Here is a 57,671-nt window from a genome sequence, read left to right as displayed (position 1 = left end):
CGCCCTCGCGTCTGCGCTGGAGGATGCGGCGGAGGCCACGCGAGCGCGGGGCGAGCCGTTGCGCGCGACCGAGATGCTGCAGGAGGCGCAGCGCATCCTGGTGGCCGCCGGAGCGGGGCTGGGCGCGGAGCGGGTGCGGCGCCGGACGCGGTTCTCATCGGGTCGGATCGTCCAGGAGACGCCGACCGCCACACGAGCCCTGGCCGCGCGCGGGCCGGAGACCGAGGCCGGCTGGGACAGCCTCACGCCGTCCGAGGTACGCGTCGTACGCCTGGTCGTGGAGGGCCTGACCAACCGGGAGACCGCCCAGCGCCTCGCGGTCTCCGCGCACACTGTGGACTCCCACCTGCGCCGCGCCTTCGCCAAGCTGGGCGTGTCACGCAGGGTGGAACTGGCCCGGTACGTGCTGGCGCACAGCTCCCCGGCGCACCAGGTCCCGGCCCCCACCTCGAAGTAGCCCCACCCCGACCGACAGGGAGACGAGCGCCCGTGCGCGCTGCTGACGCCGGCTCCGTGACCGCCCGGACCGCAACGGAGGTACCGAGCGGCAGCCCCCGCACGCCGCGACAAAACCGGCCGCCCCACCACCAGCCCACAGACAACTGCACCGCGCACACCTTTGCGCCCACCACGAAACACCCCCACCCGACGGACAAGGAGACACGCACCCATGCGCGCTGCTGACGCTGGCTCGGCGACGAGACGGACCGTGACGGAGGTGTCGGGCGGCCCCATGGTCGGTCGGCTGGAGGGGGCGGGGCGCGGGGTGGTGGCGTATCGCGGTGTGCCGTATGCGGCGCCGCCCGTCGGGGCGGACCGGTTCATGCCGCCGCGTCCGCACCCCGGGTGGAGCGAGCCGCTGCGCGCCGACGGTCCGGTCGGGACAGTGCCGTTGCAACTGCCTTCCCCCTTCGCCGCGTTGATGGGTGACCCGGTCGGGGTGGCGCAGACGGAGGACTGTCTGACGGTCAACGTGTGGGCGCCCGCCGAGCCCGGCGACGGTCCGCACCCGGTGCTGGTGTGGCTGCCGGGCGGCAGCTTTCTCACCGGGGGCGCCGACCTGCCCCGGTACGACGGCGCCGAACTCGCCGCGCAGGAGGGGCTCGTCGTCGTGTTGGTCAACTACCGGCTGGGCGCGCTGGGTTTCCTCGCCCCGTCCTGGGCCGAGCCGGCCGCCGTCGAGGGCGCGGGCACCGAGCTCTCCTTCCGTGTGCCGCCGGGAACCACCCACGTCACGAACGCAGGCCTCCTGGACCAGATCGCCGCGCTGCGTTGGGTCGCGCGGGAGATCCACGCCTTCGGCGGGGACCCCGAGCGCGTCACGGTCGTCGGCCAGTCGGCGGGCGGGCAGTCCCTCGCGGCGCTGCTGGCGCTGCCGCAGGTGCGCCCGCTCTTTCGGCGCGCGGTCCTGCACAGCGCGCCGCTGGGCATGGCACCGCAAACCCGGCAGGAGGCGGCGCGGATCGCCGACGACTTCCTCGCCGCGCTCCCGACGGACCCCGCGCGGTTGCGGACCATGTCCGGCGAGCAGATGCTGCTGGCCCAGCGGTACGTCCTCGGCCGGCCCCGCCCGCGCGGTGACGTACGGCCGCCGTTCCAGCTCGTCACTGACCACGAGGTCGTCGCCGCTGACCTGCCGGGCGCCCTGCGCGGCGCGCCCCCGCCGGACGGACTCGACCTCCTCGCGGGCGTCACCCGGCACGAGTGCGCGCTGTGGTACGGCAACGACCCGGGCCTGGACGGGCTGACACGGGAGGAGGTCGCGGCGGAGTTCGCCGCGGTGTTCGGTCCCAGGGCCGAGGAGGCGCTGCGGCACTACACCTCGGGCACGGAGTGGCGCGTCGGCTTCGAGGAGCTGAAGACCGACGCGTTCTTCACCGCGCCCACCGAGCAGTTCGCCGACCTCGCCGACGCGTGGGGCGCGAGCGTCCGGCTCTTCCGCTTCGACTGGCGGGTGCCCGGCCGGGCCGCGAGCCTGCGGGCCTGCCACTGTGTGGAGATACCGTTTCTGCTGGGGCGTGCCGAGGCGCGGCACGCCCCGCTGTTCGCCGACGCCGACCAGGAGGAGATGGCCGCGCTGCGGGTGCTGGTGCGGCGGCTGTGGGGCGCCTTCGTACGGACCGGGGTGCCGGAGGACGGCTGGCGGCCGTACCGGCGGGAGCGTCCCGCGGTCCGGGTGGTCGGCGGGGAGCGGGACGGCGTGCTGCTCGGGTCGCTGCTGGAGCCGGGACGACCGCAGTTGTGGGCCTGACGCATGAAGGTGCCGCCGGGCAGCTCCCGGCGGCACCGTGTCGGGCGGGTGTCGTCAGACGGTCAGCAGAACCCGGTCCAGGTCGCTCTGGGCGTTGTAGATGGAGCGCTCGGGGTCGGTGATGGCGCGGCGGCCGTGCATGACCCGAGTGTTGTCGATCAGGGCAACGTCGCCGTCGGTCCAGTCGAGTTCCTCGGTCAGTTCCTCGGTGACGCTCTCCACCTCCTTGAGGATGTGCGGGGGTACGGCCCGGCCGTCGGCGAAGGTGATGCGCGGCTTCTCGTAGTGGTTGGAGGGGCCGAGGATGCTGTTGGCGAAGGCGAGCCGCTCGTCGAAGAGGGTGCCGTGCGCGGCGGAGACCTGGTAGGCGTAGTGGATCGAGCCGTCGCCGAGCAGGTCGATGACGCTCTCGCCGGGGCCGCCGGCCAGGTCCCGCAGCTGGTCGACGGTGACCGAGGCCGCGTCGGAGGTGCCCAGATGGAAGGCTGCGAAGGCCTTCCACTTGGACTCCTCGACCCGTCGGCTGTAGACGATCTCGTGCTCGCGGAAGAGACCGCGTGCCTCGTCGCTGAGCGCGTCCCACACCCGGTAGCCGTCGCACACCGTGGTCTGCGAGCCGGACGAGGCGGCCTTCTCGCAGAAGAACCAGGTGAGGGTGGGTGCGAACGGGCTGTTGCCGTTCTCCAGGTGCAGGCCGACCGCGTCGTAACCGGCGTCCACCTTCTGCGCAGTGGAGCCACCGTGGAAGGAGCGGGCCGGGTCGAGGGTGACGCGCTCGGAGTGGGCGCCGACGAACGCCGAGAACTGTTCGAGGTCGGGGCGGAAGCCGCGCAGCAGGAGGAAGCCCGCCTCGCGCAGTGTCCGGATCACCTGTCCGGGCGCCAGGGTGCCCAGGGTGGTGTCCGGCTCTGCTGGCGTCAGGAGCTGGCCGGTGCCGGAGCCGTAGAGGGTCGTACGCGCATGGTCGATCATGGTTCTCCTCGGAGTGCCGATAGGGGCGGCTGCCAGGTGCGCTGCCGCGTTGGTCGCCGTGACCAGCGCGGCGGGGGGGCCGTCAGCCGAAGCGGCCTGCCGTGACGGCCTTCTGGACCGCAGAGCGCCGGGGGCGGCCGGTGACGGTGAAGAACTCTGTGTGCAGGGATTCGTCCGCCGGGACCAGGTGGGCGACCTCCACGCGCTCCACGTCCGAGAGCCGTTCACGTCCAAGTGCGTCCAGTTCGGCGCGTACGGTGTCGAGCGGGGCCTCCGGGTCCACCAGGAACAGGCCGTGCAGGGCGGGCAGTCCGTCGCCGACGACCGCGACGGCCAGCACGGCCGGGTGGGAGCGGTACTGGGCCTCCACCCACTCGGGGGCCACGTTGCGACCCGCGGCGGTGATGATGACGCTCTTCTTGCGGCCCCTGATCCAGATGTAGCCGTCCTCGATGTCGGCGAGGTCGCCGGTGTGCAGCCAGCCGTCCTCGTCGACCTCACAACCGGACGGGTCGTCGCCGCCCTTGTACCCGGCGAACAACGATGTGCTCTTGACCAGCAGTTCACCGTCGGGCGCGGTGCGCACCCGGACGTGGGGGAGAGGAGCGCCGACGCTGCCGAGCCGGCGTGCGACAGGGGTGTTCCAGCTGACCACGGAGCTGTTCTCGCTCAGCCCGTACCCCTCGTGCACGGGGATCCCGTGGGAGTCGAGACGCCTCAGGGTGTCGGCGTCGACAGGGGCGCCGCCGCAGCACACCAGCGGGGCCTCCACCCGCCCGAACAGGGCGGGCACCGGATCACGCCGGGCGGCGCGTGCGCCGTCCGCCGCCGTCAGCAGGGCCTCGGCGAGGGCGGGGGTGACGACGAGCGCGGTGGGATGCGCGGCGCGGATGTGGGGCAGCACCGCCTGGGAGGCGAAGGAGGAGGTGCCCACGAGCGGGACCCCGGGCGGCAGCAGTACGACCGTGCCGCCGTCGCACACCACCAGGTAGACAGCGGTGACCTGTTCGATGAGCAGGCTCATCGGCACCAGCGAGAGATAGCGCCGGTAGGCGTCGGGTGGCATCGCCGAGCGCAGCGAGCCGATCAGCTCTTCCAGTGCGGCCTCGCGGATGCAGACACCCTTGGGCTTGGAGGTGGTGCCCGAGGTGTGGATGATCTTGCAGAGGCGATCGCCCGCGTCCAGGTCCGTGAAGAGCGGGTCGGTGCCGGACGGGTCCCGCTCGATGTCGAGCACGCGCAGTTCGACACCCGCGGGCAGCACCTTCTCCAGGCCCCACTCTCTCAGCCGCCGCACCCCCGCCTCGTCGGCGAGGCAGATGTCGATGTCCGCGAGCATCGCGGCCGTCTGCTCGGCGGTGAAGGCCAGCGGGACCACCACCTCGGCGGCGCCCGCGCCGAGCACGGCGAAGTCGGCGACGAGGAACTCCGGCCCGTTGGCGGTGACTACGCCCACCTGGATCTGGGCGGGGTCGGTCGGGTCGCCGTCCGGGCGGGGGCCGCGCGGGCGCACGGGGTGTGCGCGCAGGGCCGCGGCGACGACGGCCGCGGCGCCCACGATCCGGCGGTAGGAGTAGGAGCGGGCCACCGAGCCGTCGGCGGCGAGCACGTCGACGAGAGGGCGTTCGTCCTCGGACAGGGACAGGAGCGTCTTCTTAAGCGTGTGCACCGGACACCTCCTGTGCCGTGCCGACGAGGGTCCGCACGGCGAGCTCGACGAAGTTGTAGCGGCCGGTGAGGCTGTTGATCAGACGGCCGATGCTGTCCAGCGGCACCACCCCGGTCGTCGGCGAACTGTCGTAGTACGTCCCCCAGTTGGCCCGCGTGACCTCGTCCATCCAGTGGGTGGTGGCCGGCCGCAGCGGCAGGAACGGCACGCCCGCACCGGCCATCGACCGCTCCACCTTGTCGGTGACGGTCGCGAGGATGAATCGTTTCCCCTGGCACCAGGCGATGATCGGCAGCAGACGGATCAGCTCGCCTCCCGCACCGCCCGAGCCGGCCAGGGGGCCCACCTCCACGATCTCGTCGCGCTCCGGAGCGGCCTCCACCACGGACGTCAGCACCCGCTCCACGGGCGCTCCGAGGTAGTTCTCCGAGAAGAATCCCTGTGAGCCCGGTCCGGTGAGTCCGGCGCAGGCCGCGATCGGACCGCCGGACGCCTCACGGACGGTGACGAAACGGTCCGGGCTGGGCGCTGTCATTGCGCCGTAGGCCTTCCAGTAGCTGTGCTGGGCGAACGTCCGCGCCTCGTGGTACTCGGGCGTGCCGGACTGAGCGATGGCTATCTCCATGTGAATCCTCCTCTGCTGCCCGGTCACCAGTTCACTTCGAGGTCGGAGTGCATCAGCTTCAGAACCAGCGCCGGTGGCAGCCGGTACTGACGGCGCAGCAGCCAGGTGATCCGGCGCATGAGCCAGGCCGGACGCCGGTCCAGCCAGTCCAGCGACTCGTCCAGCGCGACCAGCACGCGCTCGATGTCGGCGGCGGACACGGTCAGCGGCGGGTAGAAGCGCAGGACGGGCTGGTCTATCTGCTCGTTGAGCGAGTGCCCGAGATGGATCCCCCCGGCCGCCATCTGCATCGAGATCAGGTTCTCCACCGATGGGTTGCGGGTGCGCAGCCCCGTCATCAGCCCGATGCCGGGCGCGTCCACGAGATGGCGCGGATGCTTGCGGACCGCCCGTTTCAGACCCTCCCGCAACGCCCGGCCGACGGTCTCGGCCCGCTCCGGCAGGTTCTTCTCCCGCACCTCGTGAATGGTGGCCGCGGCGGCGGCCATGGACAGCGCGGAGGCCGCGGTGCCGTCCAGCACCCCCGGGTACCACTGGGACGACCGGCGGGCCTCGGCCAGCACCTCCTCCGTCATGGCGACCACCGCGACGGGAACGAAGCCGCCGGTCAGCGCCTTGGACAGCAGCATGATGTCCGGCTCCACACCGGAGTGCTCGACGGCGAACATCCTGCCGGTGCGCCCGAACCCGGTCTGGATCTCGTCGGCGACGAGCAGCGTGCCGGTGTCCCGGCAGGCCGCGGCAACCTCCGGCATGAAGTCGGCCGGCGGCACCCTCAAGTAGGCGCCGCCCAGCACCGGTTCGACGTACACGGCGGCCACGTCGCCACCGCGCACGGCTTCCCGTACGGCCCGTGCGTCGCCCGGCTCCACGATCACCAGGTCGTCGTCTGCGGGTGCGAAGCCGTTCCGGTGCTCGTGCTGGCCCAGGACGGTGAGGGCGCCGAGCGTCTTGCCGTGGTAGCCGCCGGCCACGATGACGATCCGGCGGCGGCCGGGGCGGGCCAAGTAGGCGGCGCGCAGGGCGATTTCGGAGATCTCGGCGCCGGAGCAGCCCAGCGAGAACTCGGTGAGCCCGGCAGGCAGGATCTCCGTCAGCAGGGTGAACAGATCGGCGGTCGCCGGGTGGACGGTCCCGGGTACCAGGGCCGGCGCCGTCTCCAGGGCGTCCAGGACCGCCTCGCGGACGGCGTCGTTCTGGTGGCCGACGATGAAGACGCCGTAGCTTCCGGCGAAGTCCAGGGCGCGGGAGCCGTCCTCGGCGAACACCTCACTGCCTCGGGCGTGCGACTCCAACTGCCGCCCGGCCGCGGCCATCATCAGCGCGGCGGTGGGGTTCCAGTGGCGGCCCAGCGTGGTGAGGACCTGCTGCCGGTCCAGGGCCGCCACCGCGGTCGCGGTGCTCATCGTCCGGTCTCCTCGTGGTCGAGTTCCTTCAACGCCTCGGCGAGCCGTTTCAGGATCTGGTCGGTGTCCTCCCGCTCGGCCGTGAGCGGCGGTGCGAGGGTGACCAAGCCGCCGACCGGAGCGCGCACCAGGACGCCCCGGTCGGCCAGTTCGGCGGCGAGCCGCCGGGCGGTGCCGGCGCCCCCGGTGCGGACCCACAGCAGGGAGCCGTCCGCGTGCAGTTCGACGGAGCCGGCCTGCTCCTCCCGCAGCCGGAGGGCCTCCTGCTCGAACTCCCGCTGCGGTGTGGCGAGATCGTCCCCGACCACGGCGTCCAGTACGGCGCTCACGGCGGCCGCGGAGAGCGGGTTGGCGCCGAAGGTGGAACCGTGCAGGCTGGGGTTGCGGCGGCCGTAGACCCGCTCGTAGGCGGCCCGTGTCATGACGGAGACGCCCACCGGGACGGCGTCGGCGCCCAGCGTCTCGCCCAGCACCAGGACGTCCGGGAAGATCCCCAGCGCTCCGGTGCCGAGCGGGCGGCCGAGCCGGGCCGGGCCGGTGCGGCGCTCGTCGACGACGAGCAGTGTGCCGGTGCGGTGGCAGCGCTCCCGCAGTGCGACCCACCAGTCCAGGGCCAGCCGGCCGAGCGGGCGACCGGGTGCCGCCGGGGCGATCACCACGGCCGCCACCGACTCGTCGACCTGCTCGAGCAGTTCCTCCGGCGCACCTGCGGGAACCGTGCGCGGGCGCAGCGGGGCCCCGGGCAGCACGGCGCTCCCCGTGCCGAGCGACGCTCCGTGGCTGAGGGTGCCGAAGTTCTCGCCGTGGATGCCGAGCGCGTACGGGCGGTCCGGGTGGGTGCCCTTGGCCAGCTTGAACGCCGAGTCCAGGGCCTCGTCACCGCTGTTGCAGAGGTACGACACCGACAGCGGCCCCGGGCAGAACTCCGCGAGCGCCGCCACGGCCCCGGCCAGCGGCCGGCTGGCGAGGATCCGGCTGGAAAGCGCGACCCGGCGGGCCTGGTCGGCGATGGCGGCCCGGACCCGCGGGTGTGCGCCGCCGAATCCAGCGCTCGCGGCGTCCAGCAGCACTCTGCCGTCCCGGGTCTCGATCCGGGCCCCGTGCTGATGGGCGATCACGGGCACCGGCCGGTCCGAGGGCGGCCCGTCCCGGATCAGGTGCCGGTGGACGACCGCCGCGGGATCGACCCGGTCGGCGGGCTTACCCATGTCCGTGCCTGTGGCGGATGAGCGTGAAGGTTTCATCTTCTGTTTCCCATCAGACGGTTACCCGGCGGTCGCGGGCAGCACGAGGCCCGAGTCGGGTCGGCGTGCCGGACGGCCGGGGCAGGTGGGTGTGAAGACGCGCGGGTAGAGGGCGTAGGGCGTGGGCGTAGGGGGTGGGGTGTGTGGGTGGGGCGTGGGCGTTGAGCGTGGGGCGAACAGCGGGAGACGGCCGGCGCGGTGTCGGGTTCCGTGGCCTCGTCAGCGCTTCAGGGAGAGGGTCGCGTCACGGCCCGCGCCGAGCCCGATCACGGCCATCAGGACACAGAGGCCGACGAGCACCGCCAGGGGCACACCCCAGCCGCCGGACAACTGGTGCAGCGCGCCGACCCCGAAGGGCCCGGCCGCGGCGAGCGCATAGCCGACGCCCTGCGACATGCTGGACAGCCCGGCGGCGCTGTCACCGTCGCCGGCGCGCAGGCCGATGAGAGTCAACGCCAGACTGAAGGCGGCGCCCCCGATGATGCCGAGGACCACCGCCCACAGCCAGATGGTCCACATCGGCGCGACGACCACGCCGATCAGGCCCACGGCCGTGCCGAGCGAGACGACTACACAGAAGCCCCGCTGGCCCCGGCCGCCCCGGTCGACGAAGAACGGGACGACCATGGAGCCGGCGGCCTGGAGGAAGGTGATCGCCGACATCATGTAGCCGGCTGCCTCCTCGCTCAGCCCGCGGTCGACGCAGATGGCGGGCAGCCAGCCGAAGATCACGTAGGCCAGCAGGGCCTCGAGACCGACGAAGGCTGTGATGAGCCAGGCCAGCCGGTCGCGCAACAGCGGCCGGACGGGCGTGCGGCCGCCCTCGCTCGTGCGCACGCCGCGCCTCCCGTACGGCAGCCAGGCGATGATGCCCACGACCACGGGCGCGGCGAGCAAGCCCAGTGAGCCGCGCCAGTCCGTGTCCACCACGCTCTCCAGCGGAATGACCGCACCGGCCGCCGCGGCGCCGCCGAAGGTGAGGGCCATGGTGTACGTGGCCATCATCAGCGGGACCCGGTCCGGGAACTCACGCTTGATCAGGCTGGGCAGCACGACGTTGGCCACCGCGATCGCACCGCCGATCACGACGGTGCCGACGTACAGCAGGGCGGTCGGGTGGAGCAGCCGCAACAGGATGCCTGCGAGCAGCACGGGCAGACAGCCGAGCAGGACGCGGTCCTCGCCGAACCTGTGCCGCAACGCGGGACCGAGCCCCGCGAACACGCCCAGGCAGAGCACCGGCAGCATGGTGAGCAGGCCCGCACCGGTACCGGAGAGCCGCAGATCCTCCTCGATCTGCGGGAGCAGCGGGCCGAGGCTGGTGATCGCCGGGCGGAGGTTGAGGGAGACGAGAATGATTCCGGCGATCAGACCAGCCTTGCGCACTGTGTGCGGGGCGGGCGTCGGACGGGCCGGCACGAGACCCGGTACAGGGCTGGATGGTTGAGTCACCGGACTTCTTCCTTCTCCCGCTGATAAGGGTGTGACGGCGCTCCGTCGTCGCCGTTTCGACGATCATGGCTGGAGACCCGGACCCGCCCATCCCGTGAACGCGTATACGGTGCGCGGCATCACGTATGTGCGTGATGCCGCCATCGGCCTCAGCGCGCCGAGCGGTCGACCCGCAGCCGCCGGCCGGTGCGTGCGGCGGCGAAGACGCGCTGTGCCGCCGCGGCCAGGTCGCGAGGGCGTCCATAGGCTTTTGTACGGGCGGACTGCGCTGTCCAGACTGCGCCTTCGATCCCGAACGGGGTGTCGGCGTCGTACGAGGCCGAGGGCGCCGCGATGTGTACACCGTGCTCGCCGAGATGTACGAGGTCGCGGAGTTCCTTGTAGTAGCGGTCCGGGTCCCCGAACGCGGTCAGGGCCATGATGCGCGAGGTTGCGGTAGAGGTGGCCGAGTGACGGGTGGGTACGCACGGGGCAGGTGCGACCTGGTGGACGCGGTCGTAGCCCGTGATCCGTTCGCGGCCTGACACGATCTCTCTGCCCAGGGCGGACCCGCCCGCGTCGATGACCAGGCCGGCTGCATGCTCCTCGTCGGAGAGCAGTTAGCCGGACAGGACGTGCGCGGTGCGGACCGGTTGTAGATCACAGGTGACGGGAGTCCGTCGGTCGGTTCGAAGATGGTCACGACGCTGTCGGCAGCGGGGCGATGCCCTTCGCGGTTGACGCGTCCGGCGGCCTGTTGTTCGGACTCCGGCGTCGAGCCGGCGCGGACCTGTGCCTCGGTCATGCTGGAGGCGGGAGAGTCCGTGGCGACCGTGGCGTGATGGCGCGGGCACTCCTCGCCGGCAATCACCCTCGGTCACTATGCTCACTTCATGCCGGAGGCCGGAAGCAAGGTCCGGCGCGTCGTCGATGGGTTGCTGGGGAGGCAGGGAGATCTGCATGTCGGTCGAAACTCCCCAGATTCTGCCCAGGGCTACAGGGCTACTGACGGGCAATTCCCGCTGATAGACGCCTACGAAGTCTGCCATTGATTGCAAGGTCAATGAAGTGGTTGACCTGAGAAAGTGCCGAGAGAGGCCACGATGACCCGCTACATCGCACCCCTGCGCTCCGGCGGCTCCGTCCCGGGAATCGTCGAGGCCGACGACCTGGGCACCTACGTGGTGAAGGCTTCCTGAGCCGTCTCCTCGTGCAGCTCCCACGCGCCGTACCAGCTATCGAGGGCCTTTTTACGTGTGCTTCCCTTGCCGCTCGCGCCGAGGACAAGGCCGAGGAGGGGAGAAAGGTGCACCGACAGAACCGCTGATCGCCAGCAGGTGACCAATGCGAGATGCCGTTCCCTATACGGATGTTGATCGTCGACGAGGCCCGCCGTGGGTGATCCGTTCCCACAGTGCTTCTCTCACCGCTGAAGTGACGAAACAGCTCTCGCGCACAGGAGTCGACCATGAACCAGGTCTCGCAGTAACCGGTCCGGAACAACGGCTACGGACGCAGCGCTGCGTGCGCCGGCGGCATGGACGCCCACTGCAACAGCCAGTGCTCCTGCTCCTGCCATCGCTGATCTACAGACTGACCTTGGCCTGTGGGGCTCGGATATTCATCGCTCACCTGGTGGGCGAGCCGTCCGAGATGTCGGCGGGCACCCGCCGGCTGCTGGAGCAGACCGCCTTGCGACTGGCGGGCATCCGCACCATCCCTGACCGGCTGGTCTCGTTGGCCGACCCTGACGCCCGACCGATCCGCAAGGGCAAGCCCCAGCACCCCACCCAGTTCGGCTACACCACACTCGTGGCCGAGGACGAACGCGGCTTCATCGTCGACCACCAGGTCCAGCGCGGAAACCCGGCCGATGCGCCGCAACTGATTCCCTCGGTGCAGCGCGCCGTGTCACTGACCGGCCGCCCGCCGGGAACGGTCGTCGCTGACCGCGGCTTCGGCACCGCGGTCAACGATCTGGCCCTGGCCGAACTCGGTGTCCAGCGGATCGGCCTGCAACGAGCCGGGAAGCTGGGAAAGGCACGGCGTGAGTACGAACAGAGCCGCCAATTCCGGCGCATGCGCAACTGGAGAGTCGGTGTCGAGGCCCGTATCAGTCACCTCAAGCGCAGCTTCGGCTTCCGTCGCACCCGCCTGCGCCGCCTGGCCGGCGCCCAGACCTGGGCGGGACTGGGGATCTTCGCCTACAACCTCCAGCGGATGACCGTCCACAGCCGGTGAGGGCACACCCCCGACAGGCCAGCGGCACAGCGCCGTGCCGCACTCTCCCAGTCAGGCGCTAGGAAATGCTGGATAGCGCTACAAGTGTGGACTGTGTCAGCCCGCCGACTCCGCCGCGTGCGGGCTCAGCGCGCCCGCCGTCACCAGCGCGATGATCACGATGCCGAGGGCGATGCGGTACCAGACGAACGGCATGAAGCTCTTGTGCGAGATGAACTTCATGAACCAGGCGATGACCGCGTACCCGACCACGAACGCGATCACCGTCGCGAACATCGTCGGCCCCCACGCGATGTGCCCCTCCTCGGCCGCGTCCTTCAACTCGAAGGCGCCCGAGGCCAGTACGGCCGGCATGGCGAGGAGGAAGGAGTAACGGGCCGCCGCCTCACGGGTGTAGCCCATGAACAGGCCGCCGCTGATGGTCGCGCCCGAGCGGGAGACACCGGGGACCAGGGCCATCGCCTGGCAGACGCCGTACAGGAGGCCGTCCTTGGCGTTGAGGTTCTCAAGTGTCTTGCGCTGCTTGGGCGCCCGGTGCCTGCCGCCCGTCTCGTCGCGGGCCGCGAGCCGGTCGGCGACGCCGATGACGACGCCCATCACGATCAGCATCGTGGCGGTGATCCGCAGATCCCGGAACGGCCCCTCGATCTGGTCCTTGAGCGTGACGCCGAGCACGCCGATCGGTATGGAGCCGACGATCACCAGCCAGCCCATCTGGGCGTCGTGGTCGCGCCGCATCTCCTTGTTCGTGAGCGACCGGAACCATGCGGAGAGAATCCGCGCGACGTCTCGGCGGAAGTAGATCAGCACGGCGGCCTCCGTGCCGAGCTGCGTGATCGCCGTGAAGGCCGCGCCGGGATCCCTCCAGCCCGAGAAGGCCGCCGTCAGCCGCAGGTGGGCGCTGGAGGACACGGGCAGGAACTCGGTCAGCCCCTGGACGAGCCCGAGGATGAGGGATTCAAACCAAGACATGGAGTTACGGCGTCCAAGTGCTGCTCGTGAAGGGGCAAAGGACACGCCAAAACGCCGCGCGCGGCGCACCGGGTGTGTTTAAGGGGCAGCGTAGCGTCCCGGTGTGATAGACGGGACACAGGGGTTTCACGGGCGGTCTGGCGACTCCGGAATCATGGTGTTGACCTGCTGCGGGGGCGGCGCATACGTTGCAGCGGAGGAAAGCGCTTGCTGGATGCGCTCGCTGTCTCCGGAGGAGTGCTGATCACGCCCATGCCCACACCCGCCACCAACCCTGGGGCGTTCCAGCCCTTGCCGCCGCTCACCGGCCGCCGCATCAGGGCCGCCGTGGTCGGCGCCGGCGCGATCGGCCGCGGCTCCCACTTCCCCGCGCTCGCCCGGCTCGCCGAGGAGGGCGAGACCGAGGTCGTCGCCGTCGTTGACATCGATGCCACCGCGGCCGAGTCCTTCCGTGCCGAGGCCGGGATCCCGCACGCCTACACCGACCTGGAGCAGATGCTCCGGGAACAGCGGCCCGACCTCGTCACCATCTGCACTCCGCCCACCCTGCACCGCGCGCAGACCGTCGCCGCGCTGCGGGCCGGCGCCTGGGTGTGGTGCGAGAAGCCGCCGGTGCCGACACTGGCCGACTTCGACGCCGTGGAGGAAGAAGAGGGCGCGGAGGGCGCAGGCGGGCCGTACGCCTCGATCGTGTTCCAGCACCGCTTCGGGTCGGGCACCCGGCATGTGCGCCGACTGCTCGCCGAGCGGGCCATGGGGCGGCCGCTGGTGGCGCACTGCCAGACCACCTGGTACCGCGACACCGCTTACTACGCCGTGCCCTGGCGCGGTCGCTGGGCGAGTGAGGGCGGCGGTCCCGCCATGGGACACGGCATCCACCAGATGGATCTCCTGCTCGATCTGCTCGGACCGTGGAGCGAGGTGAAGGCCATGGCGGGGCGGCTGGTCCACGACGTGGAGACCGAGGACGTCTCGACCGCCCTCGTCCGCTTCGAGAACGGTGCGCTGGCGACCGTCGTGAACAGCGTCCTGAGCCCCGACGAGGTCAGCCGCATCCGCATCGACTGCGAGCGCGCCACCGTCGAACTCACCCACCTGTACGGCCACAGCAACGACAACTGGCGCGTCACGCCCGCCCCGGACGTCTCGGGGGAGGACGCCGCGGCCTGGCAGGACTTCGGGCCGGACGTGCCGAGTTCGCATCTGGAGCAACTGCGTGAACTGGTCGTGAGCATGCGCGCCGGCGAGCGGCCGCGCAGCAGCGGAACCGACGGGCGCACCAGCCTGGAACTGATCACCGCGCTCTACAAGTCGGCGTTCACGGACACGACCGTACGAGCCGGCGAGATCGGCCCCGGCGACCCCTATTACACGGCGCTGCACGGCGGCGCCCCCGGCTGGGCGCCCGCGGCGCGCGAGGAGGTGCCGGCGTGACCGGTCTGCGTATCGTCCACGCCCACGGCGACCGCATCACGGTGACCGAAACGGCCACCGGCGTCGAGCTGTTCAGCTACGTCTACCGGCCCGAGGCGGCCTGGGAGGCGCCGAAGCCGTACCTCCACCCGATCAGGACGCTGGCCGGAGACGTCGTCACCGACTACCGGCCCAACGACCACCGCTGGCACAAGGGCCTGCAGTTCACCGCCTCGCATCTGTCGGGCTCGAACCTGTGGGGCGGCAACACATACGTTCACGGTGAGGGGTATCTCGAACTCCCTGAGCGGGTCGGGTCGATGGCACATGTCGCCTTCGACGAGATCGATCTCCACGACGACTCGGGCGACGAACGTCTCGTCATCGCCGAGCGCCTCACCTGGCACCCGTACAGCGGCGAACTCTGGGCCGACGAGCGGCGCCGGATCGAGGTGCATGACGTCGACACGGAGTCCGGTGCCTGGGCGCTGACCTGGACGAGCGCCGTGACGAACCGTCGTGCCGAGCCCCTGGTCTTCGGCAGCCCGACCACCGCGGGCCGCGCGGCGGCGGGCTACACGGGCCTGTTCTGGCGCGGTCCGCGTGCCTTCCGGGACGGCCGGATCATCGGTCCCGACGGCGAGGGTCCCGAGCTGATGGGCACCCAGAGCCCCTGGCTCGCGCTCTCCGGCGAGCACGACGGTACCGACGGCCACGCCACCGTCGTCTTCGCGCACGCCCCCGAGAACGACCACACCGGCGAGCACGGCACCCACCCCGCCCACTGGTTCGTACGCAACGAGCCGTTCGCGGGGATCGCCGCCTCCTTCGCCTTCCACGACGAGCTGGCGCTGGCCCCCGGTGACACCCTCACCCGGCGCTACCGGGTCGTCGTCGCCGACGGGGCGTGGGAGCGGGAGGAGATCGCCAAGTATCTGGAGTCGCGGCCGTGGTGAACGCGGGGTGACCGCACCCGGGGTGACCTCGGCCGTCTAAGACGGAACCGTCTGAGCCCCTGCGGCCGCGGGACCCGTCACGGTCCAGCCGGGGGCCTGCGGGTGGGCCGTCAGGTCCTCGTGACGGACCGGGGCGCCGCAGGCGGTGCAGGTGACGGCCGGGACCAGTTCGTGGCCGCAGATGTGCTCGATCACCATGGGGCGGTCGAGCGAGTCCTTCCGGAGATGACGGTCGCCCCATGCCATGAGCGTCATCAGGACCGGCTCCAGGTCGAGCCCCGCCTCCGTGGGCCGGTACTCGAAGCGCTGCGGGTGCTCGCTGTAGGTCCGCCGGGTGAGGATCCCGGTGTCGACCAGGCGGCGCAGTCTGGCGGCCAGAACATCGCGCGGGGCGCCGATGTTGCGGACCAGTTGGTCGAAGCGGCGATTGCCCAGGCACACCTCCCGCAGGACGAGCAGGGAGTACTTCTCGCCGACGAGTGCGAGGGCGTCGGCGATGGAGCAGGGGCGCGGGTCTTTGGGGGCGGCCATATTGCTTAGCTTAAGGGAGGGTTTGATTTTCCAACTGACACGGCTATCGTGAGTTTGGATTCCCTACTCACTGGTAGCCGTAACTGTGGCAGCTGTAACTGTTGTGGAGGCCCGCACCATGCGTGACGCAGTGATCGTCGAAGCCGTACGCACACCCGTAGGCAAGGGCAAGCCGAACGGTTCCCTCGCCCAGGTCCACCCCGTCGAACTTCTCGCGCACACCCTTCGCACCCTCGTCGAGCGCACCGGCATCGACCCGGCGCTCGTCGACGACGTCATCGGTGGCACGGTCACGCAGGTCGGTGAACAGGCCGTCAACATCACCCGGCAGGCCGTGCTGTCGGCGGGCTTCCCGGAGTCGGTGCCCGCGACCACGGTGGACCGGCAGTGCGGTTCCTCGCAGCAGGCCGTGCACTTCGCGGCGCAAGGCGTGATCTCGGGGGCGTACGACCTGGTCGTGGCCTGTGGAGTGGAGTCCATGGGGCGCGTGCCGATGGGGTCGAGCGTGCTGCCCGGCACGGACCCCTTCGGCCCCGGTATCGCCGGGCGCTACCCGGAGGGCCTCGTCCCGCAGGGCATCAGCGCCGAACTCATCGCCGCGAAGTGGTCGATGACACGCGACCAGTTGGACGCCTACGCGGTCTCCTCGCACCACAAGGCGGCCGCCGCCTGGGACGCGGGCCTGTTCGACGCCCAGGTGGCGCCCCTAGCGGGTGCTTCGCGCGACGAGTGTGTACGTCCCGGCAGCACGACCGAGGTCCTCGCCGGCCTGAAGCCCGCCTTCTACGACCCCACCTACGCCGAGCGTTTCCCGCAGATCGAGTGGAACATCACGGCCGGCAACTCCAGCCCGATCAATGACGGTGCCTCCGCCGTCCTCATCACGTCCAGTGAGACCGCGGCCCGTCTCGGACTGCGCCCGCTCGCCCGGCTGCACAGCTTCGCCGTGACCGGTTCCGACCCGCTTCTCATGCTCACCGGTGTCATCCCGGCCACGGAGAAGGTGCTGCGCCGGGCATCGCTCACTCTGGACGACATCGACCTGTTCGAGGTCAACGAGGCGTTCTCCAGCGTGGTTCTGGCCTGGCAGCAGGAGACGGGCGCCGATCTCGCCAAGGTCAACGTGCACGGCGGGGCCATCGCGATCGGCCACCCGCTCGGGGCGAGCGGCACCCGCCTGACTACCACGCTCGTGCACGCGATGCGGGACCGCGGGGCGCGCTACGGGTTGCAGACGATGTGCGAGGCGGGTGGCCTCGCCAACGCGATGGTCCTGGAAGCCGCCTGACTGGCTGGCCCTGACCAGCCGGCCGGCGCGTCAGCGGGCGCGCAGGTGGTGGCGCTTGCGCCAGGCCACCACCGCGCCGCCGAGGGCCGGCAGGGTGATGCAGGCCATCGCGATCAGGAAGGCAGGCGAGGTGGGGCTGGAGGCGCGGGCGCCGGCGACGACGTAGGCGGCGGTGTTCGGGAGCGACCCGAGGGCTGTCGCGAGCAGGAACGGCGTCCAGCGCATACGGGAGACGGCGGCGCAGTAGTTCACGCCCCAGAACGGCAGTCCGGGGAAGAGCCGTGCCGCCATCATCGAACGGAAGCCGTGCCGGCTGAGCTGGCCGTCCGCGGCCTTCAGCCACCGGCCGCGCAGCAGCGGGCGCAGGGCGTCCTGGCCCAGCACACGGCCCAGGCCGAAGGAGATGCCGGCGCCGAGCACCGTGCCCGCCAGCGCCGCGCCGGTGCCGAGCTGGGAGCCGAACAGCGCGCCCGCCGCGAGGTTCAGCAGCGGGCGCGGTACGAACGCCACACTGCACAGGCCGTATGCCGCCGCGAACACCAACGCGGCCGCGATGCCGCCGAGTTGGGGTGGCCAGCCGTCGGAGAGCAGTCGCTGTGGGTGGAACAGCAGCACGGTCGACGCTGCCCCGGCGAGCAGGACGAGGAGCAGCGAAAGCCGCGACCACGGCGAGAGCAGCGCTCTCGTGCAGCGCGCGGTGAAGCCGACCGGGGCAACGGGCAGCAGAGGCGCGACGGGCACGACCGCGGGGAGGGCGACGGCGAGCTCCGTGGCCAGGGCCGGGGGAGAGGCCGTGGCGGTGCCCCCAGAACGGGTGGTGGCATCGGCGAGCATGTCGGCGACACTAACCGACCTGTGTATGTGATCGCCGTATGGTTCGTCTCATGAACGTCACAGGTGCGGGCACGCCGGAGGTGCCAGCCAGCGTTGCGGACAGTGTTCCGGCCAGTGTTCTCGCCGACACCGTGCTGGAGCGGCTCACCGCCACGTACGGAGCCGCGGCCGACCCTGAGCGCGCGGCGACCATGCGGGCGTACATGAAGGACGTGGCGCCCTACCTGGGCCTCACCACACCCGCGCGCCGTGCCCTGTCCCGCACGGTCCTTGCAGGCACGCCCCGCCCGGACGAGGCCGACTGCACCGCGATCGCCCTGCGCTGCTGGGCGTTGCCCGAGCGCGAGTACCAGTACTTCGCGGTGGACTACCTGCGCCGCCATGTGACGCACTGCACCTCCGGCTTCCTGCCGGTCGCGCGCCACCTCGTCTCGACGGTCCCCTGGTGGGACACCGTCGACGCACTCGCCGCCCACGTGGTGGGAGGCCTGGTCGCCGCCGATCCGAAGCTGAAGACCGACATGGACGTGTGGATCGTCGACGAGGACCTGTGGGTCGCGCGTACCGCCCTGCTCCACCAACTGCGGTACAAGGAGCGCACCGACACCGATCGCCTCTTCGCGTACTGCCTGCGCCAGTCCGGACACCCCGACTTCTTCATCCGCAAGGCCATCGGCTGGTGCCTGCGCGAGTACGCCAAGACGGACCCGGAGGCGGTACGCGGCTTCCTGGCGAGGGAGAAGGGCCGGTTCGCGCCGCTGTCGGTGCGTGAGGCCCTGAAGAACGTCGGGCCCTGAAGAACATCGGCGCCTGAACTTCCGTGTGCTGATAAATCGTTCGACGTGGGGCAAAGCGTCGGCAATGATCGGCCTCATGTTCCGGTACGCCTTCCACCTCGCAGCATCCGCGCTCGCGGATGCTCAGAAGGCTGCCGTTCCCGTGCCTGTTCTCCTCGTCGCAGTCGACGGCGCTCGAAGCTGACCCTCTCCGGATCGTCCGGCGGACCCCGCAGGGGGAGGGTCGGCGAGTCCTCGGGGTCCCCGCATTCCACTTCACCAGGCTTCGAGGTACCGCCATGTCCAAGACGGCATACGTCCGCACGAAACCGCATCTGAACATCGGCACGATGGGCCATGTCGACCACGGCAAGACCACCCTGACCGCCGCCATCACCAAGGTCCTCGCCGAGCGCGGGGCGTCCACCTTCGTACCGTTCGACCGTATCGACCGGGCGCCGGAGGAGGCCGCGCGCGGCATCACCATCAACATCGCGCACGTCGAGTACGAGACCGACACCCGGCACTACGCCCACGTCGACATGCCCGGCCACGCCGACTACGTCAAGAACATGGTCACCGGGGCCGCGCAGCTCGACGGGGCGATCCTCGTCGTCTCCGCGCTCGACGGGATCATGCCGCAGACCGCCGAACACGTGCTGCTCGCCCGACAGGTGGGCGTCGACCACATCGTGGTCGCGCTCAACAAGGCCGACGCGGGCGACGACGAGCTGACCGACCTGGTGGAGCTGGAGGTCCGCGAACTGCTCACCGCGAACGGCTACGGCGGCGACGCCGTGCCCGTCGTACGGGTGTCCGGCCTCAAGGCCCTTGAGGGGGACCCCCGTTGGACGGCGTCGATCGACGCGCTGCTCGACGCCGTGGACACCTATGTGCCCATGCCCGAGCGGTATCTGGACGCGCCGTTCCTGCTACCGGTCGAGAACGTGCTCACCATCACCGGGCGCGGAACGGTCGTCACGGGCGCGGTCGAGCGGGGCACGGTCCGGGTGGGCGACCGGGTCGAAGTGCTCGGCGCCGCCGTGGAGTCGGTGGTCACCGGCCTGGAGACCTTCGGCAAGCCCATGGCGGAGGCGCAGGCCGGTGACAGTGTGGCGCTGCTGCTGCGCGGTGTGCCGCGCGACGCGGTACGACGCGGACACATCGTCGCGGCGCCCGGCAGCGTCGTACCGAGCCGCCGATTCTCGGCCCAGGTGTATGTGCTGTCGGCCCGCGAGGGCGGCCGTACGACCGCGGTGTCGACGGGCTACCGGCCGCAGTTCTACATCCGCACCGCGGACGTCGTGGGCGACATCGACCTCGGAGGGACTGCGGTCGCGCGCCCCGGGGACACCGTCACGATGACGGTCGAACTGGGTCGTGAGGTCCCGTTGGAGCCGGGTCTCGGCTTCGCGATCCGCGAGGGCGGGCGGACGGTCGGGGCGGGGACGGTGACGGAGGTCGGCTGAGCGAGGTGGGTGCCCGTCCCTTCGGGGGCGGGCACCTTCGCGCCCGCGCCGCACCAGCCGTCACACCGGCACAATGGACCCGTGAACGAGCCGACACCCGTGAACGAGCCGACACCCGTGAACGAGCCGACACCCGTGGACGAGCCGATACCCGTGACCCGGGACGTAGATCACGGGACCGCCAAACTCATGCCCGACGTGGACCGGGCGCGGGCCTGGCTGCTGACCGTCGACGGGGCGCCGCAGTCGTACGTGGACCTGGACGAGCCGACGCATCTGGAGTTCGAGTACGCGCGGCGGCTCGGGCATGTGCTGGACACCCTCGCGGAACCGGGGCGCCCGCTGGACGTGCTGCACCTGGGCGGCGGAGCACTCACGCTGCCCCGCTATCTGACGGCGACCCGGCCCGGTTCGCGGCAGGACGTCGTCGAGGCCGACCGGGGCCTGCTGGATCTGGTCACCGAGCATCTGCCACTGCCCGACGGCGCCGGTGTCACCGTCCACGGCGCCGACGCCCGCGCCTGGCTGGAAGCGGCGCCGGACAGTTCGGCGGACGTGATCGTCGCCGATGTCTTCGGTGGCTCGCGGGTCCCGGCGCACCTGACCTCCGTGACGTACGCCGGTGAGGCCGAGCGTGTGCTGCGCGCCGACGGCGTCTACCTCGCCAATCTCGCGGACGCAGCGCCCTTCGCGTTCCTGCGGGCCCAACTCGCCACCTTTGGCACGGTGTTCGAGGAGCTGGCGCTCATCGCGGAGCCGGGTGTGCTGCGCGGACGCCGCTTCGGCAACGCGATGCTCGTCGCCGCACACCACCCGGTCGACACCGCCGCCCTGACCCGCCTCGTCGCATCGGACGCCTTCCCGGCACGACTCGAACACGGCCTCGCGCTACGGCAGTTCATCGGCGACGCGCGACCTGTCCGCGACGAGGATGCGGTGCCGTCACCTGAGCCTCCGGACGGTGCGTTCGGGATCGGTTGAGTCGATTCGCGGTGCGGGGTGCTTGAACGGGCGCTCGTGCCTGGGGAGTTGAACGGCTGTGTGTGGCCTGTTCACCCTGGCTCCGCTACGGGGTTCGTTCGGGATCGGTTGGGCCGATTCGCAGCGCGGGGCGCTTGAACGGGGGCTCGCGCCTGGGAAGTTCGTGGGCGGGCGTGCCCTGTTCATCCTGGCTCTCCTGCGGGCGTTCGGGGTTGAGTCGACTCGTGGTGCGGGGTGTTTGAACGGGCGCTCGTGCCGGGGGAGTTCGTGGGCGGGCGTGCCCTGTTCTCCCTGGCTCTCCTATGGGGCGTTCGGGATCGGCCGAGCCACTCGCGGTTCGAGGTGTTTGAACGGGCGCTCGCGCTGGAGAGTTCGTCGGCCGCGTGTGCCCCCTTCGCTCCGGCTCTCCTGCGGTGCCTTCGGGAAGGCGGAGCCCATTCGCGGCCCGGGACGCTTGAACAGGCGCTCCCACCTGGGCAGTTCATCGGCGGCGCGGGGCCCCTTCACCCCGGCTCCCTTACGGGACGTTCAGCATCAGCCGAGTCATTCGCCGCCTCCGGCATCACCCCCGTGCGCCGCCTCAGGTTCCGCACCTCAGGTACGCACAGCACCGCCGCCGTGACCAGGGTGACCAGGGCCGCGCAGCCCCACAGGGCCGCCGTGCGGCCGAAGGCGGACTCGGTGGGGCCGGCCGCCGCTGCGGCGACGGGCATCAGGGCGATCGAGCCGAACCAATCGTAGGCGGAGATGCGGGAGAGTTTGTCCTCGGGGATCTCCTGGTGGAGCGCGGTCATCCAGCTCACCCCGAAGACCTCCACCGTGGCGCCCGCGACGAACATCACCACGAAGAGGACGCCGATCGGTACGGGTATCGCGAGCGCTGCGGACGGGAGGGCCAGGGGGAAGACGCCGAGGGTGCCCGCGAGGAGCAGGCGGCGGGGTTTCCAGCGGGTCATCAGGAGGGCGCCGGCCACCGTGCCCGCGCCGAACGCGGCCAGGGCCAGGCCCCAGGGACCCGCGCCGCCGAGGCTGTCCCGGGCCACGAGCGGGCCGTAGACCGCGTCCGCCGCGCCGACGACCGCGTTGGCGATGGAGAAGGCGACGACGATCGACCACAGCCAGGGGCGGCCGATGAACTCCCGCCAGCCGTCCCGGAGATCGGCGACCATCCCGCCGCCCGGCGCGCGCGGCGGGATGTGGCTGACGTCGAGGAAGGAGCGCAGTGCCCCGGCGACCGCGAACGCCGCCGCGTCGACCGCGAGCACCCAGCCGGGGCCGACCGCCGCGACCAGCGCACCGCCGAGGGCCGCGCCGCCCAGGGACGCCCCCTGCATCGCCATCCGGAACACGGCGAACGCCCGGCCCGCCTGCTCCCCGCGCACCGTGGACATCAGCATGCCCTCGGCCGCCGGGCCGAAGAACGCCTGCCCGGTGCCGCCGAGCGCGGTCAGCAGCATCATCTGCCACAGCCTGGGTTCGCCGGTGAGGACGAGCACCGCGAAGGTCGCCTGCGACACACAGCTCAGGGCGTTGGCCGCGACCATCACACGGTGGCGCGGCACCCGGTCCGAGATCGCACCGCCGATCAGCAGGAACAGCACCAGCGGCAGCGTGCGCGAGGCGGCCACCAGCCCCACGTCACCGCTGTCGCCGCCCGCCTCCAGCACCGCGAACGCGCCGGCGATCAGCGCGCCGTTCCCGCCGAGGCCGGTCGCCACCGCGGCGGCGGTCAGCAGGGTGTAGTTGCGGCCCGCCCAGTCGGGTCGGCGTGAGCTGCGGGGTATGGCGGTGACGTTCACCGGCCGACTATCCCCGCCCGGGCCGGACCCCGCCAAACAGTTTGCCGCCAGAATCCGGCCAAACGGTCACGTCGTCAGCTCGTGCTGCCCGTCGGGTCGCCGTGCAGCCGCACGGTGTTGAGGATCTTCTGCACCGTCGCGTCGGGGATCTCCTCGCTGACGCCCTTCGCGCCGTAGAGGGTCCAGGAGACGAAATCGCCCGCCGAGTTCTTGAAGGCGAACGTGGTCGCCTTGCCGTCGGTGGAGCACTTGCCGGACTTCGGCACGCCGGTCGTGTAGGAGCTGGCGACGCTGCCCGTGATGCCCGACTTCGTCGTGTACGGCTTCGCCGCGCCGATCTTCAGGTACTTCTTGGACGAGTCCTTCTGGTCCGTGTACCCGCCGAACGCGAACGCCGCCGCGTCACCGCGGGCCGTGCTCGCGGTGTCCTTCGCGCCGTCCTCGCCCTTGGTGCCGCTGGACGCCAGCGAGGAGGTCTCCTCGGTGCCGTCCTTGTTGTCGTCGGACGTGCACCAGTCCTGCTTCAGATAGGCGGGTGCCGAGAAGCCGATGTACGGGGAGCCGTCGCCCTTCTGCTCGTCCTCGAAGAAGGTGAAGGTGCCCGGCTTGCCGACCTCCCAGTCGGCGGGGACGTCGAAGGCGGTGCCGTACTTCTGGTTGACGACGACCTTCCAGCCCGCGATCGTCGGCGTCTCGGTCTCGTCGCCGCGCGGGTTGTCGTCCGAACCCGAGGAGGAGGCACTCGGGTCGGCGGACGCCGACGGCGACTGGCTCGACTTGTCCTTGCCGCCGTCCGCCGTGTCGTCCTTGTTGCCGCCCAGGACCAGGAATCCGGTCACACCGGCGGCCACGACGACGGCCGTGGCGGCGATGATCGCGACCAGCTTGGTCCGGTTTCCGCCACCCCCGCCCTGCGGCGGCTGGGGTCCGCCCGCGGGGCCCGGAGCGCCCCACTGCGGTTGCTGCCCATAGGGGTTGGGCTGCTGAAAGCCGGGCTGCTGATACGGATTCGGCTGCTGGTACCCCGGCTGCTGGTACGGGTTGTTCTGCGGGTTCTGCTCGCCCCCGGGCGGCTGCTGTCCTGGCCACATGGGCAGTAACCCTAGTGCGGCGCGGGACACGGTTGGGTCACCGCCCCTTGTCAGGGTCGTACCAACTCTGTGGCCGACCCGGTGAGCGGAAGGTGTGTGCGGCCGCACACATCTGGCCAGACTTGGCTACCCGTGGGTAACATTCCGCTCATGAGCGCAGACCAGATGTCCATAGGCGAGTTGCTCGCCGCCACGGTGCCGATGGTTCGGACCCTGAACCTGGAGTACCTGGAGACCAGTCCGGAGCGGGCCGTGGTGGCCCTGCCGGACCAGGACGAGTACCGCAACCACGTCGGTGGGCCGCATGCCGGCGCCATGTTCACCCTCGGCGAGTCCGCCAGCGGCGCGGTCGTCCTCGCCGCCTTCGGCGACCAGCTCGCGCGGGCCGTGCCGCTCCCGGTCAACGCCGAGATCGCGTTCAGGAAGATCGCCCTCGGCCCGGTCCGGGCCACCGCGACCCTCGGCCGCCCCGCCGCCGATGTCGTCGCCGAACTCGACGCGGGCGAGCGCCCCGAGTTCCCGGTCGCCGTCGCCATCCAGCGCGCGGACGGCGCCGTCACGGGCGAGATGACGGTCACCTGGACGCTGAGGCCGAACGGCTGAGCTTCGAAGCCTCGATGCGGGGGCCCGGTCGGCGCGTACGGCGCGACCGGGCCCCGTGCGTGGGGAGTTCAGGCCGCGATCCGTCCGCGCTCGCTCGCGCCGCTCTCCAGTCCCGCCACGAACTCCTTGAGCCACGCGGTGAATTCGGGCCCGAGGTCGGGGCGGTCGCAGGCCAGGCGGACCACCGTGCGCAGATAGTCGGCCTTGTCGCCGGTGTCGTAGCGCAGGCCGTCGAAGACGACCCCGTGCACCGTGCCGTCGGCGGCCAACTCCTGGAGGGCGTCGGTCAGTTGGATCTCGCCGCCGCGGCCGGGCGGGGTGCGCTCCAGGGTGGGGAAGATCGCGGGGTCCAGGACATAGCGGCCGATGACGGCGTAGCGGCTCGGCGCGTCCTCGCGGGACGGCTTCTCGACCAGGCCGGTGACCCGTACGACACCGTCCTCGGCGGTCGGCTCGACGGCCGCGCAGCCGTACAGGTGGACCTGTTCCGCGGGTACTTCCATGAGGGCGACCACGCTGCCGGCGTACCGCTCGCGGACCTCCAGCATCCGGCTGAGCAGGGTCTCGCGGGGGTCGATCAGGTCGTCGCCGAGGAGGACGGCGAAGGGCTGGTCGCCGACGTGGTGGCGGGCGCACAGCACCGCGTGGCCGAGGCCGAGCGGGTCGCCCTGGCGGATGTGGTGGATGTCGGCGAGGCGCGCGGGGTCGCGTACGGCGTCCAGGCGCACGGTGTCGCCCTTGGCCGCGAGGGCCTGTTCCAGTTCGAAGGCGTGGTCGAAGTGGTCCTCGATGGCCCGCTTGTGCCGGCCGGTGACCATCAGGATGTCGTCGAGCCCGGCCGCCGCGGCCTCCTCGACGACGTACTGGATCGCGGGCTTGTCGACGACCGGGAGCATCTCCTTCGGTGTCGCCTTCGTCGCGGGCAGGAACCGCGTGCCGAGTCCGGCGGCGGGCACGACCGCCTTGCGGACCGTGGGGGCGGGAGCGGGTGCGGGGGTGGCTGAAGAGTGGGGGGCGGTCATGCGGATCATGGTGTCGCACGGTGATTTGAGCACCCCGGGAGAAACTTCGGAGTTCCCTGTGCGCCTCCCTTAGTTCGTGGGGGAGTTGGAGATTTCGTGGAGACCCCTGTGGATACCGCCGGTAACCAATCTGAATTCGAAGCTTTTTGAACATCGGTCATCCGAACTCCTTGTTTCCTGTCAACAGCTTGTGCGAGTGTGAGCCACCTCATGAGGCCGGCTGTGAGAAGGCAATGGTCAGAGATGATTCTGACGCTTCTGACGCCTCATAGGTACGCACCAATCAAGTACCTGCTTTCCGATGGACGGGCATTCCGTGCGCCGTCGTGCGGCTTGGAAGGAAATGGTTCCGTGCAATCCCCGTACCCCCCACGCCCACCGTTCCCGCCTCGCCCCGGATCCAGCCCGGGGGAGTCGGACCGCAATCTGGTGGCTCAACTGGACGACAAGGCGGCGGGCTCCCGCGCCGTCGCCCTGCTCCTCGCGCGCCACTGGCAGTCGACAAGTGAATATGCGGTCATCTGCCTTGCCTCCGCCGAGAGTTCGGCGTCCATGGTGGCGACCGCCGCCTTCCATCAGGTGCTGGGGGGCAGGGCGACAGGCGGTGCGCTGCGGCCCCAACTCCTCGTGGCGGTGCGGGAGATGGTGAAGAAGTGGGCCGCCGAGGAGCGAATTTCCGCGCTGCTGCCGGAACTTCGTAAACCCACCGGCGGTCGAGGACTGCGCGCGGCGAGGCCCGGGACCTCCGAAAGGCGGAAGCTCGCCGAGCGCGCTTTCGGGGCCCTGTCCGGCGCCTCCCAATGCCTGCTGTGGCACATCGAGGTCGAGGCCGAACCCATATCCGTACCAGCCGGTCTGCTGGGCGTGGAAGAAGCCACCGCGAGCGCCGCGCTGGAGCAGGCACGTGAACAATTCAGGGCGGGCTGCGTGCGCGCCCACCGGGAACTCGCGCCGACCCCGGAATGCCGTCACTACAACCGGCTCCTCGATGTCCCCATCCGCCGCGGCGGGAGTCTGTTGCCCGATGTGCAACGGCATCTCATGACATGCCGCTACTGCCGATTCGCGGCGGAACAACTGAGTCATTTCGACGGCGGCCTCGAAGTGCTGCTCGCCGAAACCGTCCTCGGCTGGGGAGCCCGCCGCTATCTCGACTCACGGCCCGGCCGCGCGCTGCCCGGGACCTCCGCCCGCCGCGCCCGTCGCCCGATGGGCCGCCACCGCCCCACGCCGGACGGGCCCCTCGCCTTTCCGCGCAGGCACCCCAAGGCCGCGCTCGTGGGCGTCGGTCTGACCTCCCTCGCCCTGCTCGCGACCGTGCTCGCCACCAAGGGCTGGACCGAGGGCGGCGGGACACCCGATCCGCAGGCCACCTGGGGCGCGCCCAGCAGCAGTTCGACCCGCCCGAGCCCCGTCGCCGCACCCTCGTCCGACGGCTCCGCCTCGACCGCCGGCGCCGTCGCGGGAGTCGTCCAGCAGGGTGTCCTGCGCAGCCTCGCCTCCGGCCTGTGCCTCGACATTCCGGGCGGGCGTCTCCAGGCCGGTGCCGCCGTCGCCCTGGCGGGCTGCTCGTCCGCCGGGTCCCAGCAGTGGTCGTACGACCAGGACGGCCTGCTGCGCAGCCTCGCCGACCCCGGACTCTGCCTCGACTCCGACACCACCGCGGGCACGGTCACCCTGGCCGGCTGTCTGGTGCACGCGGGCGAGGTGCACTACGACCTGACGGTCCGCGGCGAACTCCTCCTCCGCTGGAGCCAGGGCCTGACCGTCACGCCGGTGAACGGAAAGGCCGGGGCGCGGATCGTGGTGAAGGACCGGGACGGGTCCGCCGGGCAGCGGTGGGCGCTGGAGGCCACCACCGACGGACGGGCGGAGCAGAGTACGCCGGCCGGAAAGGGGGAGGCCGGGGGAGGGAACGGCGTACCGGGAAGCGGCAGACCGACGGAGTCCGCGCCGCCCGAGGGCGCGCCCGGGAGTGACGTGGCGCCGCCGCCTTCCGCGGACCCTCCGCAGCAGAGCGAGGAGCCGCAGTACACGCCGCGCGCCGCCCAGGTCGCCTGCTGCGGCGATCCCGCGCCCGAACCCGAGCCTGCCGCCCCGGTCGCCGAGGCCGCCGACGCAGTCCAGCCGGTGGTGACGGCCGTGACGGCTGTGGTGAACACCGTCACCGGTCTCGTCCCGGCCCTGCGCTGAACCGCTGGGGCCACCCCGCCGGGTGGCCCCACTTCGCTCACCCTTCGGTTCTTGTCGACTCGCTGCCGATTTCTGTTCGGATCGTTGACACGAGTCAGTGACGGTCATAGTTTTCCCGCCGCGCCAGTGGTGCCTGAGGGGACGTCACATCGGAGTGGACGCGTGGTGCGTTCAGTTACCGAACGCGGACCGGGGCACCGAGGCGCACCTGCGGTCCACGACGTCGTGCCCGCACACCGAAGGAGTGACGGCTCATGACCGACACCGTGTCCCGGCGATCCGCCCTGCGTCTGCTGGGCGGCGCCATCGCGGTCGCCACCGCGGCCACCGCCCAGTTCGCCGCCCCGTCGCACGCGTTCGCCCAGGCAAGACCCGACGCGGGGGCCGGCCCCCGCGTCGAAGAACTCCTGGCCAGGCTCACCCTCGACGAGAAGATCTCCCTCCTGCACGGCGCCACCGACCCGGACTCGCTCGGCCAGGCCGGATACATCCCCGGCGTCCCCCGCCTGAAGATCCCGCCGCTCAGACTCACCGACGGACCCGCCGGCGTCCGCGTCACCGCCCACGCCACCGCCCTCCCGGCACCCGTCCTGCTCGCCTCCGCCTTCGACCCCGAACTCGCCCGCCGCTACGGCCGGGTGGTCGGCCGCGAGGGCCGCGCGCTGGGCCAGGACGTCCTGCTGTCCCCGATGGTCAACCTCATCCGCACCCCGTACGCGGGCCGCAACTTCGAGACCCTCAGCGAGGACCCGCTGCTCGCCGGCGACCTGGTCGCCGCCGAGATCGAGGGCATCCAGGGCGAGGGACTCATCGCGACCGTCAAGCACTTCGCGATGAACAACCAGGAGAAGGACCGCGACTCCATCGACGTGCGGGTCGACGAACAGACCATGCACGAGATCGAGTTGCGCGGATTCGAAGCGGCGATCGACGCCGGCGCCGGCGCGGTGATGGGTGCGTACAACAAGGTCAACGGCACCTTCGCCTGCGAGAACAAGACCCTCCTCACCGACGTCCTGCGCGGCCAATGGGGCTTCGAGGGGTGGGTGATGACCGACTGGTTCGCTGCCCACAGCACGGTCGCCGCGATCACGGCCGGGCTCGACATGGAGATGCCGGACGGGACCTACTTCGGTGCGCCGCTCAAGACCGCCGTGCAGAACGGCAGCGTGCCCGAGCGGTACGTCGACCGCGCGGTGCGCCGGATCCTCGGTGTCATGGACCGGTTCGGACTCCTCGACGGCAGCGTGCCGCCGCGTCCCGCCCGCGACGCGAAGGCCGGTGCCGCCGTCGCCCTGGAGGTTGCCAAGGCGGGCGCGACCCTGCTCCGCAACGAACACCGCACCCTCCCGCTGACCGGCGGCTCCGTCGCGGTGATCGGCCCCACCGGCACCCTGCCCTTCGTCAGCGGCGGCGGCAGCGCCCATGTCGTGCCGGACCACGCGGACAGCCCACTCGACGCGATCAGGGCGCGGGCCGGCTCCGGTGCCCAAGTGACGTACACCCTCGGCGAGGACCTCTTCGGCAAGGCGATCCCCGCGTCCGCGCTCACCCCCGCCTTCGACAGCGAGGGGCAACGGGTGGAGGCCGGGAAGACCTGGGAGTACGACGGCTCGCTCGCCGTCGCCGAGAACGACGAGTGGACCTTCGTGCTCCACTTCGACTCCGCCGCAACCGCCCGCCCCACGGTCCTCCTCGACGGCACCGAACTCTTCCCGCTCGCCGCCGGATACGGCGAGTACTTCTCGGGCGGCCTGGTCTCGGTCGACCCCGACGGCCTCTCCGTCCGCCGCAAGACGCTCACCCTCGCCAAGGGCGCCCACACCCTGAAGATCAACGCGGCGGGCGGCGACGCCGGACTGCTGTTCCGGCTGCGGCGCATCACCGGCGCGACCCGCGCGCAGGACGTCGCCGACGCCGTCACCACGGCCCGCGCCGCACGCAGTGTCGTCCTGTTCGCCTACGAGGACGCCACCGAGGGCCTCGACCGCACCACCCTCGGACTCCCGGGAAACCAGGCCGAGTTGATCGACTCGGTCACGGCGGCGAACCCGCGCACCACCGTCGTCCTCAACACCTCGTCCTCGACGTCGATGCCGTGGCTGGCCGGCGCAGGTGCCGTGCTCCAGATGTACTACCCGGGCCAGGAGGGCGCCGCCGCCACGGCCGCCGTGCTGTTCGGCGACTGCGACCCCGGCGGTCGGCTCACCCAGTCCTTCCCGGTCGACGACGAGCACCACCCGGTCGCCGGGGACCCGCTCCGCTACCCCGGAGTGAACGGCACCGAGGAGTACTCGGAGGGCATCCACGTCGGCTACCGCTGGTACGACGCGGAGGGCGTGCGCCCGCTCTACCCCTTCGGTCACGGCCTGTCGTACACCTCCTTCTCCTACGAGGACGCGTCCGCGCGGTGGAACGGCCACGGCCTGGACGTGACCTTCACGGTCCGCAACACCGGGCGACGGGATGGTGTGGCCGTGCCGCAGGTGTACGTCGGGCGCTCACCGGACCTGCAACTCGACCAGGCGGTACGGGTGTTGGGCGGATACCGGCGCCTCGCGCTGCGGGCCGGGGAGCGGCGGCGGGTCACCGTGCGGGTCGCCGCCCGCACACTGTCGTCGTGGGACGTGCGGCGGCACGCGTGGGTGCTCGGGACCGGGCGGCGGTCGGTCTGGGTCGGGGCGTCCTCGGGCGATCTGCGGCTGCGGACGAGTGCCGACGTGAAGAGGTGACAGGGCGCCCCTCACCGACCTCCCAATTACCCGTCTGCCCTTGCCGGTCGGCGAGGTAAGGTAACCCTAAGTTCATCTGGGAGGCGGCGATGGGGTGCGCTCGGCATTCCCTTGCCCCGGCACTCCCACTCTGGGGCAATGGAGGCTCATATGGCAGACGACGCAAGCGCCCCGGCGCCCGAGCTGACCCTCGCCCGGGTGCGGCTCGGCGCCGGTGGGCCGCTCGTCCGGCTTCGGGTGGCGAACGGCGTGATCACCCACGTCGTTCCGGATACGGAGGCGGGGGCCGGTGGTGAGCAGGTCCTCGATCTCGACGGGCGGGTGCTGTTGCCCGGCCTGTGGGACGCCCACGTCCACCTCGCGGAATGGGCGAGCGCCCGGCACCGCCTGGACCTGGCCGGAACCACCTCCGCGCGGGCCGTGGCCGACCTCGTCCGGGACCGCGCCGGGGCACCCGGCGACGGAACGGTGCTCTACGGCTACGGGTTCCGCGACGGCCTGTGGCCCGACGCCCCGCACAAGGAACTGCTGGACGCCGTGTCGCCGGATCGACCCATCGCCCTGGTCAGCGCCGATCTGCATGCCGCGTGGTTCAACTCCGCCTGCCTGGCGCTCGTCGGCAAGGGCGACCACCCCACCGGCTTGATCAGGGAGCACGAGGCCCACGAAGTCCTCTCCGCCCTCCCCGCCACCCCGACCGAGGTGCTCGACGGCTGGATCGAGGACGCCTGCCGGGCCGCCGCCGCGCGCGGGGTCACCGGTGTCATCGACTTCCAGTTCGGCGACACGGTCGGCGACTGGGAACGCCGCTCGGCCCAATTCCGGCCCGCCGTAAGGGTGTCGGCGGCGGTCTATCCGAGCCACTTGGATACGGCGGTCAAGCGCGGGCTGCGTACCGGCGACGAGGTCGGCGCGCGCGGGGCCCTGGTCCGGGTTGGCCCGTTGAAGCTCTTCACGGACGGATCCCTCAACACCCGGACCGCCCTGTGCCACGACCCCTACCCGGGACTTGAGCACACGGACGGCGCCCACGGCATCGAGCAGACGTCCCCCGACGAGCTGGTGCGGCTCATGCGGCACGCCGCCGCGCACGGTATCGAACCCGCCGTGCACGCCATCGGTGACCACGCCAACACCGTCGCCCTGGACGCCTTCGAGGCGGTGCGCTGTCGCGGCCGGATCGAGCACGCGCAGTTGCTGAGTCCCCAAGACCTGCCGAGATTCGCCCAGTTGGGAGTGGTGGCGGGAGTGCAGCCGCGGCATGCGACGGACGACCGCGATGTGGCGGACCGGCACTGGGCCGGACGTACCGACCGCGCTTTCGCCTACGCCGACCTGCTCGCCGCCGGGGCCCGCCTGGAGTTCGGCTCGGACGCCCCGGTCTCGCCGCTCGACCCCTGGCTCGCCGTCGCGGCCGCCGTCAGCCGCACCGACGACGAACGCCCCGCCTGGCATCCGGAGCAACGCCTCGCCGTCCCGGACGCGTTGGTCGCGGCGGCACGCGGACGCCGACTCGTCAGGGTCGGGGACCCGGCCGACCTGGTGGTCGTGGACGTCGACCCCCTGGACGCCGATGCGGACACCCTGCGGACGATGCCCGTGCACGCCACGATGACGAACGGCCGCTGGACGCATGGGCCTTACTGAGCCGGTTCCGTATCTCATGCCGGGCCCCGCCGCGCTGCCCCCGGACCGTACGGGCTGGTCCATCGACCCCTGCCGCGCGGCGCTGGTGGTCCTGAACGTCCAGAACCACTTCCTGCACGTCCTCCGGGAGTCCTCCGCGCCGGTCGGTGAACTCCTGGCGGGAGTGGGCCGGTTGGCGGAGTCGGCGCGCGCGGCGGACATCCCCGTCCTGTACACCCTCAAGACCGCCGAGCGGGAACCGGACGGACGCGAGACCAGCTTCGGACACCCGCGCCTCCCCGGCGGCGAGGACTCCCGTGACATCGTCGACGCGATCCGCCCCCAGGTCGGCGACAGCGTCCTGGTCGCGAAGCGCTTCAGCGCCTTCGCCGGAACCCGACTCCGCCGCCGCCTCGCGGAGTTGGGACGCGATCAGCCCGTGATCGTAGGCGTCTTCGCCCGCACCCAGGTCCTCCTGACCGCGGCCGACGCCTGGATGCAGGACATGGAGCCCTTCGTCGTCGCGGACGCGGTGGCAGACCGGGCGCACGAGGATCACCTCATGGCCGTGGACTGGATCGCGGCGACGTGCGGGGCGGTGCGGACGGCGCGGGGGGTGGTGGATGTGTTCGGGGAGCGGGTGTCGCAACGCCGGTGATCCGACGAGGAGTTGGACGCCATCGCTCTCACCGCGCAGAACAGCCCCCGAGCCCGGAAGGGACCGTACCCTCCGGGCCCGGGGAGACAAGGGCGCCGGCGATGTCAGCCGGCGGTGACCCTCCCCGCCTGTACCGAGCGGTGGATCTCCTCCGCGCGCACCGCCACGGTCGACAGCAGGGTGCTGGTCAGGCCGTGGGTGTGTTCCGTGCCGCCCTGGAGGTAGAGGCCGGCGGTGACCTCCGGGGCCGTTTCGACGCGGTGGTCGCGGCCCACGCGGATCTCGTCGCCGTCGTCCCTGAGGCAGAGTTTGGCCGCCTCTCCGAGCAGCGAACTCAGGTCCCTGGGGCGGTAACCGGTGGCGAGGACCAGTACGTCGGCGGACAGCACCTGCTTCTCTCCGGTGGGCAGGAACTCCACGGCCACGTCGAGGCCGCCGTCCGCGCCCGGGTCGACGGCACGGACCCGCGAGACGTTCAGGAAGCGCAGCCGCTCCCGTCCGGCCACCTTCTCGCGGTACGCGGTGGCGTACAGGGCCTCGATCAACTCCATGTCGACCACGGAGTAGTTGGTGGACCGGTGGTAGTCGAGGAGGGACTGCTTCACCTCGGAGGGGGCCGAGAAGTAGACGTCGACCGCCTCCGGATCGAAGATGCGGTTCGCGAACGGGCTGTCGTCGGCCGGGGTGTAGCCGTATTTGGCGAACACCGAGCACACCTCGGCGTCCGGGAAGGTGCGGTGCAGATAGTCCACCGCTTCCGCCGCGCTCTGGCCGGCGCCGAGCACGACGGCCCGCCGTACGGGCGTGCCCGTGTCCGCCAGCCCGGCCGCGCGGGGTATCAACTCGCTGTTGTGCCAGACCCGTTCGGCCAGTTCGAGCCCCGGCGGCACATGCGGCTCCAGACCCATCGCGACGCTGATGTTGCGGGCCCGCCGGGTCACCAGCTCACCCGAACCCGCGGGGCCCCGGCTGGTGACGTCGAAGAAGGCGATCTGGCCGTCGTCGCCGCGCACCGGGTCGACGGCGATGACCTCACTGCCGTAGGAGACCAGGTGGGAGACCCGCTCGGCGGCCCACTCGAAGTACTCGTGGAACTCCACGCGCAGCGGGAACAGGGTCTTCTGGTTCAGGAAGTCGATCAGTCTGCCCTGCTCGCGCAGGAAGCAGAGGAAGCTGTAGTCGCTGGTCGGATTCCGCAGTGTGACCAGGTCTTTGAGGAACGACACCTGCATCGTGGCGTCGTCGATCAGCATGCCCCGGTGCCAGCCGAAGCGCGGCTGGCGTTCAAGGAACAGTGCGTTGAGACGACGGTCTGCCGGAAGGCCCCTGTTGTGCTCCTCAACCGCTATGGACAGTGCGAGATTTGACGGACCGAAACCGATTCCGAGTATGTCGTGGACGACTTCGGAATCCATGAGCGGTGACTTCACCGTGGCATCGCCTCCCTCAGGCAGCCCAATGCTAGATAAGGTAAGGCTTACCTTGCAATGAGTCGTTGAAGGGAAGGACCGTCATGCGGGTCGTCATGCTCGGCTACCAGACCTGGGGTCACCGCACGCTTCAGGCGCTGCTGGACTCCGACCACGAGGTGGTTCTCGTCGTCACCCATCCGAAGAGCGAACACGCCTACGAGAAGATCTGGGACGACAACGTCGCCGAACTCGCCGAGAAGAACGACGTCCCCGTCCTGCTGCGCAACCGCCCCGACGACGCCGAACTCCTCGACGCCGTAAGGGAAGCGCGCCCGGACATCATCGTCGCCAACAACTGGCGGACCTGGCTGCCGCCGGAGCTGTTCGACCTCCCCCCGCACGGCACGCTCAATGTGCACGACTCGCTGCTGCCGTCGTACGCCGGGTTCTCCCCTATCATCTGGGCGCTCCTGAACGACGAGCCGCGTGTCGGTGTCACCGCGCACCGGATGAACGGCGAACTCGACGCCGGCGACGTCCTGATCCAGCGCTCGGTACCGGTCGGACCGACCGACACGGCGACCGACCTGTTCCACCGGACCGTCGACCTCATCGCGCCGATCGTGCGCGAGTCGCTCGACCTGATCGCCAGTGGTCGCGACGTCGGACAGTGGGTGCCACAGGACCGCGCCCGCGCCAGCTTCTTCCACAAGCGATCGGCCGAGGACAGCCGGATCGACTGGAGTTGGCCCGCGGAACGTCTGGAGCGGCTTGTGCGCGCCCAGTCGGACCCGTACCCGAACGCGTACGCCTTCCACCGCGGTGAGCGGCTCAGGATCGTCTCCGCGGCCGTCTCCGAGGGGCGCTACGGCGGCACCCCGGGCCGGATCTTCATCCGCGAGGGCGACGGCGTGGTCGTCGTGGCCGGCCCCGAGGCCCATACCGGGCGCGGCCGGGGGCTGTTGGTGCGCAGGGTGCGCACGGACGACGGCACCGAGTACGCGGCCGGCGACTACTTCCGCACGATGGGCGGCTACTTGACGTCCCGGCCCTGAGGGACACCGTGGCCCCCGCCGTTCGTCGGCGGGGGCCTTTCAGCGGGCGGTGACGGTGTCCCCGGACTTCTCGGACCGGGTGTCACCGTCGTGGTGGTGCCGCCCCAGCGGGATCACCAACGGTGTGCCGCTGACCGGGTCGGGCGTGATCCGGCAGCGCAGGTCGAAGACGTCCTCGACGGTCTCCTCGGTCACCACGTCGGCGGGCGCACCCTCGGCGACGATACGGCCGGCCTTCATGGCGATGACGTGATCGGCGTACCGGCAGGCCTGGTTGAGGTCGTGCAGCACCATGACCACCGTGCGGCCCTCGCGCCGGTTGAGGTCCGTGATCAGGTCGAGTACGTCGATCTGGTGGGCGAGGTCGAGATAGGTCGTCGGCTCGTCGAGCAGCAGGACGGGGGTGCCCTGGGCGACCGCCATGGCGATCCAGGCGCGCTGCCGCTGGCCGCCGGAGAGCTCGTCGACCGCGCGCTCGGCGAGATCGGTGAGGCTGGTCGCCTCCAGGGCCGCGTGCACGGCCTCCTCGTCGGCCGCGGACCACTGCCGCCACCAGGTCTGGTGCGGGGAACGGCCCCGGCCCACCAGGTCGAGGACGGTCAGCCCCTCCGGTGCCACCGGCGTCTGCGGCAAGATGCCGAGTTTGCGGGCGAGTTCACGGGTCGGCACGGAGCGGAGTGCTACGCCGTCCAGCTCCACCACGCCCTGGCGCGGGGCCAGTAGCCGGGCGAGGGCCCGCAACAGGGTTGATTTCCCGCAGGCGTTGGCTCCGACGATGGCCGTGATCCGGCCGGTCGGCACGGTCAGGTCGAGGTTCTCGACCACGGGCCGTCCGTCGTAGGCGAGATGAAGATCACGTGCGCACAACTCGGGCCCAGTGGCGGGTGATTCGGACGTCCGCGGGGCGCGCGGGTCAGGGGTCGACATGCGATCAGCCTCCAGAGCCCGCGCGGTTGACGCGGATGAGCAGCCACAGCAGGACCGGCGCGCCCAGGGCGCCGGTGACGATACCGACCGGCAGTTCCGTCCCGGGGATCGCCTCGCGGGCGAGGAGATCGGACCCGAGGACGACGAACGCGCCGGTGAGACCGGAGACGAGCGGGGGCGGCGAGGCGGTGCCCGCCAGCCGCTGGGCGATCTGCGGACAGGCCAGGGCCACGAACGCCACCGGACCGGCCGCCGCCGTACCGAACGCGACCAGGCCCACCCCGGCCAACAGCAGTGCCAGCCGGACGAGTTGGACGGGTGTGCCGAGCCCGGCGGCCACGTCGTCGCCGAGCATCAGGGTGCGCATCCAGCGGCCCATGCCCAGCGTGACCGGCAGGAGTACGGCCAGGGCGATGGCCAGCGAGTCCACCTGGCCCCAGGTCCGGCCGTTGAGGTTGCCGACCAGCCAGCCGAGGGCCGCCTCCGCCTCGAAGCGATTGCCGCGCGCCACAAGGAAGTTGGTGGCACTGGAGCAGATCCAGGACACCCCGATGCCGACGAGGATGATCCGGTACCCGGTGGCGCCGCCCTTCCACGCCAGCGCGTACACGAGCAGCGCGGTCACCAGCGCGCCGAGCAACCCCAGTGTGGACAGCCCGAGTCCGCCGGTCCAGCCCAGAACCACCGCCGCCACCACGGCCGTTCCGGCACCTTCGGTGAGCCCGATCATGTCGGGGCTGGCCAGCGGATTGCGGGTCATCGTCTGGAACACCGCCCCGGAGACCCCGAACGCGATCCCGACCAGCAGCCCGACCAGGGCGCGCGGCAGCCGCAGGTCCTGCACGACGATGACCGTGCCCGCGTCGCCCGAACCCCACAGCGCCCTGATGACGTCGGTGAACGCCACGGGATAGTCGCCGATGGTCAGGCCCCAGCAGAACAGCAGGAAGGCGCCGACGGTGACGCCAACTCCGGTGAGCAGCAGGCGCGGACGCAGTATGCCGGACACCGGGGGGACGGTCAGCCGGAACGGCCGGTCGCCGAGAGCGGCACGCGGGGGAGCGACTGTGGGTGAGGGCACGCTCATACCTCCGCGAGCTTCCGGCGGCGGACCAGGACGATGAAGAACGGGCCGCCGAGGAAGGCGACGAGGACACCGGCCTGGATCTCGGTCGGGCGGTCCACCATCCGGCCCAGGATGTCGGCGGACAGCAGCAGCACGGGCGCGAGCGCGGCGGACAGCGGCAGCAGCCACCGGTGGTCGGGGCCGATCCCGGCGTATTGCGCGAGGACCCGGGCGATGTGCGGGACGACCAGACCGAGGAAGACCACGGGACCGATGACGGCGACGGACGCGCCGGTCAGCAGCACGACCGCGGTGACCCCCTGGAGCCGTACCAGACCCAGCCGCCGCCCCAGGGACGCGGCCACGTCGTCGCCGAGGGCCATGCTGTTGAGGGCGGGCGCGCAGGACAGGGCCAGTACGGCACCGACGGCGAGGAAGGGCAGGATGCGCACCAGATCGCCGGAGTCCTGGTCGGCGAGGGTGCCGGCCGACCAGAAGCGGTAGCGGTCCAGCGCGTCCTGGTCGGTGAGCACGATGGCGCTGGTGAACGACTGGAGCAGCGAGGTGACGGCGACCCCGGCGAGCGCCAGCTTGACCGGGGTGGCCCCGGGCCGGCCCAGCCGCCCCAGGAAGAAGACCACGACACTCGCGATCAGCGCCCCGCCGAACGCGAACCACACATAGCCGTACAGCGAGGTGGCGCCGAGCACCCCGACCGCCAGGACGATCGCGAAGGACGCCCCCGCGCTCACCCCGAGGATGCCCGGGTCGGCGAGCGGATTACGGGTCAGGGCCTGCATCAGCGCACCGGACAGACCGAGCGCGGCGCCCGTCGTCAGTCCGAGCAGGGTGCGGGGCACGCGCACCGACCAGACGATGTTGTCGACGAGCCGGCTGGGCGGATGGCCGAGGACCGAGCGCACGACCTGGTCGAGCGGGACGCTGAGCGCGCCCAGCGCGACGGACAGCAGGGAGAGCAGGACGAGGAGGGCGACGACCAGGGTCACCAGCATCGTGGTGCGAAGCCTTCTGCCTGAAGCCACGTGCCGGTCTCCATGTCGTCTTCCGGGTCATGTGCCGTGCTCTGGAGCCCTGTTGGCGGACCACCGGAGAGCCCGGACAGCAGCTTAGGTGAGCATAACCTCAGTGACTGTGACATGGGCCGGTGGTTGCCCGGGAGGTCTATCAAGTAAGGCAATGCTTACCTTACTATGCGAGCGGTCGCGGCTCCGCTGAGCCGTTCCGCACACATGGGGAGGCACGGGCAGCTGTGGCGGGCAACAGGCTTTCTTCCGCACGGGCAACGGAGACGAACGACTTCTGGCGACGCCGGTTCGCGTCTCCGGTGCCGGAGACCTCACTCCCGCTGGACTTCCCCCGCCCACCGCGCCAGGACGGCCCGGTCTCCCGCGCGCGCCGCACGGCCACGCCCGCCGCGACGGCCGACGCGGCGACCCAACTCGCCGCCTTCGTCGCCCTGTTGCACCGCTACGGCGGCACCACGGCCACCGAGACGGCCGTGGCCCACGAGGGCCTCCCGCTGCGTGTCACCGTCGACGGCGACACCCCGTTCGCCCAACTCCGCGACCAGATCACGGCCGTACGCGCGGAGGCCGCCGCCCACCACCTGCCCACCACCGAGCTGCTACGGCTCCTCGCCCCCGAACCCTTCCGCGGTGGCGGCCTGTTGTGCGCCACCGGCTTCGGCCCCGCCCCCTGGGACGAGACCGTCCCACTGGACCTCGCCCTCACCGTCACCGAGGGCGAGGTCTCGGCGGACTACCGGACCGACCTCTTCGAACCCGCCACCGTCGACCGGATCCTCGGCCACTACGGCACCCTCCTCACCGACGCCCTCGCCCGCCCGGACACCCCGGTCGCCGACCTCGAACTCCTCGGCGCCGGCGAGCGGCACCGCATCCTCCACGACTGGAACAACACCGCACACGACGTGCCCGCGCTCACCTGGCCCCGCATGTTCGCCGACCAGGTCGCCGCCCGCCCGCACGAGATGGCCCTCATCCACGAGGACGTCCGCCTCACCTACGCCGAACTCGACGCCCGCGCCGCGAAGTTGGCACACGCACTGGTGGCCCGGGGCGCCGGTCCCGAGCAGGTCGTCGCGCTCGCCGTACCGCGCTCGGCCGACATGATCGTCGCCGAGATCGCCGTCCTGAAGGCGGGCGCCGCCTATCTGCCCGTCGACACCGACTACCCGACCGACCGCATCGCCTACATGCTCGCCGACGCCCGCCCGGTCTGCCTCGTCACCACCGCCGAGATCGCTCCCGACCTTCCACCGGACCTGGACCCGCTGATCCTCGACGCCCCGGACACGGTCGCCGAACTGGCCGCGTACCCCGACCAAGGCCCCTCCACCGCCGACGAGTTGACGACCGCGCACGCGGCCTACGTCATCTACACCTCGGGCTCCACCGGCCGCCCCAAGGGCACGGTGCTGTCCCACGCGGGTGTCGCCAAACTCGTCGCCACCCAGCGGGAGCGCTTCGGGATCGGCCCGCACAGCCGGGTCCTCCAGTTCGCCTCGCCCAGCTTCGACGTGGCGTTCTGGGACCTGTGCCTCGGCCTGCTGTCAGGTGGCCGCCTGGTCGTCGTCCCCGCCGACCGCCGCGTCCCCGGCGCACCCCTCGCGGACTACGCCAACGAGCACGGCATCACCTTCATGATCCTGCCGCCCGCGCTGCTCGCCGCGCTGCCCGAGGACGTCCAACTCCCGCCCGAGGCAACCCTCCTGGCCGGAACCGAGCGCGTCTCGCCCGAGTTGGTCGGACGCTACGCACGCGGCCGGATGATGTTCAACGCCTACGGCCCGACCGAGGCCACCACCAACTCCACCCTCGGCCTCTGCGATCCGGACACCCCGGCCGGCACCATCGTGCCCATCGGCATACCCGACCCCGGCACCCGCGCCTACGTCCTGGACGACCGGCTGCGCCCCGTCCCCGCCGGTGTCACGGGTGAGCTCTACCTCGCGGGCGACGGCCTGGCCCGCGGCTACCTCGGCCGCCCCGCCCTGACCGCCGAACGCTTCGTCGCCGACCCCTTCGGCGCACCCGGCGAACGCCTGTACCGCACCGGCGACTTGGTGCGCTGGAAGTCGGACGGCCGACTGGAGTTCCACGGCCGCGTCGACACCCAGGTCAAGATCCGCGGCTTCCGCATCGAACCCGGCGAGATCGAATCGGTCCTGCGCTCCCACCCGGCCGTCGACCAGGCCGCCGTGGTCGTCCGCGAGGACCGCCCCGGCGAACGCCGCCTCGCCGCCTACGTGGTGCCCTCCCTGGACGCCGAGGCGACCCCCGACGAAGGCGTCGCCGACTGGAAGGACCTGCACGAACTCCTGTACTCCGCAGCCGGATCGGACGGTTTCGAGGAGAACTTCGCGGGCTGGAACAGCATGTACGACGGGCTGCCCATCCCCCTCGCCGACATGCGCGAGTGGCGCGAGGCCACCCTCGACCGCATCCGCGCGCTACGGCCCCGGCGCATCCTGGAGATCGGCGTCGGATCCGGCCTGCTGCTGTCCCGGCTCGCCCCGGACTGCGAGGAGTACTGGGGCACCGACCTCTCCGAGGAAGCCGTACGCGCCCTGGACGCCCAGGTGTCCGCGATCCCCGAACTCGCCGACCGCGTCACCCTGTTGGCCCGCCCCGCGCACGACCTCACCGGACTGCCCGAGGGCCACTTCGACACGATCGTCGTCAACTCCGTGATCCAGTACTTCCCCGGCGGCGACTACCTCACCGACGTACTCCAGAACGCGGCCGAACTCCTCGCCCTCGGCGGCGCGTTGTTCGTCGGTGACGTACGCAACCTGCGACTGCTCCGCACCCTGAGCGCGGCCGTCGAGGGCGGGCAGGTACGGGACGAGGCCGACGACGACAAGGAGGCGCTGCGCGCCGCCGTGGACCGGGCTGTCGCCTGGGAGGGCGAACTCCTCGTCGACCCCGACTACTTCACGACTCTCGACGGCCTCGGAGCCGACATCCGCGTCAAGCGTGGCACCCACCACAACGAACTCACCCGTTACCGCTACGACGTCGTGCTCCGACCCCAGTCGGACGCACCCGAGGAGACCCCCGAGTCGCCCTGGCCCGCGCTCGGTTCGCTACAGGCCCTCGACGCACTGCTCGCCGACCGCCCGGAGCTTCTGCGCGTCACCGGCATCCCCAACGCCCGCCTCGCCGACGACCTCGCCGCGCACGACGCCCTCCACGACAGCAGCAGGACGGCCGCCGGACCGTACGGCGTCGACCCCGAGGCGCTGCACGAGACGGCCGCCCGGTACGGCTACGAGACCGCGCTGACCTGGAACGGGGACGCGGAGGACGGCAGCCTGGACGCCGTGTTCGCCCTCGAAGAAGAAGCACGGGCCCCGTACCGCCCCGGAGCCTGCCACCCGCTCACCAACCGCCCCGCGCCCTTCCGCAACGTCAACGCCCTGATGTCGACCCTGCGGACACACGCCACCGAGTACCTGCCCGACTACATGGTCCCGGCCGCGTTCGTCCCGCTCGACCGGCTGCCCGTCACCCCGAGCGGCAAGCTCGACGCCGCCGCGCTCCCGGTCCCCGACCTCACCCGCGTCAGCGCGGGCCGCGCACCGGAGACCGCCCGCGAACGGCTGCTCTGCGACCTGTACGCGCGGGCGCTCAAGGTGCCCTCGGTCAGCGTCGACGACGACTTCTTCGCGCTCGGCGGCGACAGCATCGTCGCCGTCCAACTCCTCATCCTGGCCCGCAGGACAGGCCTCGAACTCACCCCGCGCGACGTGTTCAAGCACCGCACGGTCGCGGAACTCGCCACGGTCGCCCGCACCGGCACGGCCGATCTCCTCGAAGACACCCCGTGGCACACGCTGAACGACGACGAACTCGCCGCGCTCCAGGGAGAGTTCCCGCTCACCGTCGAGGAAACGCTGCCCCTCGGCCCGCTCCAGGAGGGCTTCTTCTTCCACGCGCTGGTGGACGGCGCCGAACGCGACGCCTATGTCGTGCAGCAGGTCATCGAGCTGTCCGGCCCGGTCGACGGCACCCTGCTGCGCACGGCCGCGCAGCGACTGCTGGACCGGCACGCCCCGCTGCGCGCCTGCTTCCGTCAGACACCCGACGGCCGGCCGGTCCAGCTCATCGCGTCCGGACTCGAACTGCCCTGGCGCGAGATCGACCTCGCCGCACAGGACGACACCACGATCTGCCGCGCCCTCGCCGACGCCGTCGCCGCCGACGAACGCACCCACCGCTTCGACCTCGCCCACCCACCACTGATCCGCTGCGCCCTCATCCGCTTCGGCGAGGACCACAGCCGACTGGTCCTGACGTTCCATCACATCGTCGCGGACGGCTGGTCCCTGCCCGTCCTGCACCGCGAACTCCTCGCCCTCTACGGCGAGAACCTCACGCCGCTCCCCGAAGTCGCCCCCTACCGCGGCTACCTCCGCCGCATCGCCGGCGCCGACCGAGAGGCCGCCCGCGACGCTTGGCGGACCGCGCTCGCCGGGGTCGACGAGCCCACCCGCCTGGTCGAGGCCCCCGCACCCGCAGGACCCGTCGAACCCGCCCAGATCCGCGTCGAGTTGACCGAGCGCGTCACCTCACGCCTCGCCGCCCGCGCCCGCGAACGCGGAGTCACCCTCGGCACGCTCGTCCAGGGCGCCTGGGGACTGCTCGTCGGCCGGATGACGGGCCGCCAGGACATCCTGTTCGGCACCACCGTCGCCGGACGCGACGCCGCCGTCGACGGCATCGAGTCGATGATCGGCCTGTTCATCAACACCCTGCCCACCCGCCTGCGTTGGACCCCCGGCGACACCCTGGGCACACTGCTCGACCGGCTCCAGGACGAACAGAGCGCGCTGCTCGACCACCAGCACCTCGGCCTCGCCGACATCCAGCGCGCCACCGGGCACGCGGGCGACGGCGAACTCTTCGACACCCTCGTGGTGTTCGAGAACTACCCCGGAGGCGAGGGCGCCCCCGGCATCACTGACCCGACCGGCACGATCGCGGTCGCCGGACACGCCTTCCACGACGCCGTGCACTACCCCCTCGCCCTCATCGTCAAGCCCGGCCGCTGCCTCGACCTGCGCCTCAAGCACCACACCGGGCGCCTCGACGCCGACGCCGTGCAGGCGCTCGCCGACCGGCTCACCCTCGTCCTGCATGCCCTGGCCGACGACCCCGGCGCCCGCGTCGCCGACCTAGACCTGCTCACCCCGGACGAGCTGGCCGCCGCACACCCGACGGGGGAGACCCGGCCGGTTCCGGCCACCACGCTCGCGGCCGCGTTCGCCGCACAGGTCGCGCGCACACCGGACGCCACGGCTGTCGTGTACGACGGCAGGACGACCCTGACCTACGCCGAACTCGACATGCGCGCCGAGGAGTTGGCCGCACGGCTGCGGGCCAAGGGGGCGGGCCGGGAGCGGTTCGTCGCCGTTGCCGTGCCGCGTTCGGCGGAGCTGATGGTGGCGCTGCTGGGGGTCCTGAAGTCGGGGGCCGCCTATCTGCCCCTCGACCTGGACTATCCGGCCGAGCGCCTCGCGTACATGCTGGCCGACTCGGGGGCGACGACGGTCGTCACGACGGAACGGGACGCGGAACGCCTGCCGTCCGTCGACGGCCTGGATGTGCTGCGCGTGGACGCGGAAGACGAAGAGGCCCTGTTCGGCGGCGACCAGGACCCGGCCCGCCCCGACGACCCCGCCTACCTCATCTACACCTCCGGCTCCACCGGCCGCCCCAAGGGTGTCGTCGTCACCCACCGAGCCATCGGCAACCGGCTCGCCTGGATGCAGGGCGCCTACGAACTCACCGCCGACGACCGGGTGTTGCAGAAGACGCCGTCCAGCTTCGACGTGAGTGTGTGGGAGTTCTTCTGGGCGCTGAGCGAGGGCGCCGCCGTCGTCCTCGCCGCACCGGACGGCCACCGCGACCCCGCCTATCTGGCCCGCCTGATCCGGGCCGAGTCCATCACCACGATGCACTTCGTGCCGTCGATGCTGGAGGCGTTCCTCGCCTCCGACGAGGTCACCGCCGACCCCGCGTGGGCGGGCGGCCTGCGCCGTGTGTTCAGCAGCGGAGAGGCCCTGTCCGGCTCCGCCGCCCACCGCTGGCACGAGCTGACCGGCGTCCCGCTCCACAACCTCTACGGCCCCACCGAGGCCGCCGTCGACGTCACCTACCACGCCTACGACGGCGCGCCCGGCACCACCGTGCCCATCGGCCGACCCGTGTGGAACACCGGCCTGCGCGTCCTCGACTCCTGCCTGCGCCCGCTGCCGGACGGCGTCCCCGGCGAGCTGTATCTGACCGGCGTCCAGTTGGCCCGCGGCTATCACCGGCGTCCCGCGCTCACCGCCGACCGCTTCGTCGCCGACCCCTACGCCACCGAGCCCGGCACCCGCATGTACCGCACCGGCGACCTGGTACGCCGTCGTCCCGACGGCACCATCGACTACCTCGGCCGCACCGACCGCCAGGTCAAGCTGCGCGGCAACCGGGTCGAACTCGGCGAGATCGAGGCCGAGTTGACGAGCGCACGCGGTGTGGCCCGGGGTGCGGTCGTCATCCGCGACCAGCGCCTTGTCGCCTACGCCGTCCCGGCGTCCGGAGCCGTGCTCGACCCCGCCGACCTGCGCGCCGCCCTCGCCGAGGCACTGCCCGCGCCCCTGGTCCCCGAGGCGTACGTCGTCCTCGTCGACCTCCCGCTCACCCCCAGCGGCAAGCTCGACCAGGCCGCGCTGCCCGCCCCCGAGGCCGGGCGCGCCGAACGCCGGGCGCCCGCAGGGCCGTTGGAGGAGCGGCTCACCGAGATCTTCGCGACCGTGCTCGGCATCGAGGACGCGGGCCCCGACGACGACTTCTTCCGTCTCGGCGGCGACAGCATCAGCTCCATCGGCGTCGCTGGCCGCGCCCGGGCCGCCGGCCTGGACCTGAGCCCGCGCGACGTGTTCACCCACCGCACACCCGCGGCCCTCGCGGCGGCGGCCACCACCACTACGGTCACCACGAACACCCGCGTGGAGGCGTTCACCCTCACCGACGCCCAACACGCCCGCGTCCGCGCCCTGGCCGCCCCGGAGACCGTCGCCGACGTATGGCCACTGGCCCCTCTCCAGGAGGGTCTGTTCTTCCACTCGGCGTACAACGAGGGCGCGTTGGACGTCTACACCGTCCACGAGACCTTCGACTTCACCACCCGCCTGGACACCACCCGGCTGCGCGCCGCCGTCCGAACCCTCCTCGACCGCAACCCGGGCCTGCGCGCGGGCTTCACCAGTGACGGCCTCGACCAGCCGGTGCAGTTCATCGTCGAGGATCCGGAGATCCCCCTCGAAGAGGTCGACCTCTCCCTGCTCCCCGCCGCCGAACAGGACACACTGCTGCGGGAGTTGACCGACGCCGAACGCAACCGCCGCTTCGACCTGTCCGCACCCCCGCTCTTCCGGCTCCTCCTGCTGCGCCTCGGCGCGGAGCGCGGCGACCGGCTCGTCATCGGCCGCCATCTGATCCTCTGGGACGGCTGGTCGGCCTGGCTCTTCCTCGACGAGCTGTTCGCGCTCTACGAGACCGGGGGCGACGCCAACGCCCTGCCCGCGCCCGGCAGTTATCGCGACTACCTGACCTGGCTCGAGGAGCAGGACGACTCGGTCGCCACCGCCGCCTGGCGCACCGCGCTGGCCGGACTCGACGAGCCCACCCTGCTCGCCCCGACCGCCGCCGACGGCCTCGAACCGGTCATCCCCGATCAGCTCGACCTCAGCCTTTCCGCCGAACTCGGCGACCGCCTGCGTGAGTTGGCACCGGCCCACGGTCTGACCCTGAACACAATCCTCAACGCGGCCTGGGGACTCACCCTCGCCTCCGCGACCGGCCGCGCCGACGTCGTCTTCGGCACCACCGTGGCCGGCCGGCCCACCGAGGTCCCGGACGTCGGCAACATCATCGGCCTCTTCCTCAACACCGTACCGACCCGCATATCCCTCGACCCCGCCGAACCGGTCCTCGACCTGCTCCGCCGCGTCCAGGGCGAACGCCTCGACCTCATGCCGTACGAGCACCTCAGCCTCGGCGTCCTCCAGGCCGAGACGGGACATCGCAAGCTCTTCGACACGCTGTTCGTGCTGCGCAACAATGACACCGAGGAGCGGCTGGCCGACCTGAGGATTCGGCACGGCGCCACCGCCGTCGCCAACGTCGACGCCACCCACTATCCGGCCAACCTCGTCATCACACCCGGCCGCGAGATCGCCGTCACCCTCACCCACCGCCCCGACCTCGTCCCGACCGACCACGCCCGGGATCTCCTGGACCGCTTCGCGCTCCTCGTCGACCGCCTCACCGCCGACCTCACGGCGCCGGTGGGCTCCCTCGACCCCCTGCTGCCCGCCGAAATCGCGGCGCTACGGCGGGAGTCGGAGACGAGCCGGGTCCCCGACCCCGACGACACCATCGCCGACCTGCTGGCCGCGCAGGCGGAGCGCACCCCGGACGAGCGGGCCCTCGTCTTCGGCGAGCGCACCCTGACGTACGCCGAACTCGACGCCGCCGTCAACCGGATGGCCCGGCTGCTGATCGACCGGGGCGCGGGCCCGGAGAAGGTCGTCGCCCTCGCTCTCCCGCGCTCCCTCGACATGGTCGTCGCTCTCTTCGCGGTCCTGCGCACCGGAGCGGCTTACCTACCCCTGGAGTTGGACCACCCGGCCGACCGCCTGTCCCTGATGCTGGCCGACGCCCGCCCGCTCCTGCTGCTGAGCACCACCGCCGTATCCGCCACGCTGGACGGCGAGATGACCCGCGTCCTGCTCGACGACCCCGAGATCAAGGGCGAGTTGGCGAGCCGTTCGGCGGATCCCGTCCGTCGTCGCTTCAGTCTGGAACACCCCGCCTACGTCATCTACACCTCCGGCTCCACCGGCCGCCCCAAGGGCGTCGTCACCCCCTACCGGGGCCTGACGAACATGCAGTTGAACCATCAGAAGGAGATCTTCGAACCCGCCATCGCCTCCGCCGGCGGACGCCGACTCCGCATCGCGCACACCGTGTCCTTCGCCTTCGACATGTCGTGGGAGGAACTGCTCTGGCTCGTCGAGGGCCACGAAGTGCACGTCTGCGACGAGGAGTTGAGGCGGGACGCCGAGGCGCTGGTCGCCTACTGCGAACGCCACCGCGTCGACGTCGTCAACGTCACCCCCACCTACGCCCGACTCCTCATCGAGCAGGGCCTGTTGGAGGGCCACGTCCCGCCGCTGGTGCTGCTCGGCGGCGAGGCCGTCCCGGAGACGGTGTGGGCGGCCCTGCGTGACACCGAGGGGACGTACGGCTACAACCTGTACGGGCCGACCGAGTACACCATCAACACCCTCGGTGGCGGCACCCTCGACAGCGACACCCCCACCGTCGGCAAGCCCATCCGCGGCACCCGCGCCCACCTCCTCGACGCCTGGCTGCGCCCGGTGCCCGACGGCGTCCCCGGTGAGCTGTACATCGCCGGAATCGGCCTGGCCCGCGGCTACTTGGACCGGCCCGCGCTGACCTCCGAGCGCTTCGTCGCCGACCCGTTCGGCGAGCCCGGTGAGCGCATGTACCGCACCGGCGACCTGGTCCGTCGCAACCCCGACGGCAACCTCGACTTCCTCGGCCGTACCGACGACCAGGTCAAGATCCGCGGCTACCGCATCGAACCCGGCGAGATCGAGACCGCCCTCAGCCGCCACCCGCTGGTCGCCCAGGCCGCCGTGGTCGTCCGCGACGAACGCCTTGTCGGCTACGTGGTCCCCTCCGGTGCCGACTCGGCCGAACGCACCGCCGCCGAGGCCGCGCAGGTGGGGGAGTGGCAGGAGATCTACTCCGACGAGTACGAGGAGATCGGCACCGCCGTCTTCACCGAGCAGTACGACGGCTGGGACAGCTCCTACGACGGACAACCCATCCCCTTCGAGGAGATGCACGAATGGCGCGAGGCCACGCTCGCCCGCATCGGCTCGCTCAAGCCCCGGCGTATCCTCGAAATCGGCGTCGGCTCCGGCCTGTTGCTGTCCCGGCTCGCCCCGGAGGCTGAGGCCTACTGGGCGACCGACTTCGCCGCCCCCGTCATCCGCAAGATCGGCGAGGAGGTGAGCCGCGACCCCGCGCTGGCCGCCAAGGTCGAACTGCGGTGCCGCCCGGCCGAGGACCTGAGCGGTCTGCCGACCGGCTACTTCGACACCATCGTCATCAACTCCGTCATCCAGTACTTCCCGAGCGTCGACCACCTCAGCACCGTCCTGCACGGCCTGATGGAACTGCTCGCACCCGGCGGCGCCCTGTTCGTCGGCGACGTCCGCAACCTGCGGCTCGCCGGCACCTTCCACACCGAGATCCAGCGCGCCAGGGGCACCGCCGAAGCGGACCTGGAGCGGGCGGTGGAACGCGGTCTGCGCCTGGAGAAGGAACTCCTCGTCGACCCCGACTACTTCACCACCCTCGGCTACGGAGTCGACCTGCGCACCAAGCGCGCCCACCACCACAACGAACTGTCCCGGCACCGCTACGACGTCGTCCTCTACGCCGACGAACCGGACGTACGCCTGGACAGCACCCCGTCCGTCGACTGGGCCACCGGCCACACCATCGGCGAACTCCTGCGCGGCGACCGGACGTCGGCCGAGGCGATCGGTGAACTCCTGCGCGGCGGTTGGTCCGCGACCGGCGCCACCACCGAACGCCCGCGCGGCGAATGGCCCGAGGCGCTGCGCTTCACCGGCATCCCCGACGGCCGTACGAGCGAGGCGGGCGTCGACCCCGAGCACCTGCACGAGTTGGGTACGGCGGCCGGTTACCGGGTGCTGACGACCTGGTCGGAGCGGGACGGGACGTACGACGCGGTCTTCCTGCGGTCCGACGAACTCCGCCTGACCGGCGGTCTGTTCCGGTCCGGTGGCGGCGCCCGCCCCTACGCCAACGACCCCACCGCCGCCCGCGAGGCGAGCGCGCTGGTGCGCAGGCTGCGTGAGGACCTGGGCCGCGAACTGCCCGACTACATGGTCCCGTCGGCCTTCGTCACCGTCGACGGCCTGCCCATGAACGCCAACGGCAAGCTCGACGTCCGCGCCCTGCCCGACGCCGAGCCCGCCGTCGCCCTCGGCGGCGGACGCGGCCCGCGCACCCCGCAGGAAGAGGTGCTCTGCCGCCTGTTCGCCGAGGTGCTGGGGCTGCCCGAGGTCGGCGCGGAGGACAACTTCTTCGACCTGGGCGGCCATTCACTGCTCGCCACCCGGCTGGTCAGCCGCGCCCGCACCGAACTGGGCGCCGAACTCGCCATCCGCGACCTCTTCGAGGCGCCCACCCCCGCCCTGCTCGCGGGGCGCGCGGACGTGGCGACCCCGGCCCGTCCGGCGGTCACGTCCGTCGCCGACCGGCCCGCCCGCATCCCGCTGTCGGCCGCCCAGCGGCGGCTGTTGCTCGTCGAGCAGATCACCGGCAGCGGTGTCGCCTACAACTTCCCGCTGGTCTTCCGGCTGCGCGGGGGCCTCGACACAGAGGCCCTGGCCGTCGCCCTGCGGGACGTCGCCGGACGGCACGAGGCTCTGCGGACAGTGTTCCCGACCCATGAGGGCGAGCCGTACCAGCGCATCGTCCCGGCCGAGGAGGCGGACCAGGCCTGCACGGTCGTCGACTGCGCCGAGGACGATCTGCCCGCGCTGATCGAGTCCGCCCAGCGCCGCCCCTTCGACCTCACCACTGAACTCCCGCTGCGCTGCGAGGTGTTCAGGCTCGGCCCGGACGAGCACGTGGTGGCCGTCGTCCTGCACCACATCACCACCGACGAATGGTCCGACCGCCCCTTCCTCGCCGACCTCGACACCGCCTACGCGGCCCGCCGCGAGGGACGGGCCCCCGAATGGGCGCCGCTGCCGGTGCAGTACGCCGACTACACCCTCTGGCAGGACGACCTCCTCGCCCGCACCGGCGAAGCCCAACTCGCCCACTGGGCGGACGCCTTGCGCGGTCTGCCCGACGAACTCGCCCTGCCCGCCGACCGGCCCCGGCCCGCCGAGCCGACCGGCCACGGCGGCAAGGTCCGCCTGGAACTGCCCACCGCCACCGGCCACGCCCTGCGCGACCTCTCCGGCGCCACCGGCACCAGCATGTTCATGCTGTTCCAGGCAGCCACCGCCGCACTCCTGAACCGGCTCGGCGCGGGCGACGACATCCCGCTCGGCGCCCCCATCGCGGGCCGCACCGACGAGGCCCTCGCCGACCTGGTGGGCTTCTTCGTCAACACGCTCGTGCTGCGCACCGATGTGTCGGGCGATGAGCTGTCCTTCCGTCAACTCCTGGGCCGGGTAAGGGAGTCGTCCCTGGCCGCCTTCGAGTACCAGGACCTGCCCTTCGACCGGGTCGTGGAGGCCGTCAACCCGCCTCGCGTGGCCGGTCGCAACCCGCTCTTCCAGGTCATGCTCGGCTACCACCACCGTCCCGACGGCGACCCGGACGTGCTCGGAGTCGCGACCGAGTGGTTCGACATGGACACCGGCATGGCCAAGTTCGACCTCCACTTCACCTTCGTCGACGAGACCGGCCGCGACCGGGTGGTCCTGCTCCTGGAGTACGCGACCGACCTCTTCGACCACACCACCGCCGAACGCATCGCCGGCCGCATGGCCCGCCTGCTGGACCACGCGGCGGCCGAACCCGACCGCGCGGTAAGGGACTTCGACCTCCTGGAGGACACCGAACGCGCCCTGGTCCTGGGGGAGTGGAACGCCACCGAGCACCCCGTCCCCGCCACCACCCTGCCGGAACTCTTCCGCGCCCAGGCCTCCCGCACCCCGGACGCCACGGCACTCGTCTTCGAGGGCGAGCATCTGACCTACGCGGAGCTGGACGCCCAAGTGGAGCGCACGGCACGGGTGTTGGCCGCCCTCGGCGCGGGCCCCGAAGAGACGGTGGCCGTAGCGCTGCCGCGCTCGCTCGACCTCGTCGTCGCCCTGCTCGCCGTCCACCGTGCCGGAGCCGCCTACCTCCCGCTCGACCCCGACTACCCGGAAGAGCGCCTTGCCCTCATGGTCGAGGACGCCCGCCCGGTGTACGTCATCCGGGACACCCTGCCGACCGGACCCGAGGGCCGACTCCCCACGTCCTACGACCCGTCGCACCCCGCGTACGTCATCTACACCTCCGGCTCCACCGGCCGTCCCAAGGGCGTGGTCGTCCCGCACGAGGGCATCGTCAACCGCCTGCTGTGGATGCAGGACACCTACCGACTCGACGCCGACGACCGGGTGTTGCAGAAGACGCCGTCCAGCTTCGACGTGTCGGTGTGGGAGTTCTTCTGGCCGCTGATCACCGGCGCCACCCTGGTCGTAGCCCGCCCCGAGGGCCACCGCGACCCGGCCTACCTCGCCCGGCTGATCCGCGAACAGGACGTCACCACCGTCCACTTCGTGCCCTCCATGCTCCAACTCTTCCTGGAGGAACCGGCCGCCGCCGACTGCACCGGTCTGCGGCGGGTCATGTGCAGCGGCGAAGCCCTGCCCGTCGCCCTCACCCACCGCTTCCACACCACCCTGACCAGCACCGCACTCCACAACCTCTACGGCCCGACCGAGGCCTCCGTCGACGTGACGGCCGTGGAGATCGGACCGGACGCGCCGAGCGTGCCGATCGGTCGCCCGGTGTGGAACACCCGCACCTACGTCCTCGACGCCGGACTGCGCCCGGTACCGCCCGGTGTCCCGGGCGAGCTGTACCTCGCGGGCGTACAGCTCGCCCGCGGCTACCTCGACCGCCCCGGCCTGACCGCCGAGCGGTTCGTCGCCGATCCGTACGGTGTCCCGGGCACCCGTATGTACCGCACGGGCGACCTGGCACGCTGGAACCCCGACGGCACCGTCGAGTACCTCGGCCGCACCGACGACCAGGTGAAGGTGCGCGGCTTCCGCGTCGAACCCGGCGAGATCGAGGGCGTGTTGACCACGCACCCGTCCGTCGCGCACGCCGTCGTGGTGGTCCGGGAGCAGACCCTCGTCGCGTACGTGGTCCCGGCCGGACCCGTCGAACCGACGACTCTGCGCGCCCACACCGCCGCCGCGCTCCCCGCCCACATGGTCCCGGCCGCCTTCGTCGCGCTCGACGCGCTGCCGCTGACCCCCAACGGCAAGCTCGACCGCGCGGCCCTGCCCGCCCCCGACTTCACGACCGCGGGCACCGACACGGCGACGACGGCGCCCCGCAGCCCGCGCGAGGAGATCCTCGCCGGACTCTTCGGCGATGTCCTCGGCGTCGAACGGGTGGGCGCGGACGGCGACTTCTTCGCGCTCGGTGGTCACTCCCTGCTCGCCATGCGGCTGGTCAGCCGTGTCCGCGCGCTGTTCGGCGCCGACCTCACCGTCCGTACCGTCTTCGAGGCGTCCACCCCCGCTCTCCTCGCGGCCCGCCTCGACGACCGGGCCGGCGGACTCCCCGCCCTCGTCCCCGCCGAACGGCCCGACGAACTCCCGCTCTCCTTCGCCCAGCAGCGCCTGTGGCTGCTGCACCGCATCGAGGGTCCCGGAGCCACCTACAACATCCCGGCCGCCTGGCGACTGACCGGCGCGCTCGATCGGGACGCCCTCTCCGCCGCGCTCGACGACGTCGCTCTACGGCACGAAAGCCTGCGCACGGTCTTCCCCGAGCGGGACGGCCACCCCCACCAGGTCGTGCTGGAGCAGGCCTCGGTGCCCCTCCACCACAGCCAGGTCACGGAGGCCGAACTGCCCGGCCTGCTTGCCGAGGTCGCCGCGCGCGGCTTCGACATCGACCGTGAACTCCCGCTGCGCGCCCACGTGTTCGAGGTGGGCGAGGACGAGCACGTCCTACTGCTGGTGCTCCACCACATCGCCGGTGACCAGTGGTCCGACGGGCCCCTGTGGCGCGACCTGGCCACCGCCTACGAGGCCCGGCGCGAGGAACGCGCACCCGCGTGGGAGCCGCTGCCGGTGCAGTACGCCGACTACGCCCTCTGGCACCGCGAGGCCCTCGGTGACCCCGATTCTCCGGACAGCCGTCAGTCCCGCCAACTCTCGTACTGGCAGGACACCTTGGCAGGCCTGCCGGACGAACTCGCGTTGCCGGTCGACCGGCCCCGGCCGCTGGAGAGCAGTCACCAGGGCGGCGCCGTCGGGCTGACCCTCGACGCCGAACGCACGGCACAGCTCCGCGCGTTGGCCCGCCGCCACGGGGTCAGTATGTTCATGGTCACCCAGGCCGCCGTCGCCGCACTGCTGCACCGGCTCGGCGCCGGGGACGACATCCCGCTCGGCGCGCCGATCTCCGGGCGGGCCGACGAACAGCTCGAAGATCTGGTCGGCTTCTTCGTCAACACCCTTGTCCTGCGCGCCGATCTGTCCGGTGACCCCACGTTCGCCGATCTGCTCGCCCGCGTCCGGGACACCGACCTCGCCGCCTACGAGCACCAGGACCTGCCCTTCGAGCGGCTGGTCGAGGCGATCAACCCGGCCCGCTCACTGGCCCGGCACCCGCTGTTCCAGGTGATGGTCGTCCACCTCGACGACGAGGGTGCCACCCCCGCCCTGCCCGGCCTGACCGCCCGCCGCGAGGAACTCGGCCAGCAGGGCGCCAAGTTCGACCTCAGCTTCGACTTCGTCGAGCAGGGCGCCGACGGCATGCGCTGCTGGATCGAGTACAGCGCCGACCTCTTCGACGAGTCCACCGCCGAACTCCTCGCCCAGCGGCTGGAGTCGCTCCTCGCCCAGATCGCCACCGACCCGGACCGGCGCCTCGGCACTCTCGACGTCCTGCGCGCCGACGAACGCGCCCTCGTCCTCACCGACTGGAACGCCACCGCGCGCACCGTTCCCGACCTCACCCTGCCTGAACTGTTCCGTTGCCAGGTCGCCCGCACGCCCGAGGCCACGGCGGTCGTCTTCGAGGGCACCGCCCTCACCTACGCCGAACTCGACGTGCGCGTGGAGAAGTTGGCGCACACCCTCGCCGCCCACGGCGCGGAGGCGGAGGCCGTCGTCGCCGTCGCGATACCGCGCTCCCTCGCCCTGGTAGTGGCTCTCCTCGCGGTCCACCGATCGGGCGCCGCCTATCTGCCCCTCGACACCGGCTACCCCGCCGACCGCCTCGCCTACACGCTCGCCGACGCCCGCCCGGTCTGCCTGGTCACCACGGAGGGCGTCGCCCTCCCGGACACCGACGTGCGCATCCTCACGGTCGATACGGACGGCGCCCCCGACCGCCCCGCCCACGCACCTCTGCCCACCGCCTTCGACCCCCGCCACCCCGCCTACGTCATCTACACCTCCGGCTCCACCGGCCGACCCAAGGGCGTCACCGTCCCCCACCAGGGCATCACCAACCGCCTGTTGTGGATGCAGGACACCTACCGACTCGACACCGACGACCGGGTACTGCAGAAGACCCCGGCCGGCTTCGACGTGTCGGTGTGGGAGTTCTTCTGGCCGCTGATCACCGGCGCCACCCTCGTCGTGGCCCGCCCCGAAGGCCACCAGGACCCCGTCCACCTCGCCGAACTGATCGAGCGTCAGCACATCACCACGGCCCACTTCGTGCCGTCGATGCTGCGCGCCTTCCTCGACGAGCCCGCCGCCGCCCGATGCACCGGACTGCGCCAAGTCATGTGCAGTGGCGAGGCGTTGCCCGCCCCGCTGGCCGCCCGCTGCCACCAGGTCCTCCCGGACGCGCGCCTGCACAACCTCTACGGCCCCACGGAGGCGTCCGTCGACGTCACCGCCCACGAGGTCCCCGCCGACCAGGCCACCGTGCCGATCGGCCGCCCGGTGTGGAACACCCGCACCTACGTCCTCGACGCCGCCCTGAACCCGGTACCGCCCGGAGTGGCCGGCGAACTGTATCTGGCGGGCGTCCAGTTGGCGCGCGGCTACCTCGGCCGCTCCGCCCTGACCGCCGAACGCTTCGTGGCCGATCCCTACGCCACCGAGCCCGGCGCCCGTATGTACCGCACGGGCGACCTGGCCCGCTGGACTCGGGACGGCGCACTGGAGTACCTGGGCCGCGCCGACGACCAGGTCAAACTGCGCGGCTTCCGTATCGAACTCGGCGAGATCGAGACCGTGTTGGCCGCGCACGAGAGCGTCGCGCACGCCACGGTCGTCGTACGGGACGAACGGCTCGTCGCGTATGTCGTACCGTCCGGCGCCCCGGCCGACTCCGCCGAACTCCGGGCCCACGCCGCCCGATCGCTGCCCGACCACATGGTCCCGGCCGCCGTCGTCACCCTGGCCACCCTCCCGCTCACCCCGAACGGCAAACTGGACCGACGCGCTCTGCCCGCCCCCGACTTCGCCGCCGAGGTGACCGACACCCGCCCGCGCACCGCGCTGGAGGAGACCCTCTGCGCGCTCGTCGCGGACGTCCTCGGTCTCGAACGCGTCGGTGTCGAGGACGACTTCTTCTCCCTCGGCGGCGACAGCATCGTCGCCATGCAACTGGTCGCCCGCGCCCGCGCCGCCGGACTCACCTTCAGCCCGCGTGACGTCTTCCGCCGCAAGTCGGCCGCGGGGCTGGCGCGCGTGACTGCGACCACGGTCGCCGCCAGGCGCGACGACGACACCGTGCTGCTCGACCTCACCGACGACGAGCGCGCCGAACTCGCCGCCCTGCCCGCCGGAACCGAGGTCCTGCCCGTCTCCCCGCTCCAGGCCGGCCTGCTCTTCCACGCCGCCCTCGACTCGGGCGACGACGGACCGGACGTCTACACCGTCCAGGTCTCCTACGACCTGGACGGCCCCCTCGACGCCGACCGGTTGCACACCGCCGCGCAGTCCGTGCTCGACGCGCACGAGAACCTGCGCAGCGGCTTCCGGCACCTGGCCTCCGGGCGGCCCGTCGCCGTCGTACCGCGTACGGCCGTACTGCCGTGGCGGCAGCTCGACCTGACCGACGACCCCGAGGACTGGGACCGGCTGCTCGTCCAGGAGCGGCGCCGCTTCGACCCCGAACACCCGCTGCTGCTGCGGCTGTTGCTGGCCCGGCTCGGTCCGGACCGGCACCGGCTCGTGCTCTCGCACCAGCACCTCCTGCTGGACGGCTGGTCGCTGCCGCTGCTCACCGCCGAACTGTGGGCGCGCTACGAGGGCCGCACACCGGCCGCCTCCGCCCCGTACCGCGAGCACCTCCGGCTCCTCGCCGCCCAGGACCCGGCCGCCTCCGCCGCCGCGTGGGCCGAGGCCCTCGGCGGACTGGCCGAGCCCACTCGGCTCGCACCCGTCGACCCCGACCGTGCCGCCGTCGTACCCCGCACGCACACCACGGAGTTGGACCCGGACCGCACGGCGGAGCTGGAGGCGTTCGCGCGGCGCCAGGGCGTCACCGTCAACACCCTGGTCCAGGCCGCCTGGGGCGTGCTCCTCGGCCGTCTCACCGGACGGGGCGACGTGGTGTTCGGCGCCACCGTCGCCGGGCGCTCGCCCGAACTCGCCGGGGCCGAGTCGATGATCGGCCTGTTCATCAACACCGTGCCGGTACGGGTGCGGGTCCGCCCGGAGGAGAGCACGGCCGCCCTGCTGGCCCGGCTCCAGGACGAGCAGTCCCGGCTCATCGCCCACCAGCACCTCGGCCTCGCCGACATCCAGCGGGCCGCCGGACTCGGCGAACTCTTCGACACACTCGTGGTGTTCGAGTCCTACCCGGTCGCCTACGCGGACGAGGAGGGCGACGGGCCGCGCGTCACCGTCCGAGACCACGAGGACTCCACCCACTACCCGTTTGCGTGGGCGGTCGAGCCCGCCGAACGGCTGCGGCTGACCGCCGAGTTCAGGCCCGACCTGTTCCAACCGTCCGTCGTACGACGGATCTCGGAGGCCCTGACCGCCCTCCTCACCGGCATGGCGGCCGACCCCGACCGCCCCGTCGGCCGACTCGACCTGCTCGACTCCGTCGAGCGGCACACGGTCCTGGAGACCTGGAACGACACCGCGCTGCCCGAGCCGGAGGCCGAACGACTCGGCACCGTACCGGCGTTGTTCGCCGCGCAGGCCGCCGCGAGCCCGGACGCGGTCGCCGTCACCGACGGCCGTACGACCTGGACGTTCGCCGAACTCGACGCCCGCGCAGAGCAATTGGCGCGCACGCTGACCGGGCATGGTGCCGGACCCGAGCGGATCGTGGCTCTCGCACTGCCCCGCACCGCCGGCCACATCGCCGCGATCCTCGCCGTGATGAAGGCGGGCGCCGCCTATCTGCCCCTGGACCCCGACCTGCCCGGGTCCCGGCTGACCGGCATGCTGGAGGACGCCCGACCGGTGCTGATCCTGGCCACGGGCGAGACCGCCGCCGCGCTGCCCTCAACCGACGTACCGGTCCTACGCGTTGACACCCCGACCGATGGACTGCCGCAGGCGGAACCCGTCGCGCCCGACCCCGACCACCCCGCC

The 57,671-nt window shown here is 71.7% G+C and carries 32 protein-coding genes and 2 pseudogenes (2 of these 34 running past the window's edge); 17 read left to right on the top strand and 17 right to left on the bottom strand.

What is annotated here, in order from left to right:
• Positions 1–457, top strand: the end of a protein-coding gene (locus AB0M63_RS20290; RefSeq protein ID WP_366020320.1) for a BREX system ATP-binding domain-containing protein. 2,414 nt of this gene lie to the left of the window's left edge; 457 of the gene's 2,871 nt are visible here — the last part of the coding sequence; its start codon lies off the left edge, out of view; the stop codon is at positions 455–457.
• A 213-nt stretch (positions 458–670) separates the two neighbouring features.
• Positions 671–2,251, top strand: coding sequence for a carboxylesterase family protein (locus AB0M63_RS20285; RefSeq protein ID WP_366020319.1), 1,581 nt, complete (start codon positions 671–673; stop codon positions 2,249–2,251).
• A 54-nt stretch (positions 2,252–2,305) separates the two neighbouring features.
• On the opposite strand, the gene AB0M63_RS20280 is transcribed toward AB0M63_RS20285, so the two are convergent.
• The 7 genes from AB0M63_RS20280 to AB0M63_RS20250 all read right to left on the bottom strand — a co-directional run bounded on the left by AB0M63_RS20280 (position 2,306) and on the right by AB0M63_RS20250 (position 10,038).
• Complete coding sequence (locus tag AB0M63_RS20280) at positions 2,306–3,223, bottom strand: TauD/TfdA family dioxygenase (RefSeq protein ID WP_355904043.1); 918 nt, start codon at positions 3,221–3,223, stop codon at positions 2,306–2,308.
• Between the two features lie 82 nt (positions 3,224–3,305).
• Complete coding sequence (locus AB0M63_RS20275) at positions 3,306–4,892, bottom strand: AMP-binding protein (RefSeq protein ID WP_366020318.1); 1,587 nt, start codon at positions 4,890–4,892, stop codon at positions 3,306–3,308.
• A complete protein-coding gene (locus AB0M63_RS20270) occupies positions 4,879–5,517 on the bottom strand; it encodes a thermostable hemolysin (protein ID WP_355904049.1) in 639 nt (212 codons plus the stop codon). Before AB0M63_RS20270 ends, AB0M63_RS20275 begins: the two co-directional genes overlap by 14 nt.
• A gap of 23 nt (positions 5,518–5,540) precedes the next feature.
• Positions 5,541–6,923: an aminotransferase class III-fold pyridoxal phosphate-dependent enzyme gene (locus AB0M63_RS20265; protein ID WP_355904052.1), complete on the bottom strand. Its 1,383-nt coding sequence runs from the start codon at positions 6,921–6,923 to the stop codon at positions 5,541–5,543.
• Complete coding sequence (locus AB0M63_RS20260; protein ID WP_366020317.1) at positions 6,920–8,131, bottom strand: aminotransferase class III-fold pyridoxal phosphate-dependent enzyme; 1,212 nt, start codon at positions 8,129–8,131, stop codon at positions 6,920–6,922. Before AB0M63_RS20260 ends, AB0M63_RS20265 begins: the two co-directional genes overlap by 4 nt.
• Before the next feature lie 255 nt (positions 8,132–8,386).
• Positions 8,387–9,619: an MFS transporter gene (locus AB0M63_RS20255; protein WP_355904058.1), complete on the bottom strand. Its 1,233-nt coding sequence runs from the start codon at positions 9,617–9,619 to the stop codon at positions 8,387–8,389.
• 149 nt (positions 9,620–9,768) lie between these two features.
• Positions 9,769–10,038 carry a hypothetical protein gene (locus AB0M63_RS20250; protein ID WP_366020315.1) on the bottom strand — a complete coding sequence of 90 codons (270 nt, stop codon included), beginning with the start codon at positions 10,036–10,038 and terminating at the stop codon, positions 9,769–9,771.
• Between the two features lie 348 nt (positions 10,039–10,386).
• On the opposite strand from AB0M63_RS20250, the pseudogene AB0M63_RS20245 reads away from it, so the two are divergent.
• Positions 10,387–10,650, top strand: a pseudogene (locus AB0M63_RS20245) (hypothetical protein); the annotation flags it as partial.
• Between the two features lie 571 nt (positions 10,651–11,221).
• Positions 11,222–11,839, top strand: a pseudogene (locus AB0M63_RS20240) (transposase); the annotation flags it as partial.
• Between the two features lie 96 nt (positions 11,840–11,935).
• Here the strand turns inward: AB0M63_RS20240 and AB0M63_RS20235 are convergent.
• Positions 11,936–12,811: an undecaprenyl-diphosphate phosphatase gene (locus tag AB0M63_RS20235; RefSeq protein WP_366020314.1), complete on the bottom strand. Its 876-nt coding sequence runs from the start codon at positions 12,809–12,811 to the stop codon at positions 11,936–11,938.
• Positions 12,812–13,063: 252 nt separating this feature from the next.
• Between AB0M63_RS20235 and AB0M63_RS20230 the strand changes: the two genes are divergently transcribed.
• Both AB0M63_RS20230 and AB0M63_RS20225 read left to right on the top strand, forming a co-directional pair.
• The gene (locus tag AB0M63_RS20230) at positions 13,064–14,245 is read left to right on the top strand and encodes a Gfo/Idh/MocA family oxidoreductase (protein ID WP_366020312.1); all 1,182 of its coding nucleotides are present in this window, start codon (positions 13,064–13,066) and stop codon (positions 14,243–14,245) included.
• Positions 14,242–15,180, top strand: coding sequence for a PmoA family protein (locus AB0M63_RS20225; protein ID WP_366020311.1), 939 nt, complete (start codon positions 14,242–14,244; stop codon positions 15,178–15,180). The genes AB0M63_RS20230 and AB0M63_RS20225 overlap by 4 nt, the downstream gene beginning before the upstream one ends.
• 36 nt (positions 15,181–15,216) lie before the next feature.
• Here AB0M63_RS20225 and AB0M63_RS20220 read toward each other — a convergent pair whose 3' ends face one another.
• Positions 15,217–15,711 (bottom strand): helix-turn-helix domain-containing protein, encoded by a 495-nt coding sequence (locus AB0M63_RS20220; protein WP_366020310.1) that lies wholly within the window; start codon positions 15,709–15,711, stop codon positions 15,217–15,219.
• Positions 15,712–15,829: 118 nt separating this feature from the next.
• Here AB0M63_RS20220 and AB0M63_RS20215 point away from each other — a divergent pair, with 118 nt between their 5' ends.
• Positions 15,830–16,999, top strand: a complete 1,170-nt coding sequence (locus AB0M63_RS20215; protein WP_366020308.1) for a thiolase family protein — start codon at positions 15,830–15,832, stop codon at positions 16,997–16,999.
• A 30-nt stretch (positions 17,000–17,029) separates the two neighbouring features.
• Here the strand turns inward: AB0M63_RS20215 and AB0M63_RS20210 are convergent, their stop codons facing one another.
• Positions 17,030–17,833 (bottom strand): TVP38/TMEM64 family protein, encoded by an 804-nt coding sequence (locus AB0M63_RS20210; protein ID WP_366020307.1) that lies wholly within the window; start codon positions 17,831–17,833, stop codon positions 17,030–17,032.
• Between the two features lie 50 nt (positions 17,834–17,883).
• On the opposite strand from AB0M63_RS20210, the gene AB0M63_RS20205 reads away from it, so the two are divergent.
• From AB0M63_RS20205 to AB0M63_RS20195, 3 genes are all read left to right on the top strand, one after another.
• The gene (locus AB0M63_RS20205; protein WP_366020306.1) at positions 17,884–18,630 is read left to right on the top strand and encodes a DNA alkylation repair protein; all 747 of its coding nucleotides are present in this window, start codon (positions 17,884–17,886) and stop codon (positions 18,628–18,630) included.
• A 278-nt stretch (positions 18,631–18,908) separates the two neighbouring features.
• Positions 18,909–20,078, top strand: coding sequence for an elongation factor Tu (gene tuf / locus AB0M63_RS20200; RefSeq protein ID WP_355904088.1), 1,170 nt, complete (start codon positions 18,909–18,911; stop codon positions 20,076–20,078).
• A gap of 135 nt (positions 20,079–20,213) precedes the next feature.
• Positions 20,214–21,059: a fused MFS/spermidine synthase gene (locus tag AB0M63_RS20195; protein WP_355904478.1), complete on the top strand. Its 846-nt coding sequence runs from the start codon at positions 20,214–20,216 to the stop codon at positions 21,057–21,059.
• 503 nt (positions 21,060–21,562) lie between these two features.
• Here AB0M63_RS20195 and AB0M63_RS20190 read toward each other — a convergent pair.
• Together AB0M63_RS20190 and AB0M63_RS20185 are read right to left on the bottom strand one after the other, a co-directional pair.
• The gene (locus AB0M63_RS20190; protein ID WP_355904091.1) at positions 21,563–22,858 is read right to left on the bottom strand and encodes an MFS transporter; all 1,296 of its coding nucleotides are present in this window, start codon (positions 22,856–22,858) and stop codon (positions 21,563–21,565) included.
• Positions 22,859–22,932: 74 nt separating this feature from the next.
• The gene (locus AB0M63_RS20185; RefSeq protein WP_355904094.1) at positions 22,933–23,949 is read right to left on the bottom strand and encodes a hypothetical protein; all 1,017 of its coding nucleotides are present in this window, start codon (positions 23,947–23,949) and stop codon (positions 22,933–22,935) included.
• 165 nt (positions 23,950–24,114) lie between these two features.
• Between AB0M63_RS20185 and AB0M63_RS20180 the strand changes: the two genes are divergently transcribed.
• Entirely contained in the window at positions 24,115–24,552 is a 438-nt protein-coding gene (locus tag AB0M63_RS20180; protein WP_355904481.1) for a DUF4442 domain-containing protein, read from the top strand.
• A 68-nt stretch (positions 24,553–24,620) separates the two neighbouring features.
• Here the strand turns inward: AB0M63_RS20180 and galU are convergent, their stop codons facing one another.
• Positions 24,621–25,574: a UTP--glucose-1-phosphate uridylyltransferase GalU gene (gene galU, locus AB0M63_RS20175; RefSeq protein ID WP_366020303.1), complete on the bottom strand. Its 954-nt coding sequence runs from the start codon at positions 25,572–25,574 to the stop codon at positions 24,621–24,623.
• Positions 25,575–26,003: 429 nt separating this feature from the next.
• Between galU and AB0M63_RS20170 the strand changes: the two genes are divergently transcribed.
• The 4 genes from AB0M63_RS20170 to AB0M63_RS20155 all read left to right on the top strand — a co-directional run bounded on the left by AB0M63_RS20170 (position 26,004) and on the right by AB0M63_RS20155 (position 32,783).
• Positions 26,004–27,767, top strand: coding sequence for an RICIN domain-containing protein (locus tag AB0M63_RS20170; protein ID WP_366020302.1), 1,764 nt, complete (start codon positions 26,004–26,006; stop codon positions 27,765–27,767).
• Positions 27,768–28,021: 254 nt separating this feature from the next.
• A complete protein-coding gene (locus AB0M63_RS20165) occupies positions 28,022–30,499 on the top strand; it encodes a glycoside hydrolase family 3 N-terminal domain-containing protein (protein ID WP_366020301.1) in 2,478 nt (825 codons plus the stop codon).
• Positions 30,500–30,649: 150 nt separating this feature from the next.
• Positions 30,650–32,146: an amidohydrolase gene (locus AB0M63_RS20160; RefSeq protein ID WP_366020299.1), complete on the top strand. Its 1,497-nt coding sequence runs from the start codon at positions 30,650–30,652 to the stop codon at positions 32,144–32,146.
• Positions 32,133–32,783, top strand: a complete 651-nt coding sequence (locus AB0M63_RS20155) for an isochorismatase family protein (protein WP_355904109.1) — start codon at positions 32,133–32,135, stop codon at positions 32,781–32,783. The genes AB0M63_RS20160 and AB0M63_RS20155 overlap by 14 nt, the downstream gene beginning before the upstream one ends.
• A 104-nt stretch (positions 32,784–32,887) precedes the next feature.
• On the opposite strand, the gene AB0M63_RS20150 is transcribed toward AB0M63_RS20155, so the two are convergent.
• The gene (locus AB0M63_RS20150) at positions 32,888–34,213 is read right to left on the bottom strand and encodes a lysine N(6)-hydroxylase/L-ornithine N(5)-oxygenase family protein (protein WP_366020297.1); all 1,326 of its coding nucleotides are present in this window, start codon (positions 34,211–34,213) and stop codon (positions 32,888–32,890) included.
• A gap of 83 nt (positions 34,214–34,296) precedes the next feature.
• Here AB0M63_RS20150 and AB0M63_RS20145 point away from each other — a divergent pair, with 83 nt between their 5' ends.
• Positions 34,297–35,250, top strand: a complete 954-nt coding sequence (locus AB0M63_RS20145) for a methionyl-tRNA formyltransferase (protein ID WP_355904115.1) — start codon at positions 34,297–34,299, stop codon at positions 35,248–35,250.
• Between the two features lie 39 nt (positions 35,251–35,289).
• Here AB0M63_RS20145 and AB0M63_RS20140 read toward each other — a convergent pair whose 3' ends face one another.
• From AB0M63_RS20140 to AB0M63_RS20130, 3 genes are read right to left on the bottom strand one after another with little or no spacing between them, the layout of a single operon-like run.
• Positions 35,290–36,177: an ABC transporter ATP-binding protein gene (locus tag AB0M63_RS20140; protein WP_366020295.1), complete on the bottom strand. Its 888-nt coding sequence runs from the start codon at positions 36,175–36,177 to the stop codon at positions 35,290–35,292.
• 4 nt (positions 36,178–36,181) lie between these two features.
• Positions 36,182–37,264 (bottom strand): iron chelate uptake ABC transporter family permease subunit, encoded by a 1,083-nt coding sequence (locus tag AB0M63_RS20135; protein ID WP_355904121.1) that lies wholly within the window; start codon positions 37,262–37,264, stop codon positions 36,182–36,184.
• A complete protein-coding gene (locus tag AB0M63_RS20130) occupies positions 37,261–38,256 on the bottom strand; it encodes an iron ABC transporter permease (RefSeq protein WP_366020397.1) in 996 nt (331 codons plus the stop codon). Before AB0M63_RS20130 ends, AB0M63_RS20135 begins: the two co-directional genes overlap by 4 nt.
• 257 nt (positions 38,257–38,513) lie before the next feature.
• Between AB0M63_RS20130 and AB0M63_RS20125 the strand changes: the two genes are divergently transcribed.
• On the top strand, positions 38,514–57,671 hold the 5' portion of the coding sequence (locus AB0M63_RS20125; RefSeq protein ID WP_366020294.1) for a non-ribosomal peptide synthase/polyketide synthase. 2,769 nt of this gene lie beyond the right edge of the window; only the first 19,158 of its 21,927 coding nucleotides appear in the window; its start codon is at positions 38,514–38,516; the stop codon falls past the right edge of the window.

This window comes from Streptomyces sp. NPDC051576, assembly GCF_040681835.1.
In the GTDB taxonomy this organism is placed as follows: Bacteria; Actinomycetota; Actinomycetes; order Streptomycetales; family Streptomycetaceae; genus Streptomyces.
This window is presented reverse-complemented; position numbering and strand designations above follow the sequence as displayed.

Bases quoted from the DNA above. Each gene is read 5' to 3' on its own strand.
- AB0M63_RS20285 (WP_366020319.1), top strand. From the start codon at position 671: ATGCGCGCTGCTGACGCTGGCTCGGCGACGAGACGGACCGTGACGGAG.
- AB0M63_RS20280 (WP_355904043.1), bottom strand. From the start codon at position 3,223: ATGATCGACCATGCGCGTACGACCCTCTACGGCTCCGGCACCGGCCAG.
- AB0M63_RS20270 (WP_355904049.1), bottom strand. From the start codon at position 5,517: ATGGAGATAGCCATCGCTCAGTCCGGCACGCCCGAGTACCACGAGGCG.
- AB0M63_RS20265 (WP_355904052.1), bottom strand. From the start codon at position 6,923: ATGAGCACCGCGACCGCGGTGGCGGCCCTGGACCGGCAGCAGGTCCTC.
- AB0M63_RS20260 (WP_366020317.1), bottom strand. From the start codon at position 8,131: ATGGGTAAGCCCGCCGACCGGGTCGATCCCGCGGCGGTCGTCCACCGG.
- AB0M63_RS20250 (WP_366020315.1), bottom strand. From the start codon at position 10,038: ATGGCCCTGACCGCGTTCGGGGACCCGGACCGCTACTACAAGGAACTC.
- AB0M63_RS20235 (WP_366020314.1), bottom strand. From the start codon at position 12,811: ATGTCTTGGTTTGAATCCCTCATCCTCGGGCTCGTCCAGGGGCTGACC.
- AB0M63_RS20230 (WP_366020312.1), top strand. From the start codon at position 13,064: ATGCCCACACCCGCCACCAACCCTGGGGCGTTCCAGCCCTTGCCGCCG.
- AB0M63_RS20220 (WP_366020310.1), bottom strand. From the start codon at position 15,711: ATGGCCGCCCCCAAAGACCCGCGCCCCTGCTCCATCGCCGACGCCCTC.
- AB0M63_RS20215 (WP_366020308.1), top strand. From the start codon at position 15,830: ATGCGTGACGCAGTGATCGTCGAAGCCGTACGCACACCCGTAGGCAAG.
- AB0M63_RS20210 (WP_366020307.1), bottom strand. From the start codon at position 17,833: ATGCTCGCCGATGCCACCACCCGTTCTGGGGGCACCGCCACGGCCTCT.
- AB0M63_RS20205 (WP_366020306.1), top strand. From the start codon at position 17,884: ATGAACGTCACAGGTGCGGGCACGCCGGAGGTGCCAGCCAGCGTTGCG.
- tuf (WP_355904088.1), top strand. From the start codon at position 18,909: ATGTCCAAGACGGCATACGTCCGCACGAAACCGCATCTGAACATCGGC.
- AB0M63_RS20185 (WP_355904094.1), bottom strand. From the start codon at position 23,949: ATGTGGCCAGGACAGCAGCCGCCCGGGGGCGAGCAGAACCCGCAGAAC.
- AB0M63_RS20180 (WP_355904481.1), top strand. From the start codon at position 24,115: ATGTCCATAGGCGAGTTGCTCGCCGCCACGGTGCCGATGGTTCGGACC.
- galU (WP_366020303.1), bottom strand. From the start codon at position 25,574: ATGACCGCCCCCCACTCTTCAGCCACCCCCGCACCCGCTCCCGCCCCC.
- AB0M63_RS20165 (WP_366020301.1), top strand. From the start codon at position 28,022: ATGACCGACACCGTGTCCCGGCGATCCGCCCTGCGTCTGCTGGGCGGC.
- AB0M63_RS20160 (WP_366020299.1), top strand. From the start codon at position 30,650: ATGGCAGACGACGCAAGCGCCCCGGCGCCCGAGCTGACCCTCGCCCGG.
- AB0M63_RS20155 (WP_355904109.1), top strand. From the start codon at position 32,133: ATGGGCCTTACTGAGCCGGTTCCGTATCTCATGCCGGGCCCCGCCGCG.
- AB0M63_RS20145 (WP_355904115.1), top strand. From the start codon at position 34,297: ATGCGGGTCGTCATGCTCGGCTACCAGACCTGGGGTCACCGCACGCTT.
- AB0M63_RS20140 (WP_366020295.1), bottom strand. From the start codon at position 36,177: ATGTCGACCCCTGACCCGCGCGCCCCGCGGACGTCCGAATCACCCGCC.
- AB0M63_RS20135 (WP_355904121.1), bottom strand. From the start codon at position 37,264: ATGAGCGTGCCCTCACCCACAGTCGCTCCCCCGCGTGCCGCTCTCGGC.
- AB0M63_RS20130 (WP_366020397.1), bottom strand. From the start codon at position 38,256: ATGCTGGTGACCCTGGTCGTCGCCCTCCTCGTCCTGCTCTCCCTGCTG.